We start from the raw sequence: 57,671 nt of genomic DNA, 5'->3' as shown, positions 1-57,671 counted from the left end.
CCGGGTACCTGGCCGGGGCCTACCCCCGCTTCGGCGAGTTCACCGCCGTACGCGACCGGCTCGACCCGGACCGGCTGTTCGCCAACGGCTATCTGCGCCGGGTGCTCGGCAACTGACACCGCCGCTTCAGCGGCCGGCGTCCGTCCCGGCGGCGCCGTCCTCCTGTGCCGGGGCGTCGTCGGTCGCTGCCGGCTCCGGCGCGGTCGCGGTTGCGTCGTCACCGGGCGTCGTGGGGCCGGTGGGTTCCGGTGTCGTGGCCCCGCCGGACGCGGAGGGGGTGGGGGCCGGTCCGGAGGTGGAGCCGTCACCCTCGGTGGGGCCGGGCCGCACGCCCGCTCCGTCCCCGGAGTCCGTACCCGGAGTGCTCGCGCCGCCACCGTCCGGCCGGCGGTCGTCGTCGTCGCCGTTCTGCTCCTGCTGCTCCTGGCCCGGGCCGTCGGTGCCGCCGGAAGGTTCGGGTGAGGTCGCTCCCGTGCCGCGCTCCCCGGTGACGACGGAACCGACGGTCGTCCCGCCGTCGCCGCCCAGATCGTGGCCGGAGACCACTTCGTACACGGTGATGCCGCCCATGGCCAGCATGAAGACCCCGACGGCTGCGAGGGCCGAGCGCTTCCAGCCCCGGACGCGGGTGCCGTGTGTACGGGCGTCGGAGAACGCGCCGTCCGGACAGGCGTCGCCGGTGTACATGCCACCGGGCCGGACCTGACGCAGCATCGTCGTACGGTCCAGGTCGCCCGGCCGGACCTGGCGAAGGACCGTGGTCCGGTCGGGCTCCGGGTCCGGCTCCGCCGTGCGCAGCACCCTCGTCGCGTCGTCCTCCGACCACTGCCGCGCGGGGGACGTCTCCCGGGTGCGCACCGTGACCTGACGGCCCGCCGGATGTTTCACCTGAACGGTGACTTCGCGGATCTGCTCCCCCGTACGACGGAAGAAGTGCTGGAAGACGGAGCCCCCGCAGGTGGCCACGACACTCATCACGCCCGCACCGGCAATGGTTCCGTACACACCGAGCTGGGAGGCCATCACCGCTGCCGCGACTGCCGCCACGGCGCTGCCTGCCACCTGCGGCAGGCTCAGGTCCATGCGCCCTTCCTTGCGTTCCGCATCGTTGTGCGGCTTCTGCACCATGATCAGCCCCTGCTCGACAACTACCCCACCTTGCACCTTGTAGGGACCTATGAACGAATCAGATAGTTCCGATTCTGGAGATTTTGTGAAGCAGCACACCCATTGGGGGCATACCGCGGACAACTGGGTAACTCAACTCCCGCACCCGGCGAGAACTTCGGCGGCGCGCCGGTCCACTCCGGTGGCCCGAATGGAGTACTGTGGCGAGCCCTGGGGCCGGACTCCCACACGGGAATCCGGGACCTACGGGAGGGGGCCGAAGGACGGCACTCGAACCGGCGGCGCCGCGGCATCGCACGGGCGCCTTCAGCGCGGAGCGACCACCTGGTCACTCCGCGTCGTACACAGGTGGCCGTGTCGTCGTGGCGTTCAGGGCCAAGGCCCGACACGCCGGGTAACTTGGCAAGGTTGTGGCAGGCTGAACCCGGGCAGGTCACACTCGACTAGCGGAAGCAGCGACGCACGTGACGTCGGCAGGCACCACCCGGGAGGTTCCCATGCCCGAACTGCGTGTCGTGGCCGTCTCGAACGACGGCACACGACTGGTGCTCAAGGCTGCGGACAGCACGGAGTACACGCTTCCGATCGATGAGCGGCTGCGTGCCGCCGTGCGCAATGACCGCGCTCGGCTCGGCCAGATCGAGATCGAGGTGGAGAGCCATCTCCGCCCGCGCGACATCCAGGCACGTATACGTGCCGGCGCCTCCGCCGAGGAGGTCGCCCAGTTCGCCGGTATCCCGGTGGACCGGGTGCGCCGCTTCGAGGGCCCTGTGCTCGCGGAGCGTGCGTTCATGGCCGAGCGCGCCCGGAAGACTCCCGTGCGCCGTCCCGGCGAGAACACCGGCCCCCAGCTCGGCGAGGCGGTGCAGGAGCGACTGCTGCTGCGCGGCGCCGACAGGGAAACGGTCCAGTGGGACTCCTGGCGGCGGGACGACGGCACCTGGGAGGTCCTCCTCGTCTACCGCGTCGCCGGCGAACCGCACTCCGCGAGCTGGACCTACGACCCGCCGCGACGGCTGGTCCAGGCGGTGGACGAAGAGGCGCGCTCGCTGATCGGCGAGACCGACGACGTCGCTGCGCCGGAGCCGAGCTTCCCGTTCGTGCCGCGGATCGCGCGGCTGCCGCGCGACCGGCCGCTGGACCGCGCGCTGGACCGCCAGATCGAGCGTCCCGCTCCCTCCGTGCCGGAGTCGGAGGAGCGGATCAGCGGTGTGTCCGCCGGCGAACGCGACTCCCTGACCAGCCTCCTGGAGGCGGTGCCCAGCTTCCGTGGCGACATGATCGTCCCGGAACGGCCCTCGCAGCCCGAACCGCCCGCACTCGAGCCCGCGCCGCAGCAGGAGCCCGAGGCGGACGAGCCCCCGGCCGCGGCGGCGTCCGCCGGTGCGGGTTCCGCTTACGCCGACGTGCTGATGCCGCGCGCGGTGGCCGGCCACCGCGACCGGCTGACCGGGACGACGGACCGCCAGGCGGAGGCGGACGGCGTACGTCCGGGACGCAGGGCGGCGGTCCCGAGCTGGGACGAGATCGTCTTCGGCACACGCCGGAAGAAGCAGGACTGAGGAACGGACCGATGTCCGTGACGTGAGGAGGGCCCGTGCGCAGCCGCGTACGGGCCCTCACTTCGTCCGGCCTTCCGGCCCGGTGGTCCCGTCAGCGCGGGTCCGGTCCCGTGGCGACGGGGCGGGATCCGTCCGAGGACCACTCCGACCAGGAGCCGGCGTACAGGGCGGCCCTGTGGCCGGCGAGCTCCAGAGCCAGCACCTGGTGGGCGCCCGAGACACCGGAGCCGCAGTAGACGCCGATCTCGGTGTCGCCGTCGGCGCCCAGGGCCGAGAACCGGGAGGCGAGCGAGCCGGCGGGCAGGAAGCGGCCGTCCTCACCGACGTTCTGCGCGGTCGGGGCGGACACCGCGCCGGGGATGTGGCCGCCGACGCGGTCGATCGGTTCCACGTCCCCCCGGTAGCGCTCCGCGGCCCGTGCGTCGAGCAGCAGACCGGAGCGTGCCAGTTCCGCTGCCGCGTCCGCGTCCAGGAGACCGAGCGCGCCCGGCTCGGGCCGGAAGTCACCTCCGGCAGGCTCGGGCACGGCCGTGGTGAGCTCGCCCGTCCACGCGGCGAGACCGCCGTCCAGTACGCGCACATCGGGGTGCCCGGTCCAGCGCAGCAGCCACCATGCGCGGGCCGCCGCCCAGCCCTGACCGCCGTCGTAGACCACCACGGGGGTCTCACGGCCGACCCCGGCCCGCCGCATGACGGCTCCGAAGGCTTCCGGGTCCGGCAGGGGGTGACGGCCGCCGATGCCCGCCGGACCCGCGAGCTCGGAGTCGAGATCGATGAACACCGCGCCCGGGAGGTGCCCGGCCTCGTAGTCGGCGCGACCGTTCGGCCCGCCGAGCTGCCAGCGGACGTCCAGGAGCACCGGCGGGCGTGGCCCTGCCGACTCGCTCATGTATTCGGATGCGGTGATGATGGGCTTCATGGGTGCCATCTTCGCGTAGGAGCCGCACCCGGCGCCGTCGCACCGAAGTGGACGTACTGCAGCAAATCGGACCCCGGAGCGAGCGGAAGCCGAAAAGCGCGGCGGGCCGGGGTGCCTCGGAGCCCCAGTGGTGCGAGCATCTGCACGAAGCGTACGCGCCCGCATCCGTACCGCTGGACGCCGTACTGGCTCCGTCCCCCGTACGGCCACCGCGATGGTACGAGGAGAGAGAAGAAGATGACCGAGGCTGCCACCCGGCGCCCGCCCGGAGCACCGTGCTGGGTGAGTCTGATCGTGCACGGCCTGACCGCGACCCAGGAGTTCTACAGCCGGCTGTTCGGCTGGGAGTTCCGACCCGGGCCGGAACAGCTGGGTCCGTACGTCCGGGCGTTGCTGTGCGGCAAGGAGGTCGCGGGCATCGGACAGCTGCCACCGGACCGGCATCTGCCGATCGCCTGGACGACCTATTTCGCCTCACAGGACGTGGATGTGACGGCCGAGTCGGTCCGCTCCTGCGGCGGGACGGTGGCTGTCGGCCCCCTCGACGCGGGAAACGCGGGCCGCCTCCTGATCGCCTCGGACCCGAGCGGCGCGGTCTTCGGTGTCTGGCAGGCCGCCGAGCACCTCGGTACCGCCTTGGCGGGCACGCCGGGGACCCCGGTGTGGAACGAGCTGGTGACCCGGGAGACCTCGTCCGTCGCGAAGTTCTACCAGGCCGTGTTCGGCTTCGGGACCGAGGCGGTCGTCTCGGCCGACTTCGACTACCAGACACTGCATGTCCAGGGCCGTCCGGTGGCCGCCCTGCACGGTGTGGGGCATGCCCTGCCGCGCGACCGGGGCCCCCACTGGATGACCTACTTCCAGGTCGCCGACACCGACGAGGCGGCGGCACGCGTGGTGGAACTCGGAGGGCACGTGCTGCACGCACCGCGAGAGGCCTCCAGCGGCAGGCTGGCCACGGTGGCGGACCCGGAGGGCGCGGTGTTCACGATCGTGCGGCCGCCGGACAGCTGACTTCTTCCACGGTCGCCGCCGCCCCGGTGGCTGTGTGGTCACGCGTCCCCGGTGACCAGGGCGAGGGGGCGTTGCGCGCGCTGTCGCCGGAGGTCAGCCGCAGTCGTCACAACGGCCGTTGGCGGGAAGGGCCAGGAAGCAGGACGGACACACCTTCGGAGACCGTTCCCCGGCGGTGCGGGCGGCCCGTCGCTCGACGGTCGCCTGGAAGGCCGGGGCCAGGGAGGCACTTCCCCCATCGGGCGGCAGGTCCACGGCGAAGCGCCGGTAACACCTCAACCGGGAATCGGCGGCGTGCCGCTCCCGGTCGAGGTCCCCCTCGATGACGGGAAGGCCCGCGACGGTGAGCACCGCGTCATACCCACCGCCCACCATGCCGTCGGTGGTGTGCACGACCAGCGCCGTGAGCGGCGGGTCGCCCCGATGGTGGGCCGCGGCGACGACCTTGCCGAGGACTGCGCCGATCCAGTGGCGCAGCTGGACGGACGTGTGCACACCGGATGCCCTCTGGACGTGCTCGGCGAGCTCCTTGTAGGTGATGACGGCCCGGTAGTGACCGGCGACCTCGGTCAGCCGGCCGTACGCCTGCACGGCCCAGGCCGTCCGTGCCTCCTCCAGCGTCACCCGTGTACCGCTGGGCTCACGCCAGTAGCCGCGTCGTTCGGCCATCTTCGCCCCCAAGGATCCGGCGAACGCCCTTCGCGACGCGCGACCGTATGACACCTGCCCCGCACATCCTGCCACCGTGCACGGCGGCTCCGGGACGGATTTCTGCGAACGGACCTCCCCTGGGCCGGCCAGGCCGAGGACCGACCACGCTCACGCTTCAGGCACGGGGCCTTCGTGGCGCCAGACGGTGCCCCGGCGCTCGTAGGCGAACAGTTCTTCGACGGCGTGGGCGATCTGCGGGCCCACCATGCGCTCGAGCAGGTACAGGCTTCACCACGTCGCGCGACTCCACATCCGCCAAGGCGTCACGCAGACGACACCGGCAGAACATCCGGGGACAGTGCGCCCACGCGAGCGGACGCCGCAGTCATACGACGCCGGTGGTGGCGGCGGCAGAGAACCTCGTAACCGATCTCGCCCATCGGCCGGTTCACGTCGCCGACCACGACCTGAGCCCCCTCGACGACCATCTCACCGTCTATGGTCCGCGCGTTGTGCGTGGCACGGGCTCCACACCAGCAGAGAGCCTCGACCTGGAGCTGCTCGATCCGGTCCGCCAGTTCGATCAGTCGCTGCGAACCAGGAAACAGCTTCGTGCGAAAGTCCGTCGTGATACCGAAAGCGAAGACGTCCATCTCCAGGTCGTCCACGACGCGCGCCAGCTGATCGATCTGGGCCGGAGCCAGGAACTGCGCCTCGTCCACGATCACGTAGTCGACCCTGCCGCCCTTGGTCAGCTGAGCAACCAGGTACGCGTACAGGTCCATCCCCTCGTTCGCCTCGACGGCTTCCGTCACCAGACCCAGCCGTGAGGACAGCTTGCCCTCGCCCGCCCGGTCGTCCCGGGTGAAGATCACACCCTGAAGCCCCCGCGCCGACCGATTGTGCCCGATCTGGAGCGCCAGAGTGCTCTTTCCGCAATCCATCGTTCCGGAGAAGAACACGAGCTCGGGCATGAGAAGTGGAGCGCCTTTCGGGGTGCGGTGCAGGGGAGACGGGTGGCTACGAGCGTACTTCGAGGAGCGGCACCAGCTGTTCCACGGGGGTCAGCGATCCGTGCATTCCCACCATCGCGGACTCGTGGGGCTCCTTGACCGAAGCGGTGATCACCACATCGTCGTGCGCGGCCGCCACCACGTCGCCGATCCTGCCGTACACCCGCTCGTCGATCCGCGGGCCGAACCAGCCCGCCGCGACGGCCTCGTCACGGCCGGCCACCCAGAACTGCTCGCCGAGCACCTCGCGCCAGACGGTCAGCACGTCCGCCTCGGCCCCGGGGACCGCGTACACGTGGCGGGCACGGCCCTCGCCGCCCAGCAGGGCCACTCCGGCGCTCAGCTCCCAGTCCTCGTCGAAGTCGATCCGGGACCGCTCGTCGAACGGAATGTCGATCATGCCGTGGTCGGCGGTGATGTACAGCGCCGAACGGGGCGGCAGCTGTTCGGCGAGGCGCCGGGCGAGCCCGTCGACGTACATCAGCTGACCACGCCAGGCGTCGGAGTCGACGCCGTAGCGGTGTCCCTGGCCGTCGACCTCGCTGTAGTACGTGTAGACGAGGGACCGGTCACCGGCGGCGAGCCGCTCGGCGGCGAGGTCCATCCGGTCCTCGCCGGTGAGCCGGCCGAGGAAGGAGCCGCCGCTGAGCGCGACCTTGGTCAGGGGGGTCTGCTCGAAGTCGGGCGCGGAGACCTGAGCCGTGCGGACGCCGGCGGCGTCGGCGAGCTTGAAGACGGTCGGGTACGGCTGCCAGGCCTTGAGGTCGGTCCACGGCTTCCAGCGGAGCTGGTTCATGAGCGCGCCCGTCTCCGGATTGCGCACCGTGTAGCCGGGGAGGCCGTGCTCGCCCGGGGGCAGGCCCGTGCCCACCGAGGCGAGCGAGGTCGCGGTCGTGGACGGGAAGCCCGCCGTGATCGGCCGGCCGGTGCCGCCGCGGGAGGTGGGGAGCAACGAGTGCAGGAAGGGCGCCTCGTCCGGGTGGGCCTTGATCTGTTCCCAGCCGAGTCCGTCGATCAGGAAGACGCAGTTACGGTCGGCGGGGGCGAGCTCAGGGATCGACGCCTCGAAGCCGGGTACGCCCTGCCCGGCGACGAGCGTAGGCAGCAGATCGGCGAGCGAGCCGGTGCCGTATGCGGGGACGGGCGCGGTATCAGGGGCGAGCAGAACGGGGTCCTGCCAGGCGGGCTGGACCATCAGCGGGCGGTCGCCGTGGTCGCGGCCGTGGCCTCGGAGAGCGACTGGGCGAAGGCAAGGGTCTGGCGCACCGCGTCGGGGCCGTCCCCGGCCTCGCTGACGCGCAGGCTCAGGTCGTCGGCGGTGGAGCTGCCGGTGTAGCCGTGGTCGGCCTCGCAGTTGGAGTCACCACAGGCCGCGGGCTCCAGGTCGATGCGGGAGACGGCGCCCCAGCCGATGGTCAGGACGACCTCGCGGGGCAGCGTGCCGGGCACGTACTTCTCGGGGTTGGCGACCACGCGGCTGACCACCACGGACGAGATCCGGTCGAGCTTGACCGACTCCGTGGAGGTGGTGGCGTACGGCGTCGGGGAGCTCGTGTCGGCGGCCTGCTCGTCGGTGTGGCTGACGATGAAGCGCGTGTCCGTCAGAACGAGGACCGTGACATGGCGTCGGACCTCGTTGGAGTCGAAGGTGGTCTCCTGGTGCACCAGGTACGAAGCGACCGGTTCGCCGCCGACGGCGGCCTCCACCGCCTCAGCCACGAGGGCCGGGTAGTAGCCGCTGCGCTCGATCGCCGCGCGCAGCCCCTGGGTCGTCGTACCGGTCTTTGCCATGCCCACCATCCTACGGGGGGTCGGTGACTGCCGGGGACGTCGTGCGCGGGTCCGTGAGGGCGGTCAGTAGCTGGGGAGCCGGCGGGGGCCGAGATCGCTGCGGGCCGGTGGCGGGGCCAGCCGGACGCTCGCACCGAGCACCGTCAGGCCCTGCGTGGCCACGACCACGGGTTCCAGGGCGACGGAGACCACCTCGGGGTGGTCGTCGACCAGCCGGGACACCCGCAGGAGGAGCTCTTCGAGCGCCGCGGTGTCCGCCGGCGCGGAGCCGCGCCAGCCGAACAGCACCGGAGCCGCCCTGATGGAGCGGATCAGCTCGGCTGCGTCGCGGTCGGTGGCGGGCACGAGGCGGTGGGCCGTGTCGCCCAGCAGCTCGGAGGGCGCGCCGGCCAGGCCGAAGGAGAGAACGGCGCCGGCGGCCGCGTCGATGGACGCCCGGACGACGGTGTCGACGCCTCTGGGCGCCATGGCCTGGACGACGGGCCGGAGTTCGGCGGGTGTGCCGAGCAGATCGGTCAGTTCGTCGTAGGAACGGCGCAGGGCGTTCTCGTTGGCGAGATCGAGCCGGACGCCACCGAGGTCGGCGCGGTGCCGGAGGTGGGGCGCGGTGGTCTTGAGGGCCACCGGGTAGCCGAGCTTCGCGGCGGCGGCGACGGCGGTGTCCGGATCGGGGGCGGGGAGCGCCGGCCGTACGGAGACGCCGTAACGGGCGAGCAGTTCGCGGGCCTCGTCGTGGGTGAGCGGGCGGCCGCGCGGGTCGGGACCCGGGCCGAGCAGTGTCTCGATCAGTCCGGCGGTCCCGTGCTCGTCGATGGTGTCGTCCAGGAATTCCGGCACCTTGCCGGGAGTGGCCGCCTGCCGCCGCCACTGGGCGTACTTCACCGCCTCGGCGAGCGCGCGGACGGCGCGCTCGGCGGCGGGGTAGGCGGGGATGCGCCCGGCGGAGGGCGCGGGGTGGCCGGTGCCGGCCTGCCCGTCACCAGGCGTGACCGCGCCGGACGTGGACGGGGCGGACGGGGACGAGGGCGGCTGCTCCACGGCAGGCCCGGCGGCGGCAGGCCGGGTTGCGGTGGCTGTGCTCGTGGCGGCTGCCAGGGCCTGGGCCAGACCACCCATCTCCACGTGCACCACCGCCACCGGTTTGGCGGGGCCGGTGGCGGCCGCCTCGCGCAGCGCGGCCGCCAGGACCTCGCCGTCGCCGGTCTCCGCCTCGCCGTTCTCCCCCACCCAGGGGATCGCGGTCACGATCACGGCGTCGCACGTCCGGTCGGCGAGGGCCTCGGCCAGCGCGTACCGGAAGTCCTGCGGACTCGCCTCGGTGGTGAGGTCGCGGGGCGGCCGGGGGCGCAGCCCTTCCGCCAGGCAGGCGTCGTAGGTGAGGAGGCCGAGCGACTCCGAGTTGCCCAGGATCGCCACCCGGGGGCCGTCCGGCAGGGGCTGGCCGGCGAGGAGCAGACCGACGTCGACCATCTCCGTCACGGTGTCGACACGGATCACACCCGCCTGCCGCATCAGTGCGGAGACCGTGGCGTCGGGGATCCGGCTGACCGGTACGGCGTGGCCCGGTGGATTGGTTCCGCTGTGCCGGGCACCCTTCACCACGACCACGGGTTTCACGGCGGCCGTCCGGCGGGCGAGCCGGGTGAACTTGCGTGGGTTGCCCAGTGATTCGAGGTACAGCAGGGCGACATCGGTGTCCTGGTCCTCGAACCAGTACTGCAGGAAGTCGTTGCCGGAGACATCGGCCCGGTTGCCCGCGGAGATGAAGGCCGAGAGTCCGGCGCCCCTGCGGTGGAGGCCTGAGAGGAGGGCGATCCCGATGGCGCCGGACTGGGTGAAGAGCCCGATGCGTCCGGTCTGGGGCGACTCGGGGGCGAGGGAGGCGTTGAGGCGGACCTTCTCCGAGGTGTTGATGATGCCGAAGGCGTTCGGGCCGATGATCCGCATGCCGTACGAGCGCGCCTGCCGGACCAGTTCCCGCTGCCGCTCCCGGCCTTCCGCACCGCGTTCGGCGTAGCCGGCGGAGAGGACGACGAGGCCCTGAACGCCGTGTTCGCCGCAGTCGGCGACGACCTCGGGCACCCGGCCGGCGGGGACGGCGACGACCGCGAGGTCGACCTGCTCGCCGATCTCGCCCACGGAGCGGTGCGCGGGCACCCCGTCGACCGTGCCGGGTCCGGCGGCGAAGGACGCGTTCACCGCGTACGTACGTCCGGTGAAGCCCGAGCCGAGGAGATTGCGCAGCACCGTCCGCCCGACACCGCCGGGCTCGCGGCCGACGCCGATCACCGCGACGGACCCGGGAGCCAGCAGGCGCTGGACGGAGCGCGCTTCGGCCCGCTGCTCACGTCCGCGCTGGACGGCGAGTGACTCGGCCGTGGGTTCCAGATCGAGGGTGAGGTGGACGGAGCCGTCCTCGAAGCTGCGCTGCTGGGTGAAGCCGGCGTCCCGGAACACCTTGATCATCTTGTTGTTGGCGGGCAGCACCTCGGCGGCGAAGCGGCGGATGCCCCGTTCCCTCGCCACCGCCGCGATGTGTTCGAGAAGGGCCGACGCCACACCACGGCCCTGGTGGGCGTCCTGGACGAGGAAGGCGACCTCGGCCTCGTCCGCGGGGGCCGAGGCGGGTCTGCCCTGCTCGTTGATCCGGTCGAAGCGGACGGTGGCGATGAACTCGCCGCCGATCGTGACGGCCAGCCCCACCCGGTCGACGTAGTCGTGATGGGTGAAGCGGTGCACGTCCCGGGCGGAGAGACGCGGATACGGGGCGAAGAAGCGGTAGTACTTCGATTCGTCGGACACCTGCTCGTAGAAGCTGACCAGCCGCTCGGCATCGTCCGTGGTGATGGGCCGGATGCGCGCGGTGCCACCGTCGCGGAGCACCACGTCCGCCTCCCAGTGGTCGGGGTACGCGTGATGCGGACTCTGCTCCGGAGTGGGCTCCATGGGCAAAGCCTACGGCGAGAGGGCCACGGTGCACCGGTCGCGTCGGGGGAGCGGCACGGGCACGCTGAGGGGGCCGGTGGGCGGGAACGGCCTGGTGGCGACGCCTGGCAGAGCAGTGCGCACTGCATGAGAGACTGGTCTAGACAACCCATTGTTACGTGAAGGGCAGAACCATGGCTGAGCGCCGCGTCAACGTCGGTTGGGCCGAGGGCCTGCACGCCCGCCCCGCTTCCATCTTCGTCCGTGCCGCCACGGCCTCCGGCGTCCCCGTGACGATCGCCAAGGCGGACGGCGACCCGGTGAACGCCGCCTCCATGCTCGCGGTGCTCGGCCTGGGCGCCCAGGGTGGCGAGGAGATCGTGCTCGCGTCCGAGGCGGACGACGCCGAAGCCGCCCTGGACCGCCTGGCGAAGCTGGTCACCGAGGGGCTCGAGGAGCTTCCGGAGACCGTCTGATCCCGGCCGTCTCGAACCGGCAGCATTTCTGCGGAAAGCCGCGGCACCCCCACCCGGGAGCCGCGGCTTTTCGCATTCCGTGAACAATCCAGGGGCGAGCCCCGAAAAGCCGGATCAGGGCAGCAAAAAGGCAGCCCTCCGATCATTACCCTCTTTGTATACGGCGCAATTGTTAATGGCGGGCTCCCGCGATGTTTACGGGGTGTTGCGAAGTTCTCACCCGGGCCGCGCCCGCCGTGCTCCCGGACACGTACGGGCGCCGCAGCCGGTGGGCCGCGGTGGCCCGCTCGGCGTGCTGGGCGGCGAGCAGCCTGGCCCGCTCCGTGTCCCGGCGCGCCACGGCGTCGACGAGAGCGCCGTGCTCGGCCCAGGAGTCCGCGGGGCGGGCCGGCTGCTCGACGGCGTACATCCAGGCGATCTTGTGCCGGAGCTGGGTGAGCAGCGCGATCAGCGCGGGGCTGCCCGATGCCTGCGCCAGCGTCTCGTGGAACCAGCCGCCCAGGGAGCGCAGATCCTCTCCCTCGGCCCTGCGCACCCGTTCCTGCCCCAGCCTGACCAGGCCGCGGAGCACCTTGAGGTGCGCCTCGGTGCGACGTTGCGCCGCGCGGGCGGCTCCGAGGGGTTCCAGGAGCATCCTGATCTCCAGAAGATCTGCGGCCTCCTGCTCCGTGGGTTCGGCGACACAGGCACCGGCGTGCCGACGGGTGACGACGAACCCCTCGGACTCCAGGGTGCGCAGCGCCTCGCGTACGGGGACGCGGGAGACGCCGTAGCGGCGCGCGAGCACTTCTTCGGTGAGGCGGCTGCCGCGTTCGAAGACACCGGAGACGATGTCGTCACGGATTGCCGTGCATACCGAATGCGCTGGGATGCGCATGTCCGAACCTCCGCCTTAATCCCCGCGGAACGCGGCCGATCGACGCCTGTTCGGTGACTCTATTGCAACCGGCGGGAATTTCCGATGGCGGGGTGGAATCCATGGATATCTTTTGGCCAGGGAACACTTCCGCAGGGCTTCTGCGGACCTTGTCCGGGCACATGACGAAGGGCCCCGGCGGATGCCGGGGCCCTTCGTCGGAGCGCTGTCGCGCGGCGTGGGGTCAGACCTGGACGCCATGGGCGCGGAGGTAGGCGACGGGGTCCATGTCCGAGCCGTACTCGGGGGTGGTGCGGGCCTCGAAGTGCAGGTGCGGCCCGGTGGAGTTGCCGGTCGAGCCGGAGATGCCGATCTGCTCACCCGAACCGACGCTCTGGCCGACGGACACACCGATCGAGGAGAGGTGGCCGTACTGGGTGTACGTGCCGTCGTTCATGCGGAGCACGATGTTGTTGCCGTACGCGCCACCCCAGCCCGCCTCGACGACCGTACCGGCGCCGACGGCGACCACGGAGGTGCCGGACGCCGCCTGGAAGTCCACACCGGAGTGGCTGCCGGAGGACCAGAGCGCGCCACCGGACTTGTAGCCGGTGGTCACGTGCGAGCCCGCGACCGGGAGATGGAAGGAGTTCAGACGGGCACGCTCGGCGGCCCGTGCGGCACGCGCCTCGGCCTCGCGCGCCTCCGCGGCGCGGGCCTCGGCCTTGCGCTTCGCCTCAGCCTTCGCCTTGGCCTTCGCCTTGGCCTTCGCCTCCGCTTCGGCCTTGACCTCGGCGGCTATGTCGGCCTGGTGCTGCTGGGCCTTCGCCTGGGCACCGATCTGGGCGGCGAGGGTGGTGTCGAGGGCGACGGTCTGGGTCAGACCGGTGGCGGTGACGGCCTCGGAGTCCGCGGCGAGAGCCGGGGAGGCGGTGGTACCGATGACTCCGGCTGTGGCCAGGGCCGCGATACCGGCGACCTCGGCGCTCTTGCGCGTCAGGCGGCTCGGGGCACGGTGCTTCCCGGTGGCACGGATGAACGCCATGGAGGGGCTGGTCCTTTCCTTCCTTCTCGCCTACCGGGTTAGCTGACGGGTTCGGAGCAGGAAGGTCTCCTACGGGCCCCTGAGCCTCCGACGAGGCACAGGAATCCGATTCACCCCAGGGACTTATGTGGGTCCCCGGCTCCCCAGGCTCGCGCCTGACGGGGACTCGGCGATGGCTGTCCGGCGCCGCGGACGCGGCAGTCGTCTGGCGGACAGCCGAGCCGACGCTAGAGCGGTCCACTTTCCCCCGCCAAACGGAAAGGGCCTTTTGTCGCACATCCCACAGGTCGAACGCGGAGCATTCCCACGAAACGGACAAATGGCAAAACCCCGGCGAGTTCATACTCGCCGGGGTCCGTCATGTCCCGTTCCGTCAGCTGGTGACGACCGAGACCTCGCCGATACCGAGCGCCTTCACGGGCTCCGCGATCTGTGCGGCGTCCCCGACCAGAACCGTGACCAGCCGGTCGACCGGGAACGCGTTGACCACGGCGGCAGTCGCCTCGACCGTGCCGGTCGAGGCCAGGCGGGCGTACAGCTCGGCCTGGTAGTCGTCCGGAAGGTGCTGCTCCACCTGGTCGGCGAGAGTGCCCGCCACGGAGGCCGCGGTCTCGTACTTCAGCGGGGCCACACCCACGAGATTCTGCACGGCGGTCTCGCGCTCGGCATCGGTGAGCCCCTCGGCCGCCAGGGTGCGCAGAACCTTCCACAGGTCGTCGAGCGCCGGACCGGTGGATTCCGTGTCGACGGATCCGCTGATGGCGAGCATCGCGGCGCCGGTCGCCCCGGAGGCGGAACCGGGCGCCGTCGAACGCAGCACCTGCCCGAAGGCCCGGACGCCGTAGGTGTAGCCCTTCTCCTCGCGCAGCACGCGGTCCAGCCGCGAGGTGAGGGTGCCGCCCAGGCAGTACGTGCCGAGGACCTGGGCGGGCCACACGCTGTCGTGCCGGTCCGCTCCGATCCGGCCGATCAGCAGCTGGGTCTGCACGGCTCCCGGGCGGTCCACGATGACCACACGGCCGGTGTCGTCCGCGGTGATCGGGGGCACCGGCCGGGCTTGGCCGGCGTTGCCCGACCAGTCCCCGACGGTGTCGGACAGCAACGCGTCGAGGTCCACCTCGGTGAGGTCACCGACGACTACGGCCGTCGCGGTGGAGGGGCGGACATGGGCGTCGTAGAAGGCGCGTACGGCGGCGGCATCGATCCGCCGGACCGTCTCCTCGGTGCCCTGGCGCGGACGCGACATCCGCGCCGTGGCGGGGAAGAGCTCCTTGGAGAGCTGCTTGGCGGCCCGCCGTGCCGGGTTGGCCTGCTCGTGCGGGATCTCGTCGAGGCGGTTGACCACCAGACGCTCGATCTCGCTCTCCGCGAAGGCCGGGGCCCTCAGGGCCTCGGCGACCAGGCCGAGGGCCTTGGCCAGCCGGGAGACCGGGACCTCCAGGGAGACACGGAGACCCGGGTGGTCCGCGTGTGCGTCCAGCGTGGCGCCGCACCGCTCCAGCTCGGCGGCGAATTCCTCCGCCGAACGCTTGTCCGTGCCCTCGGACAGGGCGCGCGCCATGATCGTGGCCACACCGTCCAGGCCCTCGGGTTCGGCGTCCAGCGGGGCGTCGAGGAAGATCTCCACGGCGACGACCTGCTGGCCGGGGCGGTGGCAGCGCAGCACGGTCAGCCCGTTGGGCAGGGCGCCGCGTTCGGGCGCGGGAAAGGCCCAGGGCCTGGCCTCGCCGGCGGTCGGCTGCGGGTGGTACTCCATCGTCACTCCAGTCACGGCGGCGTCGGTCACTTGTCGGCCCCCTCGTGCGCTTCGGCACCGTCCGTCTCGTCGGCCGGTTCGACCGGTTCGTAGACCAGGACCGCACGGTTGTCGGGGCGCAGGTGCGCCCGGGCGGCGGCCTTGACCTCGTCGGCCGTCACGTCGAGCACCCGGCCCACCGCGGTCAGGGCGAGCTGCGGGTCACCGAACAGGACGGCGTACCGGCACAGTTCGTCGGCACGGCCGGCGACCGTGCCGAGCCGGTCCAGCCACTCGCGCTCCAACTGCGCCTGGGCGCGTTCCATTTCCTCCGGCGTGGGGCCTTCCTCGGCGAACCGGGCCAGCTCCTCGTCGACGGCCTCCTCGATCAACGGCACCTCGACGCCACCGGACGTCTTGACGTCCAGCCAGCCCAGCGAGGGCGCGCCCGCCAGCCTGAGCAGCCCGAAGCCCGCGGCGACGGCCGTACGGTCGCGGCGGACCAGCCGGTTGTGCAGGCGGGACGACTCGCCGCCGCCGAGCACGGTCAGCGCGAGGTCCGCGGCGTCGCACTCGCGTGTGCCGTCGTGCGGCAGCCGGTAGGCGGCCATCAGCGCACGCGCGGGGACCTCCTCCTGGACCACTTCACGCAGCTGTTCGCCGATGACGGCGGGCAGCGAGCCGTCGCGCGGGGGCTGCTTGCCGTCGTGGGAGGGGATGGAGCCGAAGTACTTCTCGACCCAGGCGAGCGTCTGCTCCGGGTCGATGTCGCCGACCACCGAGAGCACCGCGTTGTTCGGCGCGTAGTACGTCCGGAAGAACGTCTGCGCGTCCTCCAGGGTCGCCGCGTCCAGGTCGGCCATCGAGCCGATCGGCGTGTGGTGGTACGGGTGGCCCTCCGGGTAGGCGAGGGCGGTCAGTTTCTCGAAGGCGGTGCCGTACGGGACGTTGTCGTAGCGCTGGCGGCGCTCGTTCTTCACGACGTCCCGCTGGTTCTCCATGGACTCCTCGTCGAGCGCGGCGAGCAGTGAGCCCATCCGGTCGGCCTCGAGCCACAGGGCCAGCTCCAGCTGGTGCGTGGGCATCGTCTCGAAGTAGTTGGTGCGCTCGAAGCTGGTCGTGCCGTTCAGGGAGCCGCCGGCCCCTTGCACCAGCTCGAAGTGCCCGTTCCCCTTGACCTGGCCCGAGCCCTGGAACATCAGGTGCTCGAAAAGGTGAGCCAGGCCCGTGCGTCCCTCGACCTCGTGCCGGGAGCCGACGTCGTACCAGAGGCAGACCGCGGCGACGGGGGTCAGATGGTCCTCGGAGAGCACCACGCGCAGGCCGTTGGCCAGGCGGTGCTCGGTCGCCGTCAAGCCGCCGGAACCGGCCTGGGCTGTGGCCGTGTGACCCATGGGCATGTACGTCCCTTCGATCGGTACAGGATTTCCTGCCGGACCTGCCACTCTAGGCAAGCGCACGGGCACCTGGCGAAGTTCCCGCCGGGTGAATGTCGTCGTGGACGCTGCCGTGCACAGCGGCTCCGAGGGAGCCGTGAGGGCGCTTCGGACGGGTCGAGGTCGGCGTTGTCGGTACGGCGGTCCACAATGGTCGGCGTCAGAACCTGAGGTTGCCCGACAGAATCTGTGAAGGAGTCGCAGCCGCGATGGCCCGCCGCAGCACGAAAACCCCGCCGCCGGACGACTTCGAGGAGAAGATCCTCGACATCGACGTCGTCGACGAAATGCAGGGCTCCTTCCTCGAGTACGCGTACTCGGTGATCTACTCCAGGGCTCTGCCCGATGCCCGCGACGGCATGAAGCCCGTGCACCGCCGCATCGTGTCCCAGATGAACGAGATGGGGCTGCGTCCCGAACGCGGCTATGTGAAGTGCGCCCGCGTCGTGGGCGAAGTGATGGGCAAACTGCACCCGCACGGTGACGCGTCGATCTATGACGCACTGGTGCGCATGGCACAGCCGTTCTCGATGCGCCTGCCCCTCGTCGACGGGCACGGCAACTTCGGCTCGCTGGGCAACGACGACCCGCCGGCCGCCATGCGGTACACCGAGTGCCGGATGGCCGACGCCACATCCCTGATGACTGAGTCGATCGACGAGGACACGGTCGACTACCAGTCCAACTACGACGGCCAGGAGCAGGAGCCGGTCGTCCTCCCGGCGGCGTACCCGAACCTCCTGGTCAACGGTGCTTCCGGGATCGCCGTCGGCATGGCCACCAACATGCCCCCGCACAACCTCGGCGAGGTCATCGCCGCCGCCCGCCACCTCATCCGGCACCCGGGTGCAGACCTCGAGACGCTGATGCGTTTCGTCCCGGGCCCCGACCTGCCCACCGGCGGCAGGATCGTCGGCCTCGGCGGTATCAAGGACGCCTACGCCGCGGGACGGGGCACGTTCAAGATCCGCGCCACGGTCGCCATAGAGAACGTCACGGCCCGTCGTAAGGGTCTCGTCGTCACCGAACTGCCCTTCTCCGTCGGCCCCGAGAAGGTGATCGCCAAGATCAAGGACCTCGTCGGCGCGAAGAAGCTCCAGGGCATCGCGGACGTCAAGGACCTCACCGACCGGGCGCACGGTCTGCGTCTGGTGATCGAGGTCAAGAACGGCTTCGTGCCGGAAGCCGTTCTGGAGCAGCTGTACAAGCTGACGCCGATGGAGGAGTCCTTCGGTATCAACAACGTGGCACTGGTCGACGGACAGCCGCTCACCCTGGGGCTCAAGGAGCTTCTCGAGGTCTATCTCGACCACCGCTTCGAGGTGGTCCGCCGGCGCAGCGAGTTCCGCAGGACCAAGCGCCGCAACAGGCTGCACCTGGTCGAGGGCCTGCTCGTGGCGTTGCTCGACATCGACGAGGTCATCCGCCTCATCCGGGACAGCGACAACTCGGCGCAGGCCAAGGAGCGCCTGATGGAGCGCTTCTCGCTGAGCGACATCCAGACCCAGTACATCCTGGACACCCCGCTGCGCAGGCTCACGCGCTTCGACCGGATCGAGCTGGAGACCGAGCGCGACAAGCTCAACGAGGAGATCGCCCAGCTGACCGCGATCCTGGAGTCGGACGCCGAACTGCGCAAGCTGGTCTCGTCCGAACTGGCCGCGGTCGCCAAGAAGTTCGGCACCGACCGGCGTACGGTACTGCTGGAGTCGGCGGGTTCACAGATCGCCTCGGTGCCGCTGGAGGTCGCCGACGACCCGTGCCAGGTACTTCTCTCCTCGACCGGCCTCCTCGCCCGCACGGCCAACGCGGAGCCGGTCGCCCAGGCGGAGGACGCCAGGCGCACCAAGCACGACGCGATCGTCTCGGCCGTCGCTGCCACGGCGCGCGGTGACGTGGGCGCGGTGACGTCCGCCGGACGGCTGCTCCGGCTCTCGGTGATCGATCTGCCGCAGCTGCCTGACACCCATGCGGCACCGAACCTGTCGGGCGGCGCCCAGATCTCGGAGTTCCTCACGTTGGAGCCGGACGAGGAGCTGGTCTGTCTCACCACGCTGGACGAGGAGGCGCCCGGCCTGGCCATCGGCACGCTGCAGGGGGTGGTGAAGCGCGTGGTGCCCGACTACCCGCCCAACAAGGACGAGTTGGAGGTCATCTCACTGAGGGACGGTGACCGTGTCGTCGGCGCCACCCAGCTGCGTACGGGCGAGGAGGACCTGGTCTTCATCACGTCCGACGCACAGCTGCTGCGCTATCCGGCCGCATCGGTGCGTCCGCAGGGACGCGCGGCGGGCGGCATGGCGGGCGTCAAGCTGGCGGCAGGCGCCACCGTCCTCTCGTTCACCGCGGTGAACCCTTCGGCGGACGCCGCGGTGTTCACCGTGGCCGGGTCGCACGGCACGCTGGACGATTCCGAGCGGACGTGGAAGCTCACGCCGCTCGACCAGTATCCGCGCAAGGGGAGGGCCACCGGCGGGGTGCGCTGCCAGCGCTTCCTCAAGGGGGAGGACGTCCTGGTGTTCGCCTGGGCGGGCGAGACGCCGGCGCGGGCGGCGCAGAAGAACGGCGCTCCGGCCGAGTTGCCGGACCCCGATCCGCGCCGCGACGGTTCGGGCACACCGCTGACCAGCCCGGTCGCGGTGATCGCCGGGCCGCTGTAGGACACGCGGCCGGACGGCGCGGGGGCTCAGGCCTCGTCGTCGTCCGGCTGCCGCACGTATCGCAGGACGCCCCACATGCTGCGTTCCAGCTCCTCGGTGGCGTCCTGCCACGCGTCCTGGCAGCTTTCCAGTTCCTTGCGCAGCGCCTCGGCGTCGATACCGGAGCCGATCAGCACCAGCTGGGACCGTCGCGGTTCGTCGCGGGTCCAGCGCTGCGGTACGAAGCGCAGGAACCTGCCGACGGCATGCAGTGCGTAGCGGTTGCCGGGGTCGCCCGCACCGAAGTCGGCGAAACCCTTGATCCGGTAGAGACCCGCGGGCCGGGAGTCGAGGAACGCCATGAAGCGGCGGGGGTCGAGCGGGACTTCGGCGGTGAAGGAGACACTCTCGTACGCCGCGTGCAGATGGTCCTCGTGCGCGCGGTCGCCTTCGGGGAGCAGGTCTTCGAACGTCAGCTGGCGGAAGGTGTCGTCCTCGTCCGGCCGGAGCACGGGGTCGAACAGCAGCTCCGGGTCGATCCTCCCGTACGCGGCGTGGATGACCGCCGCACCGTCACCGGCGGTGCCGACCGCTTGCCGGACGGCCCGCAGGTCCGCGTCCGGGACACGGTCGGTCTTGTTCAGGACGATCAGATCGGCGACCGCCAGGTGGCGGTCGATCTCCGGGTGGCGGTGCCGGGTTGCGGGGAATTCCGCGGCATCGACGACCTCGACCAGTCCCCCGTACCTGATGTGCGGGTTCTCACTGGCCAGCAGCATCCGTACGAGCTCCTGGGGCTCGGCGAGGCCACTCGCCTCGATGACGATCACGTCGAGCCGGGCGGCCGGCCCGGTCAGCGTCTCCAGGTAGGTGTCGAGCTCGGCTGCGTCCACGGCACAGCACAGGCAGCCGTTGCCCAGCGAGACCGTGGAACCGACCTGACCCGCGACGGTCATGGCATCGATCTCGATGGAACCGAAGTCATTGACGATGACGCCGATCCGGTTGCCCGCACGGTTGCGGAGCAGGTGGTTGAGCAGTGTGGTCTTGCCTGATCCGAGGAACCCCGCCAGGACGACGACCGGGATCTGCGGGGCGCGGGGCGGAGTCAACGAGGCCTTCCTCGGGTCGGTCGGAGTGCCGGTACGGGCTGCGGAGGCGGGAGCCCCACGCAGCGGGGCACCGGGCGGATGCTCTGCGAGTCCTCCGCCGGTTCCAGGATATTGGCGCTCGGGGCGGGGGGTGAAGATCTCGCACGGCGGTCCGCAGGGCTCCATGACGACCCCTGCGTGGTACGCCACGTTCGTGGGCAGCTCGCCGGCCGGATCCGCGCCCCCGCGCGGAGGCACTACCTGCACGGATTTCGGTAAGGAGGGTTCGCCCCTTACCGTTCGTACGATGAGCGCCCCATCGACCACGCCACGGGGACCACGCCGGTTCGGCTGGCCGAAGCGGGTCTTCTCACAGGTCCTGCTGATGCAGCTGGCCATCATCACCGGAGTCACGGTCCTCGTCACGGGCCTCTTCCTGGCACCTCTCAGTGCTCAGCTCGACGACCAGGCGATGCGCCGCGCCCTGGCGATCGCCCAGAGCACGGCGGCGCAGCCGCAGATCGCCGCCTCCCTGCTCGCCACCGAGCCGCGCCCGGACGGTGCCGTGCAGACCGCGGCGGAGCGGATCCGGCGATCGACCGGGGCCGAGTACGTCGTGATCATGGACAGGCAGGGGGTGCGCTGGTCGCACACCGACGTCTCCCGCATCGGCGACGTCGTCTCCACCGACCCCAGCACCGCCCTCGCCGGCAGATCCGTGATGGAGATCGACAGCGGCACGCTCGGGCGTTCGGCCCGTGGCAAGGTGCCGCTGCTCGACGGATCGGACCGGGTCGTCGGTGCCGTCTCGGTCGGCATCGCGTACGACAGTGTCCGAGCCCGTCTCCTCGCCACCATTCCCGGGCTGCTCGCCTACGCGGGCGGAGCGCTGGCCGTGGGAGCTCTGGCCGCCTATCTGATCTCCCGCCGTCTCCAGCGACAGACCCATGACCTGGCCTTCTCCGACATCTCGGCGCTGCTCACCGAGCGTGAGGCCATGCTGCACAGCATCCGCGAAGGGGTCGTCGCGCTCGACCGCACCGGGCGCATCAGGCTTCTGAACGACGAGGCCCAGCGGCTGCTCGGCCTCGGGCCCGGGGCCGCGGGCCAGCGGCTCGACGAGGCACTGGGTGAGGGCCGGACCACCGACGTGCTGGCCGGGCGGGTGGTCGGCGACGACCTGGTGACCGTCCGCGGCAACCGCGTCCTGCTCGCCAACCGGGTGCCGACCGACGACGGTGGCGCCGTGGCCACCCTCCGCGACCGTACGGAGTTGGAGTACCTCGGCCGCGAGCTCGACTCCACCCGTGGCCTGATCGACGCGCTGCGTGCCCAGGACCACGAGCACGCCAACCGGCTGCACACTCTCCTGGGGCTGCTGGAACTGGAGATGCACGAAGAAGCGGCCGAGTTCGTCACAGAAGTCGTCGGCGTCCACCGGGCGACGGCCGAGCAGGTCACCGAGAAGGTCCACGACCCCCTGCTGGCCTCGCTCCTGGTCGGCAAGGCAACCGTGGCCGCGGAGCGCGGCGTCGCCCTGCGCATGGCCCCGGAGACATTGCTGCCGGACCGGCTGGTGGACCCACGGGGACTCGTGACGGTCCTCGGGAACCTGGTCGACAACGCGATGGACGCGGCTGCGGGGTCGGGCGGGGCGCGGATCGAGGTCGGGTTGCGGGCCGAGGGCCGTACGGTGGTGTTGCGGGTGAGCGACAGCGGCCCCGGAGTGCCTGCCGGTGACCACGAGTCCATCTTCACGGAGGGCTGGTCGACCAAGGAACTCCCTGCCCACGGCAAACGCGGACTGGGACTGCCGCTGGTCAGACGGCTCGCCGAGCGACAGGGAGGCAGTGTGTCCGTATCGGGTTCTCCCGAGGGCGGGGCGGTGTTCACCGTCGTGCTGCCGGAGGCTCTGCGCGAAGCGGAACAGCTGGGTGTCCCCGCTCCGGGAGGCCGCCCGGCCTCCGTACGGCCCGCGGAGTCAGGAGAGTCCCCGTGATCGAGGTTCTCGTCGTCGACGACGACGTACGGGTCGCCCGGATCAACGCGGCCTACGTCTCCAAGGTGCCCGGATTCCGGGTGGCCGCCATGGCCCACTCGGCAGCCGAGGCCCTCGCCAGAATCGGCGAGATGCCCATCGATCTGATCCTGCTCGACCACTATCTGCCGGACCGCAACGGTCTGGCCGTGGTGCGGGAGCTGCGCGCACTCGGCCGTCACACCGATGTGATCATGGTGACGGCGGCACGCGATGTCGCGACCGTACAGGCGGCGATGCGCCACGGTGCCCTCCAGTACCTGGTGAAACCGTTCGCGTATGCCGGACTGCGCACCAAACTGGAGGCGTACGCGGCACTGCGCCATACCTTCGAAGGTGGTGGCGAGGCCGAGCAGACGGAGGTGGACCGGTTGTTCGGGGCCCTGTGGGCCACGGGCGGGTCCGACCTTCCCAAGGGGCATTCGACGACCACCGCGGAACTGGTCCGTCAGGCCCTGCGTGCGGCCGAGGGGCCGCTCTCCGCCCAGGAGGTCGCAGAGAACGCCGGGATGAGCCGGCAGACGGCCCAGCGCTATCTCAAGCTGCTGGAACGCACGGGCCGGGTGCGGCTGTCCCTCAGATACGGCGAGACGGGCCGCCCGGAGCACCGGTACACCTGGGCCACCGGCTCCTGAAGCGGCCACCGCTCGTCGGCACGGCCTACGCCGCCCCGGCTCCGGTGAGTGACCGGACCTCCGTCTCCGCGTGCTTGGCCGGATCGGACGGCTCGGGCGAAGTGACCGTGCCGATCCAGCCGGCCAGGAAACCGGCCGGGATCGATACCAGGCCCGGGTTCTCCAGGGGGAACAGCGCCAGGTCCACGCCGGGGAGGAGCGAGGTGGGGCTCCCCGAGACGACCGGCGAGAGCAGGACGAGAAGGACGGCGGGGACGAGTCCCCCGTAGACGGCCCAGACCGCTCCCCGGGTGGTGAAGCCACGCCAGAACAGCGAGTAGAGCAGTGCCGGGAGATTGGCGGAGGCCGCGACCGCGAAGGCCAGCCCCACCAGGAACGCGACGTTCAGATTCTGTGCGAGCAGACCGAGAGCGATGGCCACCGCGCCGATGCCCGCCGCGGCCACCCGGGCCACGCCGACCTCGCTCCGCCGCTCGGCGCCCGGCCGACGGAGCGAGGCGTAGAGGTCGTGGGCGACGGAGGCGGAGGATGCGAGGGTGACGCCGGCGACGACGGCGAGGATGGTGGCGAAGGCGATGGCTGCCACGACCGCGAAGAGCACCGTGCCGCCCGTGGTGCCCTCACCGCCTCCGAGAACGAGTGCCAGGAGCGGAACGGCGGTGTTCCCCGAGGCGTTGGACGCCCGGACCTCCGCAGCGCCGACGAGCGCGGCCGCACCGAACCCGAGCACGATGGTCATCAGGTAGAAACCGCCGATCAGTCCGATGGACCAGACGACGGAGCGCCGGGCCGCACGGGCGGTGGGGACCGTGTAGAAGCGCGACAGGATGTGCGGCAGTCCGGCGGTCCCGAGGACGAGCGCCAGCCCGAGGCTGATGAAATCGAGACGCGCCGTCCAGCTCCCGCCGTACCTCAGCCCCGGCGAGAGGAAGTCGCGACCGTGCCCACTGCGTTCGGCGGCGGACGTGAGCAGGGCGTCGACGTCGCCGTGGAAGCGGACGAGGACGAGCACGGTGAGCGCGACCGCTCCCGCCATCAGCAGCACCGCTTTGACGATCTGGATCCAGGTCGTGGCGCGCATGCCGCCGAACGACACGTAGATCACCATGAGCGCGCCGACCCCGACCACCGTCCACGACCGGGCGGTGTCACTCGTGCCGCCGAGCAGCAGCGCGACGAGACTCCCCGCGCCCACCATCTGGGCCACCAGGTACAGCACCGAGACGGTGACGGACGAGGTACCCACCGCCGTACGCACCGGGCGCTCCGTCATCCGGGCGGCGACCACGTCGGCGAGCGTGAACCGGCCGCAGTTGCGCACGAGTTCGGCGACGAGGAGCAGGACGACGAGCCAGGCCACGAGGAATCCGACGGAATACAGCATGCCGTCGTAGCCGAAGAGGGCGATCAGCCCCGAGATCCCGAGGAAGGACGCGGCGGACATGTAGTCACCGGCGATGGCGAATCCGTTCTCCATGGGGGAGAACAACCGTCCGCCCGCGTAGAACTCCTCGGGGGACCCCTGCCTGTCGCGGCTGACCCAGGTGGTGATGCCGAGCGTCACGGCGACGAACACGCTGAACAGCAGCAGCGCCAGCGTCTGGTGGTCCCACCTCACCGGCTGATCCCTCGTGTCATCTCCTGCGTGTCCCAGCGGAGTTCCAGCGCGGCACGGTCCCGGTGCAGGCGTGCGTGACGGGCGTACGCCCAGGTGAGCAGGAACGTCGTGAGGAACTGGCCGAGTCCGGCCGTCATGGCCACATTGAGCGCGCCGACGACGGGGCGCGCCATCAGGTCGTGGGCCGTGACGGCCGCGATGACGTAGACGAGGTACCAGAGCAGGAAGACAGCCGCCGCGGGGAACACGAACCGTCGGTAGCGGCGGCGGACTTCGCGAAACGCAGGACTGCCCTGCACCTCCAGGTAGATCTCGGCGGCGCTGTGGCCGCGCTGCTCCGCCGACCCGGCCGGCCCGTCGGCCGGGTCGGCCCCCGCGTCCTCCGGCTCGCTCCACCCGGTGGCCGCCGCCCCGCACCACGGATCGTCGAGCCGCGTAGCCGCAGCGCCGGTCCCTGCTTCCCTCTCCACCGACAACTCCCTTGTCCACGTGTCCTTTTCGGCCGCGTAGCCAAGAATGGGCAGACAGGGAAGATCCCGGGCACTTCATTCGCCGCGCTTCACCATTTCAGGTGACGGAAGTGCCAAGGGGGGTGCGCGAGCCCCCGGTCGTACGCATAGCGCACGGCCCCTGTTCCTTCGCGCTGACAAGACAGCCCCGAGGGGCGTGGCGTCTCGATGCCCTCGACGCCACGAAGCCCCGGAGCCGATCCTGGGACCGGCTCCGGGGCTGACCGTGGGTGGAGCGCGTCAGACGTCGATACGTGAGCGGTCCAGCGTGGCGGCGGAACTGGTGATGAATTCCTTGCGGGGCGCGACCTCGTTGCCCATGAGCAGGTCGAAGACCTGCTCGGAGGATTCCAGGTCACCGATGTTGATCCGGCGCAGGGTCCGGTGGCGCGGGTCCATCGTGGTCTCCGCCAACTGGTCCGCGTCCATCTCGCCGAGGCCCTTGTAGCGCTGGATCGAGTCCTTGAACCGGATGTTCTTCCGCTGCAGCTCCAGCAGGGTCTGCCGCAGCTCGTTGTCGGAGTAGGTGTAGACGTACTTGTCCTGGCCCTTCTTGGGCTGGACGAGCTCGATCCTGTGGAGCGGAGGCACAGCCGCGAAGACCCGCCCTGCCTCGACCATCGGCCGCATGTAGCGCTGGAAGAGCGTGAGCAGCAGGGTGCGGATGTGCGACCCGTCGACATCGGCGTCCGTCATCATGATGACCTTGCCGTAGCGGGCCGCGTCGATGTCGAAGGTGCGCCCGGAGCCTGCTCCTATGACCTGGATGATGGCGCCGCACTCGGCGTTCTTGAGCATGTCCGAGACGGACGACTTCTGGACGTTGAGGATCTTTCCGCGGATCGGCAGCAGAGCCTGGAACTCACTGTTGCGGGCCAGCTTCGCGGTGCCGAGGGCCGAGTCGCCCTCCACGATGAAGAGCTCGCTGCGCTCCACGTCGTCGCTCCGGCAGTCGGCGAGCTTCGCGGGCAGCGACGAGGACTCGAGCGCGGTCTTGCGGCGCTGCGCGTCCTTGTGCTGGCGGGCCGCGATACGCGTGCGGGCCGCGGCCACCGCCTTGTCCAGCACCGCCCTGGCCTGCGCCTTGGCGTCGCGCTTCGTGGACGTCAGGAACGCCTTGAGTTCCTTGGCGACCACATTGGCCACGATCCGGTTGGCCGCCGAGGTGCCGAGCACCTCCTTGGTCTGCCCTTCGAACTGCGGCTCCGCCAGCCGCACGGTGACGACCGCGGTCAGGCCTTCCAGCGCGTCGTCCTTGACGATGTCGTCCTCGGCGACGCGCAGCAGCTTGGCGGAGCGCAGGACCTCGTTCACCGTCTTCGTGAGGGAACGCTCGAAGCCGCTGACATGGGTGCCGCCCTTGGGGGTGGCGATGATGTTGACGAAGGACTTGAGATTGGTGTCGTAGCCGGTGCCCCAGCGCAGCGCGATGTCGACACCCAACTCACGGGTGACCTCGGTGGCCGTCATGTGCCCGCGGTCGTCCAGGACCGGCACGGTCTCCTTGAAGGTTCCCGTTCCGGTCAGCCTCTGGACGTCGCAGACGGCCTTGTCCTGCGCCAGGTACTCGCAGAACTCGCTGATTCCGCCGTCGTAGTGGAACGTCTCCTCCGTCTTGCCCTCACCACCGATGCCCCGCTCGTCGCGTACGACGATCGTGAGGCCGGGCACGAGGAACGCGGTCTGGCGTGCCCGCTGGTACAGCGTCTCCAGATCGAGCTTCGCGTCCTTGAGGAAGATCTGGCGGTCCGCCCAGTACCGCGTGCGGGTGCCCGTACGCGTCTTGGGAACGCGTTTGCTCTTGCGGAGCCCGTTGGCGGGGTCGAAGGGGCTGTCCGGCCCCTGCTCCGTGAACAAGCCGGGGACACCGCGACGGAAGCTGATGGAGTGCGTCGCGCCGTTGCGGTCGACCTCGACGTCCAGCCGGGCGGACAGCGCGTTCACGACAGAGGCACCGACGCCGTGCAGGCCGCCCGACGCCGAGTAGGAGCCGCCGCCGAACTTTCCGCCGGCGTGCAGCTTGGTCATCACGACCTCGATGCCGGAGAGCCCGGTCTTGGGCTCCACGTCGACCGGGATACCGCGGCCGTTGTCACGGACCTCGACGGAGGCGTCGTCGTGGAGGACGACCTCGATGGCGTCGCAGTAACCCCCGAGCGCCTCGTCGACCGAGTTGTCGATGATCTCCCAGAGGCAGTGCATGAGTCCGCGGCTGTCCGTGGACCCGATGTACATCCCGGGGCGCTTACGGACGGCTTCGAGCCCCTCGAGGACGAGAAGGTGCCGCGCGGTGTAGTTGGAGCTGTCCCTGTCTGCGCCGCCTGCTCCGGTCAGCAGCGCAGTGGACGGCACGGAATCGGCGGTCACGCGGTTCGCTCCTCGCTGAATTTCAATGGGGGGCCCAGTGGGTGACGGGCTCGGCCTCGGTAGCCGTCAAGAGCCTACCGAGGCCTGGTAGAGCGGTTGTAACGCCACCCAGGGGGAATCCTTATGCTAGTCCAGCGTCGCATAGACGTTCGATCATCCTTTGGGGTGACGCGCACATCACGTTCCCTTTGAGGCATGAACCATTTAGGCTCCGGGCACGTCCTCATGAACAACCGGCAAGCCAGCCGGCGGACCGGCCCATACAAGCAACGCGAAACCGTAGCGCTACGCAATACGGCACATTCGCCGCCAACCGGCAACAGACAGCCATCCTGAGAAGAAGTTTCGAAGAAATGCCACGAGCGGGAACGTTTTCGGCCTGGTTGGATGTTGACCCTGGTACGACAGCTCGTCGAGCTAGAGAAGAGGCGACGTGACTACTGTTCTGACCCCCGCGAGCCCGCTGACCGCAGCAGACCGCTGTGACCGTTGCGGCGCCCAGGCCTACCTGCGCGTCGTCCTGATCAGCGGCGGTGAACTGCTCTTCTGCGCCCACCACGGACGCAAGTTCGAGCCGGAACTCAAGAAGATCGCCGCGGAAATACAGGATGAGACAGATCGGCTCACTGCCGTGCAGGCCAGTGCCGCCGACGAGGAACACTGACACCTCGCATCCACGACGAGCCATGGGCCCGGTCCAGGACCGGCCGACGGGCGGCCTCCCCACGGGGAGAGCCGCCCGTTCTCATGCCGTCAGCGCGACGCGATGCCTCGGTCAGCTCCGGGCGGCCATCCACCCGACGGCCGCGGACATGCGGGTGTACACCCCGGGGCTGCCGGGGCTCCCGCACCCGCTGCCCCAGGAGACGAGCCCGACGAGGCGCCCACGGGCCACCAGTGGGCCTCCGCTGTCCCCCTGGCAGGCGTCCCGCCCGCCCGCACTGTCACCGGCGCAGAGCATCGACGAGGCCTGGTACGCGCCCTGTGTACCGCCGGGGTACGCCCGGACACAGTCGCTGTCCGGCAGCACCCGCACCGCGGCCGCGCGCAGGCCCGACGCGTAGGCTCCGTACCCCGTCGTGTCCCCCCAGCCGTACACCGTCGCAGCGGTGCCCGGCTCGTACGCCGCGTTCCCGGCCCCGGCCACCGGGACGACGCTGCCCCTCGGCAGCGCCCGGGACAGTGTGAGGACCGCGAGGTCGGCGGCGTTCGTATGCGGGTCGTAGCCAGGATTGACCCATGTCGACCGCACAGGGATCTCCTGACCGCCCGGCCCGCTCAGCTCGTCCCGCCCGGCGATGATCCGCAGGTCCTGGACCTCGGCGACTTCAGCTCCCAGCACGTCCTCCCTGAGGCAGTGCGCGGCTGTCAGCACCCTCGTGGGCGCTATCGCGACACCGCCGCAGAACTGCCCCGCGCGGATTCCTCCGAACCGGTCACGGCTCGCGAGGGCCACGACCCACGGACTGTCCGCCACGGCCACCGGCGTCCCACCGACGATGATGCTGTCCGCCGCGGCGGGGGCCGGAGGGCCGAGCGGTATGACGGCCGCAGCGACCGCCGAGGCGAAGGCGGCGGGAAGGGAACGAACGAGTACACGAGGCATGGAAGCTCCTGACGCCGAGGTGAACGGTGCCCACTCAGCGTCATCCGCCCTGGTGCCGACCGCATGCGGACATGGGCCGGGGCCCGGAACCTTCGTAAAGGTTCCGGGCCCCGGCCCATGTCCGTCCGCGATCTAGTCGAGGTAGTCGCGCAGCACCTGCGAACGCGACGGGTGCCGCAGCTTCGACATGGTCTTGGACTCGATCTGACGGATGCGCTCGCGCGTCACGCCGTACACCTTGCCGATCTCGTCCAACGTCTTCGGCTGACCGTCGGTGAGGCCGAAGCGCATCGAGACCACGCCCGCCTCACGCTCGGACAGCGTGTCGAGGACGGAGTGCAGCTGCTCCTGCAGCAGCGTGAAGCTGACCGCGTCGGCCGGGACGACCGCCTCCGAGTCCTCGATCAGGTCTCCGAACTCGCTGTCCCCGTCCTCACCCAGCGGGGTGTGGAGAGAGATCGGCTCACGACCGTACTTCTGGACCTCGATGACCTTCTCCGGGGTCATGTCGAGCTCCTTGGCCAGCTCCTCCGGAGTGGGCTCGCGGCCCAGGTCCTGAAGCATCTGGCGCTGCACACGCGCGAGCTTGTTGATGACCTCGACCATGTGCACCGGGATACGGATGGTGCGGGCCTGGTCGGCCATGGCGCGGGTGATCGCCTGGCGGATCCACCACGTGGCGTACGTGGAGAACTTGTAGCCCTTGGTGTAGTCGAACTTCTCGACCGCGCGGATCAGACCGAGGTTGCCCTCCTGGATGAGGTCCAGGAAGAGCATGCCGCGGCCGGTGTAACGCTTGGCCAGCGAGACCACGAGGCGGAGGTTGGCCTCCAGCAGGTGGTTCTTGGCCCGGCGGCCGTCCTCGGCGATGATCTCCAGCTCGCGCTTGAGCTTCGGGGCGAGCTTGTCGGAGTTCGCGAGCTTGTCCTCGGCGAAGAGCCCGGCCTCGATGCGCTTGGCGAGCTCGACCTCCTGCTCGGCATTGAGGAGGGGGACCTTGCCGATCTGCTTCAGGTAGTCCTTGACCGGGTCGGCCGTGGCGCCGGCGACGGCGACCTGCTGCGCAGGCGCGTCGTCCTCGTCGTCGTCGGAGAGGACGAAGCCCTTGTTCTCGCCCTCGCCCTCCTCTTCCTCACCCTTACCGGCCTTTACTTCCTCGACCGCCTCGTCGCCGTCGAGCAGCTCGTCGTCCTGCTTGCCGGACTTCTTCGCGGCGGTCTTCTTGACCGCGGTCTTCTTCGCCGCGGTCTTCTTGGCAACCGTCTTCTTGGCTGCTGTCTTCTTCGCAGGAGCGGCAACGTCATCGGCCGCCGCATCCGCGCTCTGGGCCGCCGGGGCGGCAGATGCCGCGACGGTCCGCGTCACGGTCGTCTTGGCCGCGACGGTCTTGGTGGCGGTGCGCTTGACCGGGCTCTTCGCTGCGACGCTCTTGCGGGCGCGCTTAGGCGACTCCGCGGCACTGACCATCAGCGTCACACCCTCTTCCTCGAGGATCTGGTTGAGGCTGCGCAGAACATTCTTCCACTGGGTTGGCGGAATCTGGTCAGCCTCGAAGGCCCGACGCACGTCATCGCCGGCGATCTGCCCATCAGCCTTTCCCCGCTCGATGAGCGCCATCACAGACTCGGACTCGGCGATCTCCGGCGGGAGCGTACGGGATGTGCTGGCCGACACGAACAACCTCTCGGAACGATGGAAACGGCTTCCGGCCCTGCCCTGGAGAGGGCTGGAACCGACGACCGCCGGCTGGGGATGTCGCCGACGGCGCGGGCTTGGCCTCAGAACTGCACAGCGCACTGTGTGGCTGCTGTATTCCTTCCGCGGCGGTCACCTCTTAAGTCATCGCACTGTTTCGAGGAGTGTTACGCCCAATTCGCGTGGCCCCAGTCACACCCCATGTGCGACGAACAGCACCAGAGGTCACATATTGGTACAGACATGCCGCTGAGCCGCGGGGGCCCGGCGGCACACGGTCCGCATACCCCGGCCTTGCGTGGTTCAGTGCTCGCGAGGCGCGGGAACCACCCGTTCTCCGTCTGCGTGGCCGACCAGCAACTGCCGCATGGCGGCCTCGGCGCCGGCGGCATCACCTGAGGCGAGGGCCTCCACGATCCGCGCGTGGTGCCCGAGGGACGCCTCGGCGGGTCGGTCACAGCCGGTGACGGGACCACCGGAGACGTGCAGGGCGGCCGACACGATCCCGGAGAGGTGTTCGAGCATGCGATTGCCCGCCGCCTGGATCAGCAGGGCGTGGAACTCCGCATCGGCCCGGGAGAACGTGACGGTGTCCCCCTGGCCCATCGCGTGCCCCATGATCTCGATCATGTCGCCGAGACGCTGCTGGATGTCCTCGCGCCCGTGCCCGGCGGCGAGCCGGGCTGCGAGCGGTTCGATGGTCCATCGGAGATCGTCCAGCTCGCGGCGCTGGTCATCACGCTGGGGGCCGAAGGCACGCCATTCGATGATGTCCGGATCCAGCAGATTCCAGTCGCTCACCGGCCGGACCCGTGTACCCACATTCGGTCGGGCGCTGACCAGGCCCTTCGCCTCGAGAACGCGCAGGGACTCCCGCACGACGGTGCGGGAAACCTCGAAGCGCTGGCCGATCTCCTCCGGGACGAGCGGCCGGTCGGCGCCGAGGTCGCCGGAAACGATCATCTGGCCGAGTTGCTGGACCAGTTGGCCATGCAGTCCACGGCCGCGACTGGCCGTGCCGCGCCTGCCAGTCCGCCCCAGTTCGGATTCGGCACCGCCCCACGACCGGAGGGCGGCGCGCTCGCCGGCCGGCGCCTCCGTGCAGGGGTAGCGGTCGAGTTCGCCCGGCCCGGCGAGGCCGGAGTCGGCGGAGCGGGCGGCGGTCATCATGGTGTGCGCAAGGGTACTCACGCATCCTTTGTCGGCTCGGCTCACCCAGCCCTTGAGGTCTTTGCTGAAAAGCACACGAAAGGGTGATCGGCACCCACTGCTCAATTGACGCCTTATCGGTAGAAATCACGCTCTTTCAGGGTCATTGTCCCGAGGTGATCATCGGACGCCGATCGATACGGTCACCAACGGGCCCTTCCGCGAAGGCTTGTGAACACGTACGCGCAGACCAAGGCGGACAACGACAAGGAGAGCGCCAGCCCCACGGGTTGGGCCACGACCCGCACGGCAGCCATGGCCCATCGGTCCGTCTCGTACGGCCACTGCAGCGGGCCGAGTTCACGCAGTCGGCCCGGCATGCCTGTGATCGAACGGGCGGCGGGCCCCGCGAGAAGCTTCTGCATCAGCGGTACGACGAGAACGGGAACGGCCAGTACGGCGGCCACTCCGGCCGCGGTCAGCCGGAACACACCCGCCCCCAGTAGCCCCGCCCAGGCACACCCGACCGAGAGTCCGGCCCAACTGGCGGCCAGCTGGGCGGCGTTCGCCGGGACGTCCACCAAGTCACCGCCGTACACGAGACGCAGAGCCTCGGCGTTCGCGCATACGGCGAGCAGGGCCAGCAGCAGGGCGACGACGGCCGAGACCACCAGCTTGGCCAGCAGGAGACCGAGACGACGCGGCACCGTCCCACGCCCTGCGGCGAGCGCCGGGTAGCGGAACTCCTCACCGAAGGAAAGGGCGCCCAGCAGCCCGGCGGCGAACGCGGCAGGTGGGAGCGGCAGCAGGTCCGGCCAGGCGACGAGCAGATCCGGCAAGGGCGTCCTCCCGGAGCGGGCCAGCAGCACGGAGAGACCCGCCGACACGACCAGAACGGCCGCCATGATGACGGACGTCGACCTGACGCCGAAGAGGCGGCGCAGCTCGTACCTCACGGGCCTGAGCGGTCCACGGGCCGGGCGCACGGGGATCGGGGGCGGCAGCTTCGAGATCGCCACGGTCGAGGCGGGCCCATGCGGGACGGCCCCCGCGGGGGCGGCGCCAGGGCCGGGGCCCCGGCCTCCGCCCCGGGCCCCCGCCTCGACGGCCACCGGGCCCGCGTCCCCGAGCTCGTCGGCGAGTTGATGGACGGGGACACCGAGCCGGTACGCCGTGTCGCCGACCTCCGCGCAACTGCTGCCGTACACCGACAGCCGGCTGCCGCCCTCGGCGACCACTTCGACGGAGCGCCGGGCGGCGCGGGCCTCACGGCTCACCACGGCGGCCAGCCGGGCCGCGTGCGGGGTCCGCACGACGACCCGGGGTCGCAGACGAGTGCGGGAGAAGTCGGTGACGCCCTGGTCGGCGACGATGCGCCCCTCGCTGATCGTGACCACCCGGTCGGCCGCGCGGGCGGCCTCCTTGGGATCACCGGTCGTGTACAGGACCGTGCCGCCTTCGGCCGCGTGTGCGCGGAACAGGCCGTGGAGCCAGCTCCGCTCACGCGGCGACAGACCCTTGGTGGGCTCGTCGAGAACGAGCGTATGGGGGTCGCCGAGCAGCGCCGAGGCGAGGCCCAGCCGCCGGTCCATACCCACCGAGAGTGTTCTGATGCGCTGGTCCCCCAGCCCCGCGAGACCGACGACCTCGAGCAGTTCGTCGGCTCGCGACGCGGGCACCCCCGCCGCGGCACAGAGCATGCGGAGCTGACCGCGCGCGGTGCGCGCGGGATGCCCCGGCACGTCTCCGAGCAGCACCCCTACCTCGCGGGCGGGGTGGCCGATACGGTGCAGCGGGCGACCCTTGAAGTAGGTGACCCCCCTCCCCGCTTCGAGCTCGAGCATCAGACGGAGGGCCGTGGTCTTTCCGGAGCCGGGGGCACCGAGCAGCGCGGTGACACTGCCGGTCGGAGCTTGGAAGGTCAGGTCGTCCACGACGGGTGAACCGTCGCGACGGGGGGCGCTGGTGAGTCCGATGGCCTGGAGCATCGCTTCTCTCGCTGAGGGTGAGACCGCTCGGCGGCAATGTGGAGTACCCCAGCAAGATAACGCGACATTTCGGACTTTCGATGCATCCTGGCTTTTTCGGGTGTCCTGCGGGTTCGCCCGGCCGAACCCGCGGAGCAGAAGCCGGTCAGACCTCCGGCCTCAGCATCGGAGGGTTGAGCACGGTCGCTGCGCCGGCCCGGAACAACTGCGCGGGACGGCCCCCCTGCCGTGTGGTCGTCCCTCCGGACGGAACAAGGAATCCGGGTGTGCCCGTGACCTTGCGGTGGAAATTGCGGGGATCCAGCACCACGCCCCATACCGCCTCATACACCCTCCGCAGCTCACCGACCGTGAACTCGGGCGGGCAGAACGCCGTGGCCAGGGAGGAGTATTCGATCTTCGAACGGGCCCGTTCCACGCCGTCACCGAGGATCCTCGCGTGATCGAAGGCCAGGGACGCCGACTGCTCGCCGTCGCGGCCGAAGCCGGCTCCCGTCCCGAGCAGGTCCTCGACCGAAGCCCAGCGGGCGCTGTTCGCGTCACCACCCGCACGGGGGGCCGGCAGGTCAGGAGCCAGCGCGAGGTGCGCGACACTGACGACTCTCATCCGGGGGTCCCGCCGCGGATCGCCGTAGGTGGCCAGCTGTTCGAGATGGGCGCCGTTACCGACTGCGGGGGCAGCCGGATCATGTGCGCAGAGTCCGGTCTCCTCGACGAGTTCACGCGCTGCCGCCCCGCTGAGATCCTCATCGGCTCTGACGAAACCGCCTGGTAGCGCCCACCGCCCCTGGAACGGTGATTCGCCACGGCGTACCACCAGGGCGCAGAGCGCGTGACGTCGCACCGTGAGGACGACCAGGTCGACGGTGACGGCGAAAGGCGGGAAGGTCGACGGGTCGTAGGGCGGCATGCCGAAATCATAGTCGTCTTCCTGACGATAAACACTCCCTTCGCACGACCGGTCCCACGCCCGGTGGAGGCGAGGTCCGTCATTCGCGGCTCCTGGTCCCTCGGTGGCCCAGCCGCCGGGTGTCACGGGCCCCGTCCCGGCTCACGGCCGACCGTGGGTGCGAGGCAGTACCCGGCGCCGGCCGCTGTGTCGTCCTCCGTTTCCGCTTGGCGTCCGGAGCTCGCGCGGGCCGGGGCCCGGTCCGTCGCTCCGGACGCCGCCCGCTGTGCCGATGTCGCTCCTCCGGGGCGCGGTCGCTGCCGTCCCCGTCGCGCGGGACGCGCTCCCCTCGGAGGCAGCTACGCAGCGTTTCAGGGTCCAGCCCCTGATTGCACGCCTCGTGCAGCAGTTGCGCGAACGTGTATGCGGGGTCGGCCCGCAGCGCGAGCCCGAGCGCCACCCTGGCACCCGCCTCGTCGCCCGTGGACCAGGAGACCCAGCCGGCCAGCGTGAGCGGAGCCGCGGCGTGTTCCACGTACGGACCGACACACCGCCGAGCGAGAGCACGCCACAGCCGCAACGCCGTCTCCGCCTCGAGGCCCTCCATCCACTCGGCGGCCCGGTCCCTGGTCTCGCGGTCCTGCAGTCCGAGAATCACAGCCGCCGCCTCGTCGGCCGCGATCAGAGCGTCGTCGCGGACGTCCTCCCCGGCGGGGCCTGCGGCCTGCGCGCCGCCGAGGCGTTCCATGAGGTCTCGCGCGAGCGTCAGAGTCTCTCGCCTCACCTCACCCCGCCCGTCGACGTCGAGGATGCGGGACACCAGCTCCGCGCCCGCCTCATCCAGCGCCTTCTCCTGCTCGTGCGCCGCCGGGGACTCCCACGGCGTGAGCCGTGCCTCCATGTCCCGCAGCGATCCACGCACCTGAACACCGGCGTACGCCGCCGCGGCCGCCATCACGGTCGTGCCCGGGAGGGCCAGAGGATTACCCTCGGCCGGACAGCAACGGTCGTCAGGGCAGCAGTAGGACCAGTAACGGCCGTCGGAGATGCACAGCGCTTCGAGCACGGGCACGTCGAGCGCCCCGCAGGCCGTACGCAAGCGCTGCGCGAGCGGCCTCAGCCGTTCCATCGTCTGCGGGGCGCTCTCCCCCTCGGCGGGGTCCTGACAGAGGAAGACGACAATCGCGTCAGGGCGGGTTTCGCGCCTTTCGCTGCCCTCGATCAGGCATTGCGCCAACTGGTCGGCTACGGGTGCCCACTCCTCGGGCTCGGGCGGAATGCCCAGCCTGAGCCGGCCACCGAAGCGGCCCCGACCGCCGTGCAGGGCCACCATGACCACGCTGTCGTTCGGGTGAAAACCCATGAGGTACGGAAGGGCATCGGCAAGGTCCGCGGGCCCGCGCAGGGTGATCTGCTGAGCATCGGACGGCCCGGTGGTTTCGTCGCGCTTGTTCATGGCACGACCGTCCCGCGAGCGGCCGCATTCCGCGACCCCTGTGGATAACGTTATCCACAGGGGTCGCACCACCGTTCGTGCGTTGTCACAGCCATGAGGTTGCATGGAGGCATGACCGACGCGGAACGCGCCCTGCGGTCAGCGGGGCTCTCGCTCACCCGGCCAGAGCGAGGACGAGCGGAAGCACCTGAGCGGCTCCGGCCTGGCGCAGGAGCCGTGCGCCTACGGCCAGGGTCCATCCGGAATCGGAGTAGTCGTCGATGAGCAGGACCGGGCCGGGGTTGGCCGTCAGAGCGACGACGAGATCGTCGGGGACGGTGAACGCGGCGGCCAGGGCCCGCAGCCGCTGCGCGGAGTTGCTACGGTGCGCGCCGTGCTCATCGGCGTGCGGGGTGTAGGCCAGGCTGCCCAGCAGGGGAAGCCTCCCGACCCGGGCCACGCCCTCGGCCAGCGAACCGACCAGCTGGGGGCGGGTACGGGACGGCATGGCGACGATTCCCACGGGCCGCGCCGCTGCGTCAGGCGCGCCGCCGGCCCAGCCGCCCGGTGAGCGGGCCCAGTCGGCCACCACCGTCACCACGGCAGCCAGCACGTCGTCCGGGACCTGCCCGTCCGCCGCTCGGGCCGACAGGATCGGGCGCAGGCGGTTGCCCCAGCCGATGTCCGACAGCCTTCCCAGCGCCCGCCCGGTGACTGCCTGCTGGCCTGCGGGGATACGGCCCTTCAGGTCCATCCCGACCGCGGCGAGGCCGGTCGGCCACATCTTGCGCGGCTCGACCTCGACCCCCGGGCGGTCCAGCTCGCCCGTCGCCGCCGCGAGGGCTGCGGGAGGGACAGCCGGATCGAGCCAGGGTCCGGCGCAGGAGTCGCAGCGACCGCAGGGGACCGCCTTCTCGTCGTCGAGCTGCCGCTGCAGGAACTCCATGCGGCAGCCCGTGGTCGCCACGTAGTCCCGCATGGCCTGCTGCTCGGCTTGTCGCTGCCGGGCCACCCACGCATACCGCTCCGCGTCGTACGCCCATGGCTGCCCCGTCGCGGCCCAGCCCCCCTTCACGCGCCTGACCGCCCCGTCGACGTCCAGAACCTTCAGCATCGTCTCCAGACGCGAGCGCCGGAGATCTACCAGCGGTTCCAGCGCCGGCAGCGACAACGGACGCCCCGCCTCGTCGAGGACCGCCAGCGTGCGCCGCACCTGTTCCTCGGGCGGGAAGCCCACCGAAGCGAAGTACGCCCAGATCGCCTCGTCCTCCTTGCCCGGGAGCAGCAGCACATCCGCATGGTCCACACCGCGGCCCGCACGGCCCACCTGCTGGTAATAGGCGATCGGGGAGGAGGGCGACCCCAGGTGCACCACGAACCCCAGGTCCGGCTTGTCGAAACCCATGCCCAGCGCTGAGGTCGCCACCAGCGCCTTCACCCGGTTCGCCAGGAGATCCTCCTCCGCCTGCAACCGATCGGCGTTCTCCGTCTTCCCCGTGTAGGAAGCCACCGGATACCCACGCTGCCGGAGGAACGCCGCGACCTCCTCCGCCGCCGCCACCGTCAGCGTGTAGATGATCCCCGAGCCCGGCAGGTCATCCAGCCGCTCCCCCAGCCACGCCAGCCGATGTGCCGCATCGGGCAGCTCCAGCACACCCAGCCGCAGGCTCTCCCGGTCCAGCGGCCCCCGCAGCACCAGAGCGTCCCCGCTCCCCGTGCCCAGTTGCTCCGCCACGTCCGCGGTCACACGCGCGTTCGCGGTCGCCGTCGTGGCGAGCACCGGTACACCGGCCGGCAACTCGGCCAGCATCGTGCGCAACCGCCGGTAGTCGGGCCGGAAGTCATGGCCCCAGTCCGAGATGCAGTGCGCTTCGTCGACCACCAGAAGACCCGTGGTGGCCGCGAGTTTCGGCAGCACCTGATCACGGAAATCGACAGAATTGAGACGTTCCGGGCTGACCAGGAGAACGTCGGTCTCACCGCGCTCCACCTCCCCGTAGATCGTCTCCCAGTCCTCCGGGTTGGCGGAGTTGATCGTGCGCGCCTGGATACCGGCTCGCGCCGCCGACTCGACCTGGTTGCGCATCAGGGCGAGCAGCGGCGAAATGATCACCGTGGGGCCGGAGCCACGCCGCCGCAGCAGGGCGGTGGCCACGAAGTACACCGCCGACTTTCCCCAGCCGGTGCGCTGCACCACCAGCGCACGCCGGTGCTCCTCCACCAGTGCCGCCACGGCCTGCCACTGGTCCTCCCGCAGCCGCGCCGCGCCTGCTGGACCGCCGACGAGCTCGGCGAGAATGGCGTCGGCTTCAGCGCGGAGCTCCAGGTTGTCCATGTCCCCCATGCAACCCGATGGCACCGACAATCGGCGAATCCGGCCCGGTGTGGCGCACTCCGGGCTGCTCCGACGCGCAGGGACGGAGGAGGTGTCCCCCGCCGGTCCTCGAAGGCCAGGCGTGACGAAAGGCTTCGTTCGTCGCCGAACGGGCAGGGATATCCGTGTCATTCCGTCAGATATCAGTCAGCCGCGCCATTTGCTCGTTGCCGCCCGCCGGTGCGACAGGAAGAATTGGAGTCGCTCCCCGCACGGTCTCTTCGCGGGCCCGGAAGGGCTGTGCCGCGGCGCGCCCTCACTCGACCCTGCCCGCACCGTGGGCGTGTAGCGAAGGGAGGACCGTGACCTTCGGATTCGCGCCGTCCGCAGCCTCTTCACTGTCGGCATCCGCCGGCTCCGTCAATCACACCGCCAGGATCCTCGAACCAGCCGAGTGGGCCGCGGCGGGCATACCCCTGCTGCGTAGTCCGCGGGAGGTGGTCAGTGGCCTCCACGCGCGGCACCGGCCGACTACTGCCACCGCGGTCGTCGCCGTCCTCGACCATGAGGGACGGCTCACGGCCAGTGCCTCTTTCACCCGGCGGTCCACCGTGGCAGCGGACGGCTGGGAATTCCGCAACGCCCTGCTGGCGCATCTGCGCCGGGTGATCCCGCACGATCTGCGCCGCCGCACCCCCGTGCGGACCGCGGTCCTGCTCTACTGCCGTGAGGGCGACGAGCGTTGGACCGAGGAGGACGGGGCCTGGATGTGGGGGCTGAGAGACGCCTGCACCCTGCACGGCCTGCGCTGTGGGGCCTACATCACCCTGACGCGCGGAGGCTGGCAGGTCCTCGGCGAGGGCCGGGGCGGCCGCAGCCCGACACTGCTGTCCAGACCGTCCGCCCTCGCGGACACGTCCTCCGGCCATGACCCCGTTCCGCTGAGCACCGGGGGCGGGGCGGTCGAGGCACTGCGGCGGAGCGCCGCGCGGTGAAAAGGGACGTGGGCCCCGGATGTCCTCAGGGACGGCCGGGACCCACGGACGTACAGCTCAGACTCCGGCACCCAGTGCGGAGTTGATCGTCTGCGGGTCCCCGCAGACGATCAGCATCGACCCGGAGCGCTCCCGCACGCCGGACAGTGCTCGGGCAGCCACGTCGTCGAGGTCGCCGTTCACCGCGACAACGACCACGGCACGGGACGCGCAGCGGTCGGCGTCGGCCGTGCGGGCGAAGAAGACGTCGTCGCCCGCGTCGTACTGCGCCCAGTAGGCGGTCTCTCCGAAGGAGAGTTCGTGCGTGGCCCACGGGTGCTGCTCCCCGGTGGTGAGCACCAGGATGTCGCCAGGCGCCCTCCCGGAGTCGAGCAGCAGGTCGACGGCCCCATCGGCTGCGTCGACGGCGCCACCGGCCGGAGCCGGAATCAACTGGAACTGTGCTGCGGAACCCTCGTCCGGCAGCTTCCGCCCGGCAGGAGCCGGGGTGGCGGGAGCGGGGGACGCGGGATGCGGGCGCGGCGCCGGGGGCGCGGGCCTCGCGGGGCCGCGACCCGGGCTGCCGGGGCGCGGGGTGGCCGCGGAACGCGGGCCGGGTACGGGACGGGGGGTCGGCGCGGTGCGGCCGGCGGCCGGAGTGACGCGGGGACCCTGGGCGCTCTCGGGAATGTGAGGCTCCTCGGGGATGAGAGGCATGAATGGTTGTCTTGTGCAGCCGACGCGGACACGTCGGCGGGTGGATGCGCCTGCGCGATCAGAAGTCGAAGCCGAGCTGGCCCCCGCTTTCCAGTGCCGCCGCCTCTGCGGAGAAACGGACCTTCTTCAGGTGCTGCCACCTGGGCAGCGCGTCGAGGTAGGCCCAGCTGAGGCGGTGGTGAGGCGTAGGCCCCCGTTCCTCCAGCGCGGCCCGGTGCACCGGTGACGGATAACCGGCGTTCGCGCCGAAGGCGAAGTCTGCGTACTGCCCTGTGTCCGCACCCAGTTCGGCCATCATCGTGTCCCGGTGCACCTTGGCGATCACCGACGCCGCGGCGACGGCGATGCAGGACTGGTCGCCCTTGATCACGGTACGGACGTTCCAGGGCGGGCCGAGGTAGTCGTGCTTGCCGTCGAGGATCACGGCGTCCGGCCGCACGGGCAGCCCCTCGAGCGCCCTGACGGCCGCGAGACGGAGTGCCGCGGTCATACCGAGGTCGTCGATCTCCAAGGGGGACGCGTGTCCCAGCCCGTAGGCCGTGACCCACTTCTCGAGCGTCGGGGCGAGTTCCGCCCGGCGCTTGGGGCTGATCAGTTTGGAGTCGGTGAGGCCCTCGGGGGGCCTGCGGAGACCTGTGACGGCCGCGCACACGGTGACGGGGCCGGCCCACGCTCCGCGTCCGACCTCGTCGACACCGGCGACGGTCCTGGCACCGGATGTAGCGCGCAGTGAGCGCTCGACGGTGTGCGTGGGTGGTTCGTACGGCATGGCGCCTGCCAGGTTACGCCGATGGGCACGGCAAGAACACCCCGGGGCACCGTCCAGCGGTTCGGCACGGGGCCGGCCGAGCCCGGAACACCCGTGCCGATACTCCGGACGGGCACCGGTGGGTCACCGGCCACGGGGGATCCCAGCGCCTCTGCGGGACGGGGGCGCACCCGAACACCCCGGCCGGGACCGGGCGTTCGGGGGGTGCTTTGCTTCGGGTGCTCAGGACGCGAGGCGGACAGACGCCTCAGTACGGGTCGTAGGAGTCCTCCTCCTCGTACCCGTCCTCCCGCTCGTCGGTTTCCTGGCCGAGGCCGTAGCACTCGGTCCCGTGGTTCTGGACGGGACGCTTCTCCAAGATGTCCCGGGCCCTGACTTCGCCCCAGCTGGAGGAGTACCACGGAGCGTCCAGGAGGGCGGCGTCGCGCTCGAAGTTCCGCAGGGCGCAGGACCTCAGCGGTTCCGGCAGCGTGTCAAGGGCCGGTACGGCGTCCGCGGAGAGGTCCTTGAGGTAGTCGATGTCGATCGGCTTGCCGCTCTCGTACCGCTGGACGTTCTGTTCCGCGATCATGCCGTCGGGCGAGAGGAGACCGAAGGCGAGCACACCGGCCGCCGCACTCACCGCGACCGCGCGCGGCAGCAGCCTGGCGCCGAAGACGCCGGCCGCGATGATCAGGATCAGTACCACTCCGAGCCAGAGTTCCACCGCGGCGACGGAGATCCGCAGCCTGGTCAGCCCGAAGGCGTCCACATAGAGGTCCATGCGACGCAGCGCGGAGGCCACGACGACGAGCGTGAGTACGCACAGGGATCCGAGAACGCTCCGGACGAGGGTGCGGTCGCTCGGCCGGCCCCGTGGTGCCCAGCGCAGGGCGAGCGCGATGACGAGCAGGGTCAGCACGGTGGCCCAGAGAAGCTGCCAGAAGCCCTGCCGGGCGTATTCGGAGAGCTTCAGGCCCGTCTCGTCCAGCACCTTGTCGTACCCGCCCAGGAGAACGACGAGCTGGAGCGCGACGAAGACGGCGAAGAGCAGGTTGAGCACGATCAGCGGAAGTGCCCACTCCGCCCTGTTCCTCGCCTTGCCCGGCCGGACGGTGATGCGGTCCCAGCGCACCGGCGCCGCGGCGCTGTGCGCGGCGGCGAGTGCTCCGACGAGTCCGAGTACGAAGAGGAAGACCCGCCAGGGGCTGTCACCGACCGACACGTCGGGGGTGAGGCTGCCCAGCAGGTCGGCGAAGGCGGCGTCAGCGGAGGCGAAGAGCGCACCGAACACGATGAGCAACGCCACGGCCACCACGGTGCTGCGCACGACGGTGCGCATCCGGCCTCGGGTGTCGTCCACGCGGGCCCGCACCCCGCTCCATCCCCAGCGCACCCCGGCGGCGGCCGAGGGGAACAGCCCCAGCGATCCGAGCAGCACACCTGGCCAGCCACGGCTTCCGTGCAGGGCGAGGGAGCCCAGGGCGAGGGCCGACACCATGGCGAGGAAGACCGGCCATCCTGCTTCCCTGAGCGCCGGAATCGTCAGGAGCGCCAGGCCACCCACCGCCCAGACGGCGGTCCAGGGCCGCAGCCTGCGTCCTGCCGTGCGCGCGGCGAAGAAGGCCCCCGAGGCGGCCGGAACGGCCACGATCAGCAGGTTGGGCCCCAGGCCGTCACCGAGCACCAGGGCGCTGAGGAGGGCCGTCGCGAAGACCGACCAGAGTGTCGCCGGTCCTATCGCGGGCGGGGACGGAGGCCGCAGCCGGGACAGCACGCCGGGCGGCTGCTGCTGCCCCCGCCGCTGCCACAGGTCCGCCCGGGGCGGCGCGGGATACGCGGGTGACTCCGGCACGTCCGGGCCCACATTGCGCGGCGGGACCGGCGCTGTGGAAGCCCTTGCCGGCTTCCCCGCCGCCTTCGCACGCCCCTCCCCTTCGGACGGCATCCCGCTGCCCGGATCAGGCGCGGTGGCGGACATGGCTGCCACCGCGTCGCCGGTCACCGGCGGCTCCGGTGACGTCTCGGGCCGGCTGGACGTATCGGACGGCTGATCGGACATGGGACCCCTCCCGGACCGGGGTCCGCTCGCACGGCCACATCGCGGCGCTCCGGCCCCGGCGTCTCTAGGCGCGCGCCATCAAGATCGATGAGGGCGGCGTGGCCGAAAGAGTAAGTCCCGTTCGGGCTGTTCGAACGGCCGGGGCCGCCCCTGTGGCAGGACCGTGACAAGAGACGCCGATCCGGCAACGGCTCGCCGAGCTGCCCGGCGGGACCTTCAGCGCCGTGCCGGAGCGAGAGGGACCCAGTCGGGCAGTTCCTCCGTACGGGCCAGCCAGTCGGCCGGAGGGGCGCCGCCCGGCTCCGCGGCCACGATTCCGCCGACGATGGCGCAGGTGGTGTCCACGTCACCGCCGACCTGAGAGGTCACCCAGAAGCCCTCTTCGAAGTCGCCGAGGCTCCGTGCCGCCGACCAGAGGGCGAACGGCACCGTGTCGTGCGCACTCGTACGGCGGCCGTTGCCGAGCACCGCCGCGACCGTTCCCGCGTCCCGGTAGTCGAGCATGTCGCGCGCCCTGCGCAACCCTGCGCCGACCGCGCTGCGGGGCACGAGGGCGACGACGCCGTCGATCAGATCCTCCGGCGTCGGCGGCCCTCCCGGTGCGGCGACGAGGGCGGCGGCGGCCGCGACGGCCATGGCCCCCACGACGGCTTCGCGGTGCTGATGGGTGGTGTACGAAGAGATCTCGGCCTGGTGGGTGGCCTGTTCCGGGTCGTCCGCGTACCAGGCGCCCAGCGGCGCGATACGCATGGCCGATCCGTTCCCCCAGGAGCCCTGGCCCTGGAACAGGGCGGACGCCAGTTCCCGCCAGTCACCGCCTTCCCTCACCAGCCTGAGCAGCCGGTTCACCGCGGGCCCGTAGCCGCGGTCGAAGTCGTGGTGCCGGGCGAAGGAGTGGGCGAGCGCGTCCTGGTCGATACGCTCGTGCGCGGCCAGCACGGCGAGTACGGAGCAGGCCATCTCGGTGTCGTCGGTCCACTGCCAGCCGTCGGGCGGCAGTTCCCGGTTCTTGAGCAAGGGATAATTGGCCGGGACGAAGAACTGGGAGCCGAGGGCATCTCCCACGGACAGTCCACGCAGGCTGGCCAGAGCGCGTTCGAAGCGGTCGGAAGCAGAGTCAGCGGTCATCGCCGTACCACTCTATCCGGTGGTGCCGTACGGCTCAGGGGTTCGCCACCGTGCGAAGGGCCGGTCGAGCGTATAGCGGCCGTTCTCGCCGAGCAGCAGCGTCCTGGATTCACCGTTCCCCGGGTTGGACAGCGATTCGAATTCCGCCACCGACCAGTGGAACCAGCGCATGCAGAAGAGCCTCATGGTCAGCCCATGGGTGACCAGCAGGACGTTCGGCGGATGGTCGGGAGCCTCGAAGCTGCGGTGGAGGCTCTCCAGGAACGCGTCGACCCGGTCGTACACATCGGCCCCTGACTCGCCCTGCGCGAAGCGGTAGAAGAAGTGTCCGTACGCGTCCCGGTAGGTCTTCTGCAGCCTGACGTCGTCGCGGTCCTGCCAGTTGCCCCAGTCCTGCTCGCGAAGCCGGGGCTCTTCCCTGACACGCACATGTCCCGGATCGAGGCCGAACGCCCTGAACGTCTCGTGCGTGCGTCGGTAAGGAGAGATGTAGACACTGACACGCTCGTCACCGAACATCTCGCACAGCCGTGTGCCCGTCGCCTGCGCCTGGCTCAGGCCCCTCGCCGTGAGCCTGAGGGCGTGGTCGGGCTCACGTTCGTAGACGGTGTCGTCGGCGTTGCCCTCCGACTCACCGTGCCGGACGAGAACGATGCGTTGCGGTCGCGCCATGTACCGACCCTAGATGCCGTCCAGCACGATCGAGCAATTGTGCGGGCTCCATCGGGCACATGTGACCAAGGAAACGAGCAGGGAGACGGCCGGGGGACGGCCGTACCCGCGCGGTCAGGTCAGACCGTCCACGTCGGATCGAGCTGCACCACGTCCCCCGCGAGCGAGGCGACGTCCCTCTCGGTCTCCGCCCGCGCGGAAAGCCGGGCGACGCCCTCCGGCCGGTACTTGCCGCGTTCGGCACTGGACTGCCACATCGACAGCACCAGGAACTCATGGCCCGGGGCTTCTCCGAACACTCCGCGCAGCATCCCGGGGGAACCCGCCATGGCCGGGTTCCACACCCGTTGCTGCATGAGCGCGAAGTGGTCGACCCGATCCTCGTGCACCCGGCTGTGCGCCACCCTGACGGTGTCCGCGTCGGTGAACTGCGGCTCAAAACCCGTCTTCACGTCGAAGCGGTGGTCGAAGAGCTTGACCTGCATGTCCGTGTACGTGCCGGACTGCGGGGCGGCCAGTCGATCATGCCGACGGGCCATGAAGGAGTCGTAGAAGACCCGGTTCTCCCAGAAGGCGAACACGTGGGCGACTTCGGGCCGCCCTCGGCTCCACCCGCCGCTCTGACCCCGGAATCCCGGCTCGTCGAGCAGCCCCGCCCACTTCCGCTGCCCCCGCTCGAAACCGCGACGGTCCAACACGGTGCAGCGCATCCACTTGACCAGCACCGAGCCATCGTACGGGCGTCCGGCAGGTCGCGGGTCACGCTCCGCACGCACCTGGGCCGCCCGGCGCTGACAGCAGACAACTCCGGCCACACGATGGCCCGAAAACGACGTCCGTTTCCAACGCGGTTGGATCCACGGACAGTTACGGACATGATCTGAGGATGGAAGAGGTCCGTCGGTCCAGCAGCGAGGAGGCACGTCCGATGAGCACTCCCAACAAGGACATCGAGAAGGTCGAAGTGAGGGTCAAATGGGACCCCAGCGCCAGCGGTGAGCCCGCCAACGACCTCGACATCATCGCGGCGACGTACGGGACGGACGCGCCGTACGGAAGTCCCGTCCACCTCGTGCATTTCGACAGCAGGTCACCGGACGGCACGATCACGCTGAACCGGGACAGCCGCACGGGACAGGGTTTCGGCTTCGACGAGGTCATGACGCTCGAACTGGACCGGCTGTCGGACGCGTACGCCAGGGTCGTGGTCGGCGTAGCCATCCAGCAGCGCGACGGCCACAAGACCTTCGGCCAGATCGAGCACACAGCCGTGCAGATCCGTGAGGGTTACACAAACCTGGCCGAGGACGACTTCTCGGCGGTGGCGGCCGCCACCGCCGCCGTCGTCGCGGAATTCGTCCGGGACTCCTCGGGATGCTGGGGCTTCCACGGCGGCGTCCGCGGTTTCGAAGGCGACCCCGGAGCGTTCTCCGCCGAGATGGGGAACCGCTCGGACTGACGTCGACGGACAGGCCGGCCGCCGGCGCGCGGCAACCGGGTCCGGCGTCCACGCCTGCGGCCGCTACGGCATCGCGCCGCTCCCCCGCACGCATAAGGGGACCGGCCTGTGGCCGGTCCCCTTATGAGCTGCTGGTCAGCTACCCGTGCGGACTACACCGGACATCCGTCCGATGCGATGCCGCCCGTTGATCAGCTGCACCCGCTGGTCGAGCCGCAGCCCTCGCAGATGTAGCAGGACCCGGCACGCTGCATCTTCGTACCGCACGAGAAGCACAGCGGCGCGTCCGCGCTGATGCCGAGCTGCATCTCGACGAGCTCGGCCGAGGTGTGCGCGGTCCTGGGGGCCGGCTTCTCCGCGACGCCCTCCTCGGGCGACGCGACAGCCTTCAGCGGCTCCACGAGCACGGGGGCGGACTGGGCCAGGCTCTCCGAGTCGAGATCGTCGTCCCCGAAGGCGGGCTCGTACGAACCGGTGTCGAGGTGACGCTGACGCTCCTCGGCCGAGTGGATCCCGAGCGCGGAGCGCGTCTCGAACGGCAGGAAGTCGAGAGCCAGGCGGCGGAAGATGTAGTCGACGATCGACTGCGCCATCCGCACGTCCGGGTCGTCCGTCATACCGGCCGGCTCGAAGCGCATGTTGGTGAACTTGGAGACGTAGGTCTCCAGCGGCACGCCGTACTGCAGACCGACCGAGACCGCGATCGAGAAGGCGTCCATCATGCCCGCGAGAGTCGAACCCTGCTTGGACATCTTCAGGAAGACCTCGCCGAGACCGTCGTCCGGGTAGGAGTTGGCGGTCATGTACCCCTCGGCGCCACCCACCGTGAATGAGGTGGTGATGCCGGGACGGCCCTTGGGCAGACGCTTGCGGACCGGGCGGTACTCGACGACCTTCTCGACGGCCGTACGAATCGTGTCCTCGGCCTTGGCGGTGACCTCGACCTTCTCCTTCTCCTTGGTCTTCGCGGAGAGGGGCTGGCCGACCTTGCAGTTGTCGCGGTAGATCGCGAGCGCCTTGACGCCCATCTTCCACGCCTCGAAGTAGACCTCCTCGACGTCCTCGACGGTGGCCGTCTCCGGCAGGTTCACCGTCTTGGACAGCGCGCCGGAGATCCACGGCTGGATGGCCGCCATCATCCGGACGTGGCCCATGGCCGAGATGGAACGCTCCCCCATGGCGCAGTCGAAGACCTCGTAGTGCTCGGCCTTCAGACCGGGGGCGTCGATCACATTGCCGTGGTCGGCGATGTGGGCCACGATCGCCTCGATCTGCTCCGGCTGGTAGCCGAGGCGGCGCAGGGCCTGCGGGACCGTGCCGTTGACGATCTGCATCGAACCGCCGCCGACGAGCTTCTTGAACTTGACCAGGGCGAGGTCGGGCTCGAGACCGGTGGTGTCGCAGGACATCGCGAGACCGATGGTGCCGGTCGGTGCGATGACCGAGGCCTGGGCGTTGCGGAAGCCGTTCTTGGCGCCGAGGCGGATCACGTCCTGCCAGGCCTCCGTCGCGGCGGCCCAGATCGGCGAGTCGAGGTCGTCGACGTGGACGGCCACGGCGTTGGCGTCCGCGTGCTGCTTCATGACGCGCTGGTGAGGCTCGGCGTTGCGGGCGTAGCCGTCGTACGGTCCGACGACAGCGGCCAGCTCCGCGGAGCGCCGGTAGGAGGTGCCGGTCATCAGCGAGGTGATGGCGCCGGCGAGCGCACGGCCGCCGTCGCTGTCGTAGGCGTGCCCGGTCGCCATCAGCAGGGCGCCCAGGTTGGCGTAGCCGATGCCCAGCTGGCGGTAGGCGCGGGTGTTGTCGCCGATCTTCTGGGTCGGGAAGTCCGCGAAGCAGATCGAGATGTCCATCGCGGTGATGACCAGCTCGACGACCTTGGCGAAGCGCTCGGCCTGGAAGGACTGGTGGCCCTCGCCGTCGTCCTTGAGGAACTTCATCAGGTTCAGCGAGGCGAGGTTGCACGAGGTGTTGTCCAGGTGCATGTACTCGCTGCAGGGGTTCGAGCCGTTGATGCGGCCGGACTCCGGGCAGGTGTGCCACTGGTTGATGGTGTCGTCGTACTGGATGCCCGGGTCGGCGCAGGCCCAGGCCGCCTCGGCCATCTTGCGGAAGAGGGACTTCGCCTCGACCTCTTCGATGACGTCACCGGTCATACGGGCGCGCAGGCCGAACTTCCCGCCGGACTCGACGGCCTTCATGAACTCGTCGTTCACACGGACCGAGTTGTTGGCGTTCTGGTACTGGACGGACGTGATGTCGTCGCCGCCCAGGTCCATGTCGAAGCCCGCGTCACGCAGGGCGCGGATCTTCTCCTCCTCCTTCACCTTGGTCTCGATGAAGTTCTCGATGTCGGGGTGATCGACGTCGAGGATGACCATCTTGGCCGCACGGCGGGTGGCGCCACCCGACTTGATCGTTCCTGCGGAGGCGTCGGCACCGCGCATGAAGGAGACCGGCCCGGAGGCGTTGCCGCCGGAGGACAGCAGTTCCTTGGAGGAGCGGATGCGGGAGAGGTTCAGGCCGGCACCGGAGCCGCCCTTGAAGATCATGCCCTCTTCCTTGTACCAGTCGAGAATCGACTCCATGGAGTCGTCGACGGCCAGGATGAAGCAGGCCGAGACCTGCTGCGGCTGGGGCGTTCCGACGTTGAACCAGACCGGGGAGTTGAAGCTGAAGATCTGGTGCAGGAGGGCGTAGGCCAGCTCGTGCTCGAAGATCTCGGCGTCGGCGGGAGAGGCGAAGTAGCTGTAGTCCTCGCCGGCCTTCCGGTACGTCTTCACGATCCGGTCGATCAGCTGTCGCAGACCGGTCTCGCGCTGCGGCGTGCCGACAGCACCCCGGAAGTACTTGCTGGTGACGATGTTGACCGCGTTCACCGACCAGAAGTCGGGGAACTCGACGCCACGCTGCTCGAAGTTGATCGAGCCGTCGCGCCAGTTGGTCATGACGACGTCACGGCGCTCCCACGCGACCTCGTCGTACGGATGCACGCCGGGAGTCGTGTGGATGCGCTCGATGCGCAGGCCCTGCTTGGTCGCAGTCGACTTGGCTCCCTTGGTGCGGGAACCTCGTGCCGGGCCGCTCGCCGTCTCTGTCATGCCGCCTCCCATATGTGGGCAAAAACGCCCTGAAGTGCCCAGTTCTTCCCAGGGCACAGTGTGTGTCTGATGCTCCGGACGCCACGCACAGCGTCTCGGAACAGGCCTGTTGCCGCTGCCACCGGCTCCACCGGCCGGCTCAGTGCTCAATCAGCGGCGACTGCGGCGGGGGCGGGGACCTCGAGGGTCTCGCCACTCCCGCCTTGTTCTGCACGGGGCCGCTGATCGCGGAGCTCCGCGATCGCGGTCTCGAAGTCCTCGAGCGTGTCGAACGCCCGGTACACGGATGCGAAACGCAGGTACGCGACGAGGTCGAGTTCCTGCAGGGGTCCGAGTATGGCCAGACCCACATCGTGTGTCGTCAGTTCGGCACTGCCGGTGGCCCGCACGGCCTCCTCGACCCGCTGGCCGAGCTTCGCCAGTGCGTCCTCGGTGACAGGCCGGCCCTGGCACGCCTTGCGGACCCCCGAGATGACCTTGGTGCGACTGAAGGGCTCGGTGACGCCACTGCGCTTGACCACCATCAGTGAGCAGGTTTCCACCGTCGTGAAGCGACGGGAGCAGTCGGGGCACTGCCGGCGCCGTCGGATCGACGTCCCGTCGTCCGTCGTGCGACTGTCCACGACCCGGCTGTCGGGGTGCCTGCAGAAGGGGCAGTGCATATCTCCGAACCCTCCTTCACAGCACGACTGAATAGCCCTCCGTGCCCTGTTCAGGGCCCCTGAGGACAGTCACAAGCATAGGCGATGAACTCGACCCCGATGGACCGGGGACCACTACTTATGGGCAGCGACAGCAACGCAACCACTACATCTAGGGTTTCGCCCCACTTCCACCCCCCGCGCGTGTCGCGCCTTCACGAGGGCCGGGGGGCAGCCTACGGCCCGGCACGAGGGTACGGGAAACGCGCGGAGGTCCTCGCCTCGGGCCCACCGCCGGCAGCCTCCGGCGGATGCGGGTGAGTGCTCCCGAGAGCTTCCGCACGCCGCACGCGGGGCACACCCCCGCGCGCGCGTACGGACCGGCGGAACGCTAGCGTGACACCCGGAGCCCACCGGCCGATTCAAGCCGACCGCCTCCGCACATACACCTCCGAGCGAACCCGTAACAGCCCTTTATTTGTTTTTCACTCGAACGTGTGTTTGGCGCAACCTTTCGAAAGCTACTACCGTTGCCTAACCAGGGAGACCATTCGAGAGGGGCCGACGTGACCACCACCGCAGACAGCGCCACCATCACTGCCCAGGACCACCGCTCCCAGGGCCGACTTGAGCCGGTGCATGCCATGAATGACTCAGTCATGAACGCGGAGGGGCCGGAGCCCACGCGACCCGCGCGCTCCTTGCCCGGCCGCCCCCCAGGGATCCGGGCGGACAGCTCGGGGCTCACGGACCGGCAGCGGCGCGTGATCGAGGTGATCCGGGACTCGGTGCAGCGGCGAGGCTATCCTCCGTCGATGCGCGAGATCGGCCAGGCGGTGGGACTGTCCAGCACCTCCTCCGTCGCCCACCAGCTGATGGCTCTGGAGCGCAAGGGCTTCCTGCGCCGCGACCCGCACCGGCCGCGCGCATACGAGGTCCGGGGCTCGGACCAGCCCACCACTCAGGCGACCGACACCACCGGGAAGCCCGCCGCCTCGTACGTGCCACTGGTCGGCCGGATCGCGGCCGGCGGCCCGATCCTCGCCGAGGAGTCGGTCGAGGACGTCTTCCCCCTCCCCCGCCAGCTCGTCGGTGACGGCGAGCTCTTCGTGCTGAAGGTCGTCGGTGACTCGATGATCGAGGCAGCGATCATGGACGGGGACTGGGTCACGGTGCGGCGCCAGCCAGTCGCGGAGAACGGCGACATCGTGGCAGCCATGCTGGACGGCGAAGCCACGGTCAAGCGGTTCAAGCGCGAGGACGGCCATGTGTGGCTGCTCCCGCACAACTCCGCCTACCAGCCGATCCCCGGTGACGAGGCGACGATCCTGGGCAAGGTCGTGGCCGTGCTGCGGCGGGTTTGAGCTCCGCCGGTCAGGACTGGGCCCCGGGATCCCTGCGTCGGTTCCGGGGCCCTGACGTGTCCGGGGGCCGTGGCGCGCCGCCCCACCCCTGGCACGGCCCCACCGTGGACCGGCCGACCCTACGGCGGGCCACCGGGGACGGCCCGGCGCCCCGCCGCCTTCACTGCGCGGCCTTGGCCGCCGCGTCGATGGCCGCGAGTGAGCGCCGTGCCTGATTGCGGTCCGTGGTGTACCAGAAGTCGGGCAGCGAGGCGCGGAGATAGCTCCCGTACCGAGCATTGGCCAGCCGGGGGTCGAGCACCGCGACCACGCCCTTGTCACCCGTGGCCCGGACGAGCCGGCCCGCACCCTGAGCCATCAGCAGCGCCGCGTGGGTCGCCGCCACCGCCATGAACCCGTTGCCGCCGGCTTCCTCGACCGCCTTCTGGCGGGCGCTCATCAGCGGGTCGTCCGGCCGGGGGAACGGAATCCGGTCCATGACCACGAGCTGGCAGCTCGGGCCGGGCACATCGACGCCCTGCCAGAGGGACAGCGTCCCGAACAGGCAGGTCTCGGGATCCGCCGCGAAATTCTTGATCAGCTCCCCGAGCGTCTCCTCACCCTGCAGCAGGATCGGCTTGTCCTGCCGGCCGCGCAACTCCTCGGCTGCCGCCTGCGCCGCCCTCATGGAGGAGAACAGCCCCAGGGTGCGACCCCCCGCCGCCTCCACCAGCTCGGCGAGCTCATCGAGCATGTCGGTGCGGGAACCCTCCCGGCCGGGCAGGGCCAGATGCCGGGCGACGTACAGGATTCCCTGCTTCGGGTAGTCGAACGGCGAGCCGACGTCGAGACCCTTCCACTGCGGGACGTCCTCACCCGCCGTCCCCTCGGGAGCGAGCCCCAGCGATGCCCCCACCCCGTTGAAGTCACCGCCCAGCTTGAGCGTGGCCGAGGTCAGCACCACCGACCGTTCGGCGAACAGCTTCTCGCGCAGCAGCCCGGAGACCGACAGCGGCGCGACCCGGACCGACGCGCCGAAGCGGTCATGGCGCTCGTACCAGACGACGTCGTACTCGGAGCCCTGGGTGATGCGCTCCGCGACACTGTGGACGGACTCGACGGACGCCATGGCCTGCTTGCGTACCGCGTCCTCGTCCTGGACCGACTTGTCCCGGGTACCGCCGAGGGCGGAAATCACCGTACGCGCGGCATCGCGCAAGGCCATCAGCGCGTAGCCGAGGTCTTCCGGCACCTCTTCGAGGCGTCCTGGGAGCGCCAGCTCCAGCACCCGCTCGAAGCCCTCCGACGCGGTCAGGAGGGCGTCCGCCGCCTTCTCGTTGACCAGCTTCGCGGCACGGCGCACCGCACGGTTGACCTGGCCGGGGGTGAGCTCGCCGGTGGCCGCCCCGGTGACCCGCGAGACCAGCTCATGGGCCTCGTCGACGATGAGCACCTCGTGCTGGGGAAGCACCGGGGCGCCCTCGATCGCGTCGATCGCGAGCAGGGCGTGGTTGGTGACGACGACATCCGCCAGCTTGGCCCGCTCACGGGCCGCCTCCGCGAAGCATTCGGCGCCGTAGGCGCACTTCGAGGCCCCGAGGCACTCACGCGAGGAGACGGAGATCTGGGCCCACGCCCGGTCCGATACACCCGGTGTCAGGTCGTCCCGGTCGCCGGTCTCCGTCTCGTCCGACCAGTCGCGCAGCCGCAGCAGGTCCTGGCCCAGCTTGCTCGACGGAGCCGCCGCTTCGAACTGGTCGAAGAGCCCCTCCTCCTCGTCCTGCGGAGCCCCCTCGTGGAGGCGGTGCAGACAGAGGTAGTTCGACCGGCCCTTGAGCATCGCGAACTGCGGTCGGCGGCGCAGCAACGGGTGCAGCGCGTCGACCGTACGCGGAAGGTCCCGCTCCACCAGCTGGCGCTGGAGGGCCAGCGTCGCCGTGGCCACCACGACCCGCTCGCCGTGGGCCAGCGCCGGCACCAGGTAGCCGAGTGACTTACCTGTGCCGGTACCGGCCTGGACGAGCAGATGGGCGTTGTCGTCGACGGCCTCGGCGACGGCCTCGGCCATGGAGACCTGGCCGGGCCGTTCCGTACCGCCCACAGCGGTGACGGCGGCATGGAGGAGCTCGGGGAGAGATGGCTTCGTCATAGCGCGTCCACCCTACGGCGCCCCACTGACACCTTCGAGCGGTCCCGGACTCACGCGGAGGGATGGAGCGGGTTCGCGACGGTGCCGTGGACGGCGGCGTGCGGGCGCTTAGGCCGGTCTCGGTAACCGTCCAGGTGCAGACGGTTGCGGTTGAGACACAGGCGCTCGATCGTCGGGGTCAGCATGTCGAAGATCTCGAACCGCTCCTTGAGGTCGGGGAAACGGGCGTGATGCCTCAGGATCTCGGCACGGACGAGTGACCAGAATTCACCCTCCGGTACGTCCAGTTGCTCCTCGCAGAGGGGAGACAGATAACGGAAGACACCCACGAAGAGCCCCGAGTGGATGAACTGGGTGAGGAAGGAGGGTTCCTCCGTGAGCAGGATCTCGCGGACGGCCTCGGACATCGTGTCGTGTTCCGGGAGACGCCGGGCACTGACGTTCACGTCGTCGACGAAGTCCTTGATCGCGAGGCGCACCGGTACGTCGTTCTCGTCGAAGACGACGATGGCGTTCTCACCGTGCGGCGAGAACACCGTGCCGTAGCGGTACAGGAAGTGCAGCAGCGGCGGCAGCAGCGCGGCGAAGAGCCGGGCCAGCCAGACCGCCGGGGCGAGGCCCGAGCGGGAGACGAGCTCGGCGGTGAAGGAACGGCCGTCGGGGTCCGTCAGCAGCAGCGAGGCCAGCGTACGGGCGCGCTCGCCGGGTGCGAGCCGGGGCTGCAGGGGCTCCCGCCAGATCGCTCCGAGGATCTCCTTGAACTGGTACGGCGACTCCGGCAGGTGGTCGTAGAGCGGGTGCTCCACGGCCACCGACGCGACCTCGCCGAGCAGGATGACGCCGCAGGTGTCCCGGAGGAACGGGTCTGCGTCGCACAGTCCCTGGACCCACGCGGTGACGGCGGGGGCGGCGAGCGTGCGTTCGGTCGGAAGCCCCCGCCAGACAAGGGTGTTGAGGATCGAGAGCGGCAGCTTGACCGTGTGCCGGTCGGGCCGCCCCACGTTGGTGAAGGTACGGATGGACTGCTGGGGCAGCCGGAGGTCGTCGTCGGTGTGCAGAGGCACGATGTCACCGTGCGCGATCGCGGGGGCGAAGAGTGGGACGATCCATTCGTCCCACTGCCACGGATGCACGGGAAGGAACAGATAGCCGGCGGGATCGAGACCCCGCCCGCGCAGGATCCCGTCGAAGGATTCCCGGACGCGCGGGTCCAGTTCCTGGGCGTAGAGGTCTTCGGGGATGGCGACACGGCCCACTCCCCGGTAGCCGGCTATACGGGTGCTGACGGCGATCCAGGGCAGTGCGGTGGCCGACCGGGCTTCGGGGGTGTAGCGGGCGGCATCCGCGGCGGAGAACCCGAGACGGCCCTTGTTCGCCACGAGCCACGGGTGTCCGGTCTGGTGGCCTTCGAGTTCGGCGTAGGGGAGTTCGGCGAGCTGTGGCGCGCGGAGGGCGGTGTGTTCGAGGTGTGCGTCGGCGATGAGGGTCGCGGTCAGTTCACGAATGAGGTGACCGAGCGTGGCACCGTCGAGGCCGAGCAGACGACGGCCACGGGCGAGGAAGCTGAGCGGGTCGTGGAAGGGGGTGCCGCCGTCGGTGCCTCCTTCCGCGCCGCGGCCTTCGGCGATGACCTCGTGGATCGTCGCGGGGTCGACGCGCCAGCTGCCGTAGACACCACGCCGGGCGTGGAAGTGCAGCGTCGCACCGTCGTCGAGCGGGACGGTGTAGTGGCCGGTCCGGCCGCCGCCGTCGGACGCCCGGGGTACGGGCTCGATGACTTCCTCGTAGGCGAACTCACCGAGCATCTTGGCGAGGAGCCTCGCCGACGCCCGGTCCCAGACGGTGCGGTTGAGTTCCGGAGTGTCGAGCGGCGTGTGGGACTCCGCCGGATGACGGCTCGCAGGGTATGTCGGCACGGGGACTCCTCCGGGTGGGACCGATGGGGTTCGAGCGGGCTGGGCGGTGCGGCGAGTTGTTCACAGGTGTTCACGGTGGGCTCGGTCGCGGACCATCAGGGCCGCTCGCTTGTCGGGAAGGTCCACTTCCGCGCAGAAGCGGAACCCGGCGCTCAGGAAGGCGGACATGGACGGGGTGTTGCGCAGGTCCGGCTCGGCGACCACCCGGCCGCAGAGCGGACGGTGGTCGAGTACGAGATCGGCGACGGCTCTGAGCAGTACGGTGCCGACACCACGCCCGCGGTTGCCCACGCCGCCGATGAGGAGGTGGATCCCCGTGTCGTGGGGCCGCACCGGGTAGTGGCGCGCCAGCGGGTCCAGATCCGCCCGGTAGATCTCCCAGTAGCTCATGGGCGTGCCGCCGAGGACTCCGAGGCAGGGGACGCTGCGCCCGTCCCCGACGAGCTGCCGGCGGAGATGGGCGGCGGTGACCGACTCCGGCCCGGCGAGCTCCCAGAAGGTGGCGACGGCGGGGTCGTTCATCCAGTGGCTGATCATTGCCAGGTCGCGTGCGGGGTTCACCGGCACGAGCCGGAACGCCCCGGCGGCGGTGGTGACCGGGCTCCATGTGCCGGGGTCGCCCACGAGAGCGGGAGCGTCGGCTCCTGCGGCTGCCTCCGGGTGGGCATCACCGAGCAGGGCGAGGAACTCTTCGGTGAGGCGCAGCTCAAGAGTGTCCTCGGTGCCGGTGGTGTCGTGCGGGACGACACCGGTCTCGGTGTGGGCATCGGCTCGATGCACCGTGACGCCCCCCTCTCGTGGTGTCAGGCGGTCATGTCCTGGAGCTGCGGAGCGGATTGGCGATGGTGACGTACACGGACTGCGTGTCCACCGGCCCGACGAGTTCGTCCAGGCCCTGCATCCGGGTGAGTAGGTTGGCCTTGCAGCGGAGCTGCCCGGTCTCCAGAAGATAGGAGGGGAGGGAGGAGCCCATGCCGACGGCACCTTCGAGGAAACGGCGGAACGCGGCGAGGAGCAGCTGTTCGTCGGCGAGCCGCTGGGAGCCGAACGCCCCGATCAGCCCGAAGACGTTGTTGATGCCGAGGTAGTAGGCGAGCCGTTCGTCGGTGACGGCGTCGGAGACGAAGGTGTCGCTGACGACGCCGATGCCCGGGAGCCGGCGCTCGAGTGCGGGCCGGTGGGACTCCCGGAAGTAGTAGCCCTGGTTGTCGCGGTACCTGCCCCCGACGGGCCAGCCGTCCGGGTCGAGGAGGACGAGCGTGTTCTGCTGGTGGGCCTCCAGGGCGACGCCCGCGTGGGCGTCGAGCCAGAGGACGGGGAGGACGACGCGGTCGAGATAGCGCAGGAACCACTCGGCGCACACCGCCCCGGTCGTCCTGCCCGTCCGGGCGGCCAGCGAGGAGATCGTGTCGGCGAGCCGCGAGTGGGTGCCCGGCCGGCCGGGCCACGGGCGGGGGGCGGTGAGTCCGGCGATGCACACCGCGTCGTCGGCCGGCCCGAACGGATTGTGGCGGAGCATCACGTCGAGGCCCGGGACGGGGGTGCCGTCCTGGTGGTCGACCGCCAGCCAGGCGGGGTCCCTGACGATGTCGAAGCCCGGGTGCGCCGCCTGCCACCGGTCCCCCAGGCCGGTGCGCAGCAGCCGGTGGACCTCGGCACCGCGGTGGAGTTCCTTGCGGAGGTTCTCCCGGCGTGAGTTGGTGATGCGGACGCCCAGGGACAGCTTCAGCATGAGGTCGGATCCGGGGCGGTGCACGGTGCGGACCGAGGAGGTGGGGTGCCAGCGTTCCCCGTACGGGCCGAGGTCGTGCAGGAGACCCTTCTCGCACATCGCGACGACCTCGGGTCGACGCAGGACTTCCGCGGCCTGCCACGGGTGGAGCGGGAGGGCCGCGGTGCCTTCGGGAAGGCTGAGCCCCTCGGCGTGGGGTGCGAGGAGCGCCTCCGCCGGGACGGGCCTGCCGGCCTTCGTCCACGACGACTCCGTCGCCAGCACGGCTCGGTCCACTGCCAGCCAGTGGAGCGGGAAGGAGCCGTGCAACTCGGGTGAGTAGAGCAGCGTCTCGGACTCGGAGAGACCTTCGCGGCTCTTGGGAGTGGGGTGCAGGGGGTGGCCGAGGACGAGGGACTGCTCGGCGGCGAGGAAGAGATCGGCCTCGGACGACGCGGAGGGTGCGCGGCGCCGGTTCGCGATGAAGGCCGCGGTGTGTCGTACGGAGTCGGCCACTCTGGCCACC

46 protein-coding genes, 2 pseudogenes and 1 riboswitch (2 of these 49 cut by a window edge) are annotated in these 57,671 nt (G+C 70.4%); of the genes and pseudogenes, 12 read left to right on the top strand and 36 right to left on the bottom strand.

Annotated features, from left to right (window positions below; genetic code table 11):
- Positions 1-116: the final stretch of a D-arabinono-1,4-lactone oxidase gene (locus ACFYSH_RS17590; RefSeq protein WP_359466050.1), read on the top strand. The gene continues 1,204 nt to the left of window position 1, outside the view; only the last 116 of its 1,320 coding nucleotides appear in the window; the start codon falls outside the window, past its left edge; the stop codon is at positions 114-116.
- A gap of 10 nt (positions 117-126) precedes the next feature.
- Here ACFYSH_RS17590 and ACFYSH_RS17585 read toward each other — a convergent pair whose 3' ends face one another.
- Positions 127-1,128, bottom strand: a complete 1,002-nt coding sequence (locus ACFYSH_RS17585; RefSeq protein ID WP_388753404.1) for a hypothetical protein — start codon at positions 1,126-1,128, stop codon at positions 127-129.
- 497 nt (positions 1,129-1,625) lie between these two features.
- Between ACFYSH_RS17585 and sepH the strand changes: the two genes are divergently transcribed.
- The gene (gene sepH, locus ACFYSH_RS17580) at positions 1,626-2,690 is read left to right on the top strand and encodes a septation protein SepH (RefSeq protein ID WP_359466054.1); all 1,065 of its coding nucleotides are present in this window, start codon (positions 1,626-1,628) and stop codon (positions 2,688-2,690) included.
- A gap of 91 nt (positions 2,691-2,781) precedes the next feature.
- Here the strand turns inward: sepH and ACFYSH_RS17575 are convergent, their stop codons facing one another.
- Positions 2,782-3,609 carry a sulfurtransferase gene (locus ACFYSH_RS17575; protein ID WP_359466056.1) on the bottom strand — a complete coding sequence of 276 codons (828 nt, stop codon included), beginning with the start codon at positions 3,607-3,609 and terminating at the stop codon, positions 2,782-2,784.
- 237 nt (positions 3,610-3,846) lie between these two features.
- Here ACFYSH_RS17575 and ACFYSH_RS17570 point away from each other — a divergent pair, with 237 nt between their 5' ends.
- Positions 3,847-4,623: a VOC family protein gene (locus tag ACFYSH_RS17570; RefSeq protein ID WP_359466058.1), complete on the top strand. Its 777-nt coding sequence runs from the start codon at positions 3,847-3,849 to the stop codon at positions 4,621-4,623.
- 93 nt (positions 4,624-4,716) lie between these two features.
- On the opposite strand, the gene ACFYSH_RS17565 is transcribed toward ACFYSH_RS17570, so the two are convergent.
- The 6 genes and pseudogenes from ACFYSH_RS17565 to ACFYSH_RS17540 form a co-directional block, all read right to left on the bottom strand.
- Positions 4,717-5,292 (bottom strand): hypothetical protein, encoded by a 576-nt coding sequence (locus ACFYSH_RS17565; RefSeq protein WP_359466060.1) that lies wholly within the window; start codon positions 5,290-5,292, stop codon positions 4,717-4,719.
- 150 nt (positions 5,293-5,442) lie between these two features.
- A pseudogene (locus ACFYSH_RS17560) lies at positions 5,443-5,559 on the bottom strand (DJ-1/PfpI family protein); the annotation flags it as partial.
- A 38-nt stretch (positions 5,560-5,597) separates the two neighbouring features.
- Complete coding sequence (locus tag ACFYSH_RS17555) at positions 5,598-6,248, bottom strand: thymidine kinase (protein ID WP_359466062.1); 651 nt, start codon at positions 6,246-6,248, stop codon at positions 5,598-5,600.
- A 46-nt stretch (positions 6,249-6,294) separates the two neighbouring features.
- The gene (locus tag ACFYSH_RS17550) at positions 6,295-7,482 is read right to left on the bottom strand and encodes a nucleotide pyrophosphatase/phosphodiesterase family protein (protein WP_359466064.1); all 1,188 of its coding nucleotides are present in this window, start codon (positions 7,480-7,482) and stop codon (positions 6,295-6,297) included.
- Complete coding sequence (locus ACFYSH_RS17545; protein ID WP_359466066.1) at positions 7,482-8,078, bottom strand: DUF5998 family protein; 597 nt, start codon at positions 8,076-8,078, stop codon at positions 7,482-7,484. Before ACFYSH_RS17545 ends, ACFYSH_RS17550 begins: the two co-directional genes overlap by 1 nt.
- A gap of 63 nt (positions 8,079-8,141) precedes the next feature.
- Positions 8,142-11,024 carry a GNAT family N-acetyltransferase gene (locus ACFYSH_RS17540; protein ID WP_388753399.1) on the bottom strand — a complete coding sequence of 961 codons (2,883 nt, stop codon included), beginning with the start codon at positions 11,022-11,024 and terminating at the stop codon, positions 8,142-8,144.
- 173 nt (positions 11,025-11,197) lie between these two features.
- Between ACFYSH_RS17540 and ACFYSH_RS17535 the strand changes: the two genes are divergently transcribed.
- On the top strand, positions 11,198-11,479 hold the full coding sequence (locus ACFYSH_RS17535; protein ID WP_359466070.1) for an HPr family phosphocarrier protein: 282 nt from the start codon (positions 11,198-11,200) through the stop codon (positions 11,477-11,479).
- A gap of 172 nt (positions 11,480-11,651) precedes the next feature.
- On the opposite strand, the gene ACFYSH_RS17530 is transcribed toward ACFYSH_RS17535, so the two are convergent.
- The 4 genes from ACFYSH_RS17530 to ACFYSH_RS17515 form a co-directional block, all read right to left on the bottom strand.
- Complete coding sequence (locus tag ACFYSH_RS17530) at positions 11,652-12,356, bottom strand: GntR family transcriptional regulator (protein WP_359466072.1); 705 nt, start codon at positions 12,354-12,356, stop codon at positions 11,652-11,654.
- A gap of 223 nt (positions 12,357-12,579) precedes the next feature.
- Entirely contained in the window at positions 12,580-13,380 is an 801-nt protein-coding gene (locus tag ACFYSH_RS17525) for a M23 family metallopeptidase (protein WP_388753395.1), read from the bottom strand.
- 12 nt (positions 13,381-13,392) lie between these two features.
- Positions 13,393-13,562: riboswitch (cyclic di-AMP (ydaO/yuaA leader) on the bottom strand.
- Positions 13,563-13,753: 191 nt separating this feature from the next.
- On the bottom strand, positions 13,754-15,136 hold the full coding sequence (locus ACFYSH_RS17520) for a pitrilysin family protein (RefSeq protein ID WP_359466178.1): 1,383 nt from the start codon (positions 15,134-15,136) through the stop codon (positions 13,754-13,756).
- Between the two features lie 26 nt (positions 15,137-15,162).
- Positions 15,163-16,515 (bottom strand): pitrilysin family protein, encoded by a 1,353-nt coding sequence (locus tag ACFYSH_RS17515; RefSeq protein WP_359466076.1) that lies wholly within the window; start codon positions 16,513-16,515, stop codon positions 15,163-15,165.
- A 245-nt stretch (positions 16,516-16,760) separates the two neighbouring features.
- Here ACFYSH_RS17515 and ACFYSH_RS17510 point away from each other — a divergent pair, with 245 nt between their 5' ends.
- Positions 16,761-19,211: a DNA topoisomerase IV subunit A gene (locus ACFYSH_RS17510; protein ID WP_359466078.1), complete on the top strand. Its 2,451-nt coding sequence runs from the start codon at positions 16,761-16,763 to the stop codon at positions 19,209-19,211.
- 26 nt (positions 19,212-19,237) lie between these two features.
- Here ACFYSH_RS17510 and ACFYSH_RS17505 read toward each other — a convergent pair whose 3' ends face one another.
- Both ACFYSH_RS17505 and ACFYSH_RS17500 read right to left on the bottom strand, forming a co-directional pair.
- Positions 19,238-20,302 (bottom strand): CobW family GTP-binding protein, encoded by a 1,065-nt coding sequence (locus ACFYSH_RS17505; RefSeq protein ID WP_388753391.1) that lies wholly within the window; start codon positions 20,300-20,302, stop codon positions 19,238-19,240.
- A pseudogene (locus ACFYSH_RS17500) lies at positions 20,299-20,515 on the bottom strand (citrate synthase/methylcitrate synthase); the annotation flags it as partial. The pseudogene ACFYSH_RS17500 and the gene ACFYSH_RS17505, both read right to left, overlap by 4 nt.
- Positions 20,516-20,588: 73 nt before the next feature.
- Between ACFYSH_RS17500 and ACFYSH_RS17495 the strand changes: the two are divergent.
- Positions 20,589-22,280 carry a sensor histidine kinase gene (locus ACFYSH_RS17495; RefSeq protein ID WP_359466082.1) on the top strand — a complete coding sequence of 564 codons (1,692 nt, stop codon included), beginning with the start codon at positions 20,589-20,591 and terminating at the stop codon, positions 22,278-22,280.
- Positions 22,277-22,954, top strand: a complete 678-nt coding sequence (locus ACFYSH_RS17490; RefSeq protein ID WP_359466084.1) for a response regulator — start codon at positions 22,277-22,279, stop codon at positions 22,952-22,954. The genes ACFYSH_RS17495 and ACFYSH_RS17490 overlap by 4 nt, the downstream gene beginning before the upstream one ends.
- Before the next feature lie 25 nt (positions 22,955-22,979).
- On the opposite strand, the gene ACFYSH_RS17485 is transcribed toward ACFYSH_RS17490, so the two are convergent.
- The 3 genes from ACFYSH_RS17485 to ACFYSH_RS17475 form a co-directional block, all read right to left on the bottom strand.
- A complete protein-coding gene (locus ACFYSH_RS17485) occupies positions 22,980-24,572 on the bottom strand; it encodes a cation acetate symporter (protein WP_388753387.1) in 1,593 nt (530 codons plus the stop codon).
- Positions 24,569-25,042 (bottom strand): DUF485 domain-containing protein, encoded by a 474-nt coding sequence (locus tag ACFYSH_RS17480; protein WP_388753385.1) that lies wholly within the window; start codon positions 25,040-25,042, stop codon positions 24,569-24,571. The genes ACFYSH_RS17485 and ACFYSH_RS17480 overlap by 4 nt, the downstream gene beginning before the upstream one ends.
- 279 nt (positions 25,043-25,321) lie before the next feature.
- Positions 25,322-27,448 carry a DNA topoisomerase IV subunit B gene (locus tag ACFYSH_RS17475; protein WP_359466090.1) on the bottom strand — a complete coding sequence of 709 codons (2,127 nt, stop codon included), beginning with the start codon at positions 27,446-27,448 and terminating at the stop codon, positions 25,322-25,324.
- A 433-nt stretch (positions 27,449-27,881) separates the two neighbouring features.
- Here ACFYSH_RS17475 and ACFYSH_RS17470 point away from each other — a divergent pair, with 433 nt between their 5' ends.
- Positions 27,882-28,112, top strand: coding sequence for a hypothetical protein (locus ACFYSH_RS17470; RefSeq protein WP_073748127.1), 231 nt, complete (start codon positions 27,882-27,884; stop codon positions 28,110-28,112).
- Positions 28,113-28,223: 111 nt separating this feature from the next.
- Here the strand turns inward: ACFYSH_RS17470 and ACFYSH_RS17465 are convergent, their stop codons facing one another.
- The 7 genes from ACFYSH_RS17465 to ACFYSH_RS17435 form a co-directional block, all read right to left on the bottom strand.
- The gene (locus tag ACFYSH_RS17465; protein ID WP_359466093.1) at positions 28,224-29,054 is read right to left on the bottom strand and encodes a serine protease; all 831 of its coding nucleotides are present in this window, start codon (positions 29,052-29,054) and stop codon (positions 28,224-28,226) included.
- 132 nt (positions 29,055-29,186) lie between these two features.
- Entirely contained in the window at positions 29,187-30,728 is a 1,542-nt protein-coding gene (locus ACFYSH_RS17460; RefSeq protein WP_359466095.1) for an RNA polymerase sigma factor, read from the bottom strand.
- 324 nt (positions 30,729-31,052) lie between these two features.
- On the bottom strand, positions 31,053-31,919 hold the full coding sequence (locus tag ACFYSH_RS17455) for a FadR/GntR family transcriptional regulator (protein WP_359466179.1): 867 nt from the start codon (positions 31,917-31,919) through the stop codon (positions 31,053-31,055).
- Between the two features lie 182 nt (positions 31,920-32,101).
- Entirely contained in the window at positions 32,102-33,886 is a 1,785-nt protein-coding gene (locus ACFYSH_RS17450) for an ATP-binding cassette domain-containing protein (RefSeq protein ID WP_359466097.1), read from the bottom strand.
- Positions 33,887-34,031: 145 nt separating this feature from the next.
- Positions 34,032-34,796 (bottom strand): NUDIX domain-containing protein, encoded by a 765-nt coding sequence (locus ACFYSH_RS17445; protein WP_359466099.1) that lies wholly within the window; start codon positions 34,794-34,796, stop codon positions 34,032-34,034.
- Between the two features lie 79 nt (positions 34,797-34,875).
- The gene (locus tag ACFYSH_RS17440) at positions 34,876-36,231 is read right to left on the bottom strand and encodes a DUF4192 domain-containing protein (RefSeq protein ID WP_388753380.1); all 1,356 of its coding nucleotides are present in this window, start codon (positions 36,229-36,231) and stop codon (positions 34,876-34,878) included.
- Between the two features lie 154 nt (positions 36,232-36,385).
- Positions 36,386-38,545, bottom strand: a complete 2,160-nt coding sequence (locus ACFYSH_RS17435; protein ID WP_359466102.1) for a RecQ family ATP-dependent DNA helicase — start codon at positions 38,543-38,545, stop codon at positions 36,386-36,388.
- Positions 38,546-38,886: 341 nt separating this feature from the next.
- On the opposite strand from ACFYSH_RS17435, the gene ACFYSH_RS17430 reads away from it, so the two are divergent.
- On the top strand, positions 38,887-39,519 hold the full coding sequence (locus ACFYSH_RS17430) for a hypothetical protein (RefSeq protein WP_359466103.1): 633 nt from the start codon (positions 38,887-38,889) through the stop codon (positions 39,517-39,519).
- A gap of 57 nt (positions 39,520-39,576) precedes the next feature.
- Here ACFYSH_RS17430 and ACFYSH_RS17425 read toward each other — a convergent pair whose 3' ends face one another.
- The 3 genes from ACFYSH_RS17425 to ACFYSH_RS17415 all read right to left on the bottom strand — a co-directional run bounded on the left by ACFYSH_RS17425 (position 39,577) and on the right by ACFYSH_RS17415 (position 42,911).
- Positions 39,577-40,215 carry a hypothetical protein gene (locus tag ACFYSH_RS17425; protein ID WP_359466104.1) on the bottom strand — a complete coding sequence of 213 codons (639 nt, stop codon included), beginning with the start codon at positions 40,213-40,215 and terminating at the stop codon, positions 39,577-39,579.
- Positions 40,216-40,273: 58 nt separating this feature from the next.
- A complete protein-coding gene (locus tag ACFYSH_RS17420) occupies positions 40,274-40,984 on the bottom strand; it encodes a ribonuclease HII (protein ID WP_359466106.1) in 711 nt (236 codons plus the stop codon).
- 247 nt (positions 40,985-41,231) lie between these two features.
- A complete protein-coding gene (locus tag ACFYSH_RS17415) occupies positions 41,232-42,911 on the bottom strand; it encodes a DUF4153 domain-containing protein (protein WP_388753664.1) in 1,680 nt (559 codons plus the stop codon).
- On the opposite strand from ACFYSH_RS17415, the gene ACFYSH_RS17410 reads away from it, so the two are divergent.
- A complete protein-coding gene (locus ACFYSH_RS17410; protein ID WP_359466109.1) occupies positions 42,853-43,017 on the top strand; it encodes a hypothetical protein in 165 nt (54 codons plus the stop codon). The genes ACFYSH_RS17415 and ACFYSH_RS17410 overlap by 59 nt on opposite strands.
- A 224-nt stretch (positions 43,018-43,241) precedes the next feature.
- On the opposite strand, the gene ACFYSH_RS17405 is transcribed toward ACFYSH_RS17410, so the two are convergent.
- From ACFYSH_RS17405 to ACFYSH_RS17395, 3 genes are all read right to left on the bottom strand, one after another.
- A complete protein-coding gene (locus ACFYSH_RS17405) occupies positions 43,242-44,153 on the bottom strand; it encodes an ADP-ribosylglycohydrolase family protein (RefSeq protein ID WP_359466111.1) in 912 nt (303 codons plus the stop codon).
- Positions 44,154-44,165: 12 nt separating this feature from the next.
- Positions 44,166-44,825 carry a histidine phosphatase family protein gene (locus tag ACFYSH_RS17400; protein ID WP_359466112.1) on the bottom strand — a complete coding sequence of 220 codons (660 nt, stop codon included), beginning with the start codon at positions 44,823-44,825 and terminating at the stop codon, positions 44,166-44,168.
- Between the two features lie 119 nt (positions 44,826-44,944).
- Positions 44,945-45,550, bottom strand: coding sequence for a YdbC family protein (locus ACFYSH_RS17395; protein ID WP_388753374.1), 606 nt, complete (start codon positions 45,548-45,550; stop codon positions 44,945-44,947).
- A gap of 203 nt (positions 45,551-45,753) precedes the next feature.
- Here ACFYSH_RS17395 and ACFYSH_RS17390 point away from each other — a divergent pair, with 203 nt between their 5' ends.
- Positions 45,754-46,284: a TerD family protein gene (locus ACFYSH_RS17390; RefSeq protein ID WP_359466115.1), complete on the top strand. Its 531-nt coding sequence runs from the start codon at positions 45,754-45,756 to the stop codon at positions 46,282-46,284.
- A 191-nt stretch (positions 46,285-46,475) separates the two neighbouring features.
- On the opposite strand, the gene ACFYSH_RS17385 is transcribed toward ACFYSH_RS17390, so the two are convergent.
- Together ACFYSH_RS17385 and nrdR are read right to left on the bottom strand one after the other, a co-directional pair.
- Positions 46,476-49,385 (bottom strand): vitamin B12-dependent ribonucleotide reductase, encoded by a 2,910-nt coding sequence (locus ACFYSH_RS17385; RefSeq protein WP_359466117.1) that lies wholly within the window; start codon positions 49,383-49,385, stop codon positions 46,476-46,478.
- A gap of 146 nt (positions 49,386-49,531) precedes the next feature.
- Entirely contained in the window at positions 49,532-50,047 is a 516-nt protein-coding gene (gene nrdR, locus ACFYSH_RS17380) for a transcriptional regulator NrdR (RefSeq protein WP_359466119.1), read from the bottom strand.
- A 545-nt stretch (positions 50,048-50,592) separates the two neighbouring features.
- On the opposite strand from nrdR, the gene lexA reads away from it, so the two are divergent.
- Positions 50,593-51,390, top strand: coding sequence for a transcriptional repressor LexA (gene lexA, locus ACFYSH_RS17375; RefSeq protein WP_351281602.1), 798 nt, complete (start codon positions 50,593-50,595; stop codon positions 51,388-51,390).
- 160 nt (positions 51,391-51,550) lie between these two features.
- Here lexA and ACFYSH_RS17370 read toward each other — a convergent pair whose 3' ends face one another.
- The 4 genes in view from ACFYSH_RS17370 to ACFYSH_RS17355 are tightly spaced (at most 60 nt apart) and all read right to left on the bottom strand, a layout consistent with a single transcriptional unit that may run on beyond the window.
- On the bottom strand, positions 51,551-53,518 hold the full coding sequence (locus ACFYSH_RS17370; RefSeq protein ID WP_388753370.1) for an ATP-dependent DNA helicase: 1,968 nt from the start codon (positions 53,516-53,518) through the stop codon (positions 51,551-51,553).
- A 50-nt stretch (positions 53,519-53,568) separates the two neighbouring features.
- Entirely contained in the window at positions 53,569-55,434 is a 1,866-nt protein-coding gene (locus ACFYSH_RS17365; protein ID WP_359466121.1) for an IucA/IucC family siderophore biosynthesis protein, read from the bottom strand.
- A gap of 60 nt (positions 55,435-55,494) precedes the next feature.
- Entirely contained in the window at positions 55,495-56,214 is a 720-nt protein-coding gene (locus ACFYSH_RS17360) for a GNAT family N-acetyltransferase (RefSeq protein ID WP_388753367.1), read from the bottom strand.
- 31 nt (positions 56,215-56,245) lie between these two features.
- On the bottom strand, positions 56,246-57,671 hold the 3' portion of the coding sequence (locus tag ACFYSH_RS17355; protein WP_388753364.1) for an IucA/IucC family protein. The gene runs 497 nt beyond the window's last position; 1,426 of the gene's 1,923 nt are visible here — the last part of the coding sequence; the start codon falls outside the window, past its right edge; the stop codon is at positions 56,246-56,248.

The sequence above is a fragment of the Streptomyces sp. NPDC005791 genome (assembly GCF_042871485.1).
Classification (GTDB): Bacteria; Actinomycetota; Actinomycetes; order Streptomycetales; family Streptomycetaceae; genus Streptomyces.
Note: the sequence above shows the minus strand (reverse complement) of the source record. Positions and strands in the feature narration are given on the sequence as shown.

Coding starts and splice junctions, on each gene's coding strand:
- ACFYSH_RS17585 (WP_388753404.1), bottom strand. CDS start 1,128: ATGGTGCAGAAGCCGCACAACGATGCGGAACGCAAGGAAGGGCGCATG.
- sepH (WP_359466054.1), top strand. CDS start 1,626: ATGCCCGAACTGCGTGTCGTGGCCGTCTCGAACGACGGCACACGACTG.
- ACFYSH_RS17575 (WP_359466056.1), bottom strand. CDS start 3,609: ATGAAGCCCATCATCACCGCATCCGAATACATGAGCGAGTCGGCAGGG.
- ACFYSH_RS17570 (WP_359466058.1), top strand. CDS start 3,847: ATGACCGAGGCTGCCACCCGGCGCCCGCCCGGAGCACCGTGCTGGGTG.
- ACFYSH_RS17565 (WP_359466060.1), bottom strand. CDS start 5,292: ATGGCCGAACGACGCGGCTACTGGCGTGAGCCCAGCGGTACACGGGTG.
- ACFYSH_RS17555 (WP_359466062.1), bottom strand. CDS start 6,248: ATGCCCGAGCTCGTGTTCTTCTCCGGAACGATGGATTGCGGAAAGAGC.
- ACFYSH_RS17550 (WP_359466064.1), bottom strand. CDS start 7,482: ATGGTCCAGCCCGCCTGGCAGGACCCCGTTCTGCTCGCCCCTGATACC.
- ACFYSH_RS17545 (WP_359466066.1), bottom strand. CDS start 8,078: ATGGCAAAGACCGGTACGACGACCCAGGGGCTGCGCGCGGCGATCGAG.
- ACFYSH_RS17540 (WP_388753399.1), bottom strand. CDS start 11,024: ATGGAGCCCACTCCGGAGCAGAGTCCGCATCACGCGTACCCCGACCAC.
- ACFYSH_RS17535 (WP_359466070.1), top strand. CDS start 11,198: ATGGCTGAGCGCCGCGTCAACGTCGGTTGGGCCGAGGGCCTGCACGCC.
- ACFYSH_RS17530 (WP_359466072.1), bottom strand. CDS start 12,356: ATGCGCATCCCAGCGCATTCGGTATGCACGGCAATCCGTGACGACATC.
- ACFYSH_RS17525 (WP_388753395.1), bottom strand. CDS start 13,380: ATGGCGTTCATCCGTGCCACCGGGAAGCACCGTGCCCCGAGCCGCCTG.
- ACFYSH_RS17520 (WP_359466178.1), bottom strand. CDS start 15,136: ATGGAGTACCACCCGCAGCCGACCGCCGGCGAGGCCAGGCCCTGGGCC.
- ACFYSH_RS17515 (WP_359466076.1), bottom strand. CDS start 16,515: ATGCCCATGGGTCACACGGCCACAGCCCAGGCCGGTTCCGGCGGCTTG.
- ACFYSH_RS17510 (WP_359466078.1), top strand. CDS start 16,761: ATGGCCCGCCGCAGCACGAAAACCCCGCCGCCGGACGACTTCGAGGAG.
- ACFYSH_RS17495 (WP_359466082.1), top strand. CDS start 20,589: ATGAGCGCCCCATCGACCACGCCACGGGGACCACGCCGGTTCGGCTGG.
- ACFYSH_RS17465 (WP_359466093.1), bottom strand. CDS start 29,054: ATGCCTCGTGTACTCGTTCGTTCCCTTCCCGCCGCCTTCGCCTCGGCG.
- ACFYSH_RS17455 (WP_359466179.1), bottom strand. CDS start 31,919: ATGATGACCGCCGCCCGCTCCGCCGACTCCGGCCTCGCCGGGCCGGGC.
- ACFYSH_RS17450 (WP_359466097.1), bottom strand. CDS start 33,886: ATGCTCCAGGCCATCGGACTCACCAGCGCCCCCCGTCGCGACGGTTCA.
- ACFYSH_RS17445 (WP_359466099.1), bottom strand. CDS start 34,796: ATGCCGCCCTACGACCCGTCGACCTTCCCGCCTTTCGCCGTCACCGTC.
- ACFYSH_RS17440 (WP_388753380.1), bottom strand. CDS start 36,231: ATGAACAAGCGCGACGAAACCACCGGGCCGTCCGATGCTCAGCAGATC.
- ACFYSH_RS17435 (WP_359466102.1), bottom strand. CDS start 38,545: ATGGACAACCTGGAGCTCCGCGCTGAAGCCGACGCCATTCTCGCCGAG.
- ACFYSH_RS17425 (WP_359466104.1), bottom strand. CDS start 40,215: ATGCCTCTCATCCCCGAGGAGCCTCACATTCCCGAGAGCGCCCAGGGT.
- ACFYSH_RS17420 (WP_359466106.1), bottom strand. CDS start 40,984: ATGCCGTACGAACCACCCACGCACACCGTCGAGCGCTCACTGCGCGCT.
- ACFYSH_RS17415 (WP_388753664.1), bottom strand. CDS start 42,911: ATGCCGTCCGAAGGGGAGGGGCGTGCGAAGGCGGCGGGGAAGCCGGCA.
- ACFYSH_RS17405 (WP_359466111.1), bottom strand. CDS start 44,153: ATGACCGCTGACTCTGCTTCCGACCGCTTCGAACGCGCTCTGGCCAGC.
- ACFYSH_RS17400 (WP_359466112.1), bottom strand. CDS start 44,825: ATGGCGCGACCGCAACGCATCGTTCTCGTCCGGCACGGTGAGTCGGAG.
- ACFYSH_RS17390 (WP_359466115.1), top strand. CDS start 45,754: ATGAGCACTCCCAACAAGGACATCGAGAAGGTCGAAGTGAGGGTCAAA.
- ACFYSH_RS17385 (WP_359466117.1), bottom strand. CDS start 49,385: ATGACAGAGACGGCGAGCGGCCCGGCACGAGGTTCCCGCACCAAGGGA.
- nrdR (WP_359466119.1), bottom strand. CDS start 50,047: ATGCACTGCCCCTTCTGCAGGCACCCCGACAGCCGGGTCGTGGACAGT.
- ACFYSH_RS17370 (WP_388753370.1), bottom strand. CDS start 53,518: ATGACGAAGCCATCTCTCCCCGAGCTCCTCCATGCCGCCGTCACCGCT.